The organism is Marinomonas sp. UCMA 3892 (assembly GCF_012726345.1).
Lineage (GTDB): Bacteria > Pseudomonadota > Gammaproteobacteria > Pseudomonadales > Marinomonadaceae > Marinomonas.
The window spans coordinates 1-57671 of sequence record NZ_PTXN01000020.1; the positions used below are offsets into that span (position 1 = coordinate 1).

At 42.1% G+C, this 57671-nt stretch carries 52 protein-coding genes, 1 rRNA gene and 1 riboswitch (1 of these 54 running past the window's edge); of the genes, 40 read left to right on the forward strand and 13 right to left on the reverse strand.

Annotation, left to right across the window (positions count from 1 at the left end; genetic code table 11):
* Window positions 1-191 precede the first annotated feature (191 nt).
* From rrf to B6N13_RS20420, 3 genes are all read left to right on the forward strand, one after another.
* Window positions 192-306: ribosomal RNA gene (gene rrf / locus B6N13_RS20410) — 5S ribosomal RNA — on the forward strand.
* Between the two features lie 664 nt (window positions 307-970).
* On the forward strand, window positions 971-1456 hold the full coding sequence (locus B6N13_RS20415) for a DUF3015 domain-containing protein (protein WP_169460437.1): 486 nt from the start codon (window positions 971-973) through the stop codon (window positions 1454-1456).
* Between the two features lie 117 nt (window positions 1457-1573).
* Window positions 1574-3451, forward strand: a complete 1878-nt coding sequence (locus B6N13_RS20420; protein ID WP_169460438.1) for a DUF4105 domain-containing protein — start codon at window positions 1574-1576, stop codon at window positions 3449-3451.
* A gap of 43 nt (window positions 3452-3494) precedes the next feature.
* On the opposite strand, the gene B6N13_RS20425 is transcribed toward B6N13_RS20420, so the two are convergent.
* The gene (locus tag B6N13_RS20425) at window positions 3495-4430 is read right to left on the reverse strand and encodes a LysR substrate-binding domain-containing protein (protein WP_169460439.1); all 936 of its coding nucleotides are present in this window, start codon (window positions 4428-4430) and stop codon (window positions 3495-3497) included.
* A gap of 107 nt (window positions 4431-4537) precedes the next feature.
* Between B6N13_RS20425 and B6N13_RS20430 the strand changes: the two genes are divergently transcribed.
* Window positions 4538-5446, forward strand: a complete 909-nt coding sequence (locus B6N13_RS20430) for a DMT family transporter (protein ID WP_169460440.1) — start codon at window positions 4538-4540, stop codon at window positions 5444-5446.
* Here the strand turns inward: B6N13_RS20430 and B6N13_RS20435 are convergent.
* Complete coding sequence (locus B6N13_RS20435) at window positions 5432-6034, reverse strand: TetR/AcrR family transcriptional regulator (protein ID WP_012069050.1); 603 nt, start codon at window positions 6032-6034, stop codon at window positions 5432-5434. The genes B6N13_RS20430 and B6N13_RS20435 overlap by 15 nt on opposite strands.
* A 118-nt stretch (window positions 6035-6152) precedes the next feature.
* Here B6N13_RS20435 and B6N13_RS20440 point away from each other — a divergent pair, with 118 nt between their 5' ends.
* Window positions 6153-8174 carry an NADPH-dependent 2,4-dienoyl-CoA reductase gene (locus tag B6N13_RS20440; protein ID WP_169460441.1) on the forward strand — a complete coding sequence of 674 codons (2022 nt, stop codon included), beginning with the start codon at window positions 6153-6155 and terminating at the stop codon, window positions 8172-8174.
* Window positions 8175-8247: 73 nt separating this feature from the next.
* On the opposite strand, the gene B6N13_RS20445 is transcribed toward B6N13_RS20440, so the two are convergent.
* On the reverse strand, window positions 8248-8601 hold the full coding sequence (locus B6N13_RS20445) for a YkgJ family cysteine cluster protein (RefSeq protein WP_012069052.1): 354 nt from the start codon (window positions 8599-8601) through the stop codon (window positions 8248-8250).
* 185 nt (window positions 8602-8786) lie between these two features.
* Between B6N13_RS20445 and B6N13_RS20450 the strand changes: the two genes are divergently transcribed.
* A complete protein-coding gene (locus B6N13_RS20450; RefSeq protein ID WP_169460442.1) occupies window positions 8787-10241 on the forward strand; it encodes a phospholipase D-like domain-containing protein in 1455 nt (484 codons plus the stop codon).
* A 44-nt stretch (window positions 10242-10285) separates the two neighbouring features.
* Entirely contained in the window at window positions 10286-11062 is a 777-nt protein-coding gene (locus B6N13_RS20455) for an endonuclease/exonuclease/phosphatase family protein (RefSeq protein ID WP_169460443.1), read from the forward strand.
* 29 nt (window positions 11063-11091) lie between these two features.
* On the opposite strand, the gene B6N13_RS20460 is transcribed toward B6N13_RS20455, so the two are convergent.
* Together B6N13_RS20460 and B6N13_RS20465 are read right to left on the reverse strand one after the other, a co-directional pair.
* Complete coding sequence (locus B6N13_RS20460) at window positions 11092-12438, reverse strand: DUF2254 domain-containing protein (RefSeq protein WP_169460444.1); 1347 nt, start codon at window positions 12436-12438, stop codon at window positions 11092-11094.
* Window positions 12439-12474: 36 nt separating this feature from the next.
* Complete coding sequence (locus B6N13_RS20465; protein ID WP_169460445.1) at window positions 12475-12993, reverse strand: hypothetical protein; 519 nt, start codon at window positions 12991-12993, stop codon at window positions 12475-12477.
* Between the two features lie 272 nt (window positions 12994-13265).
* On the opposite strand from B6N13_RS20465, the gene iscR reads away from it, so the two are divergent.
* From iscR to B6N13_RS20570, 21 genes are all read left to right on the forward strand, one after another.
* Complete coding sequence (gene iscR, locus B6N13_RS20470; RefSeq protein ID WP_012069057.1) at window positions 13266-13754, forward strand: Fe-S cluster assembly transcriptional regulator IscR; 489 nt, start codon at window positions 13266-13268, stop codon at window positions 13752-13754.
* Window positions 13755-13828: 74 nt separating this feature from the next.
* The gene (sufB, locus tag B6N13_RS20475) at window positions 13829-15265 is read left to right on the forward strand and encodes a Fe-S cluster assembly protein SufB (RefSeq protein WP_169460446.1); all 1437 of its coding nucleotides are present in this window, start codon (window positions 13829-13831) and stop codon (window positions 15263-15265) included.
* A gap of 13 nt (window positions 15266-15278) precedes the next feature.
* The gene (gene sufC, locus B6N13_RS20480) at window positions 15279-16064 is read left to right on the forward strand and encodes a Fe-S cluster assembly ATPase SufC (RefSeq protein WP_012069059.1); all 786 of its coding nucleotides are present in this window, start codon (window positions 15279-15281) and stop codon (window positions 16062-16064) included.
* A gap of 3 nt (window positions 16065-16067) precedes the next feature.
* The gene (gene sufD / locus B6N13_RS20485; RefSeq protein ID WP_169460447.1) at window positions 16068-17327 is read left to right on the forward strand and encodes a Fe-S cluster assembly protein SufD; all 1260 of its coding nucleotides are present in this window, start codon (window positions 16068-16070) and stop codon (window positions 17325-17327) included.
* Window positions 17328-17338: 11 nt separating this feature from the next.
* A complete protein-coding gene (locus tag B6N13_RS20490) occupies window positions 17339-18556 on the forward strand; it encodes a SufS family cysteine desulfurase (protein ID WP_169460448.1) in 1218 nt (405 codons plus the stop codon).
* A 9-nt stretch (window positions 18557-18565) separates the two neighbouring features.
* Window positions 18566-18916 carry an iron-sulfur cluster assembly accessory protein gene (locus B6N13_RS20495; RefSeq protein ID WP_012069062.1) on the forward strand — a complete coding sequence of 117 codons (351 nt, stop codon included), beginning with the start codon at window positions 18566-18568 and terminating at the stop codon, window positions 18914-18916.
* Window positions 18917-18920: 4 nt separating this feature from the next.
* Window positions 18921-19451 carry a putative Fe-S cluster assembly protein SufT gene (gene sufT / locus B6N13_RS20500; RefSeq protein WP_012069063.1) on the forward strand — a complete coding sequence of 177 codons (531 nt, stop codon included), beginning with the start codon at window positions 18921-18923 and terminating at the stop codon, window positions 19449-19451.
* Between the two features lie 118 nt (window positions 19452-19569).
* Complete coding sequence (locus tag B6N13_RS20505; protein WP_169460449.1) at window positions 19570-19995, forward strand: SufE family protein; 426 nt, start codon at window positions 19570-19572, stop codon at window positions 19993-19995.
* Between the two features lie 52 nt (window positions 19996-20047).
* Window positions 20048-21202, forward strand: coding sequence for an IscS subfamily cysteine desulfurase (locus B6N13_RS20510; RefSeq protein ID WP_169460450.1), 1155 nt, complete (start codon window positions 20048-20050; stop codon window positions 21200-21202).
* A 156-nt stretch (window positions 21203-21358) separates the two neighbouring features.
* Window positions 21359-21766, forward strand: coding sequence for a nucleoside-diphosphate kinase (gene ndk / locus B6N13_RS20515; protein WP_013796955.1), 408 nt, complete (start codon window positions 21359-21361; stop codon window positions 21764-21766).
* Between the two features lie 144 nt (window positions 21767-21910).
* Window positions 21911-23026, forward strand: a complete 1116-nt coding sequence (rlmN, locus tag B6N13_RS20520; RefSeq protein ID WP_012069067.1) for a 23S rRNA (adenine(2503)-C(2))-methyltransferase RlmN — start codon at window positions 21911-21913, stop codon at window positions 23024-23026.
* Between the two features lie 189 nt (window positions 23027-23215).
* A complete protein-coding gene (locus B6N13_RS20525) occupies window positions 23216-23794 on the forward strand; it encodes a hypothetical protein (RefSeq protein WP_248280398.1) in 579 nt (192 codons plus the stop codon).
* Window positions 23778-24803, forward strand: coding sequence for a RodZ domain-containing protein (locus B6N13_RS20530; protein ID WP_169460452.1), 1026 nt, complete (start codon window positions 23778-23780; stop codon window positions 24801-24803). Before B6N13_RS20525 ends, B6N13_RS20530 begins: the two co-directional genes overlap by 17 nt.
* Before the next feature lie 8 nt (window positions 24804-24811).
* The gene (gene ispG, locus B6N13_RS20535) at window positions 24812-25924 is read left to right on the forward strand and encodes a flavodoxin-dependent (E)-4-hydroxy-3-methylbut-2-enyl-diphosphate synthase (RefSeq protein ID WP_012069070.1); all 1113 of its coding nucleotides are present in this window, start codon (window positions 24812-24814) and stop codon (window positions 25922-25924) included.
* 9 nt (window positions 25925-25933) lie between these two features.
* Window positions 25934-27208 (forward strand): histidine--tRNA ligase, encoded by a 1275-nt coding sequence (gene hisS, locus B6N13_RS20540; RefSeq protein WP_169460453.1) that lies wholly within the window; start codon window positions 25934-25936, stop codon window positions 27206-27208.
* Window positions 27209-27269: 61 nt separating this feature from the next.
* Entirely contained in the window at window positions 27270-27911 is a 642-nt protein-coding gene (locus B6N13_RS20545; protein WP_169460454.1) for a tetratricopeptide repeat protein, read from the forward strand.
* Window positions 27912-27913: 2 nt separating this feature from the next.
* Window positions 27914-29047: an outer membrane protein assembly factor BamB gene (gene bamB / locus B6N13_RS20550; RefSeq protein WP_012069073.1), complete on the forward strand. Its 1134-nt coding sequence runs from the start codon at window positions 27914-27916 to the stop codon at window positions 29045-29047.
* 92 nt (window positions 29048-29139) lie between these two features.
* On the forward strand, window positions 29140-30477 hold the full coding sequence (gene der, locus B6N13_RS20555; RefSeq protein ID WP_072837715.1) for a ribosome biogenesis GTPase Der: 1338 nt from the start codon (window positions 29140-29142) through the stop codon (window positions 30475-30477).
* 210 nt (window positions 30478-30687) lie between these two features.
* Window positions 30688-31593: a 30S ribosomal protein S6--L-glutamate ligase gene (gene rimK, locus B6N13_RS20560; protein WP_012069075.1), complete on the forward strand. Its 906-nt coding sequence runs from the start codon at window positions 30688-30690 to the stop codon at window positions 31591-31593.
* Window positions 31593-32642 (forward strand): succinylglutamate desuccinylase/aspartoacylase family protein, encoded by a 1050-nt coding sequence (locus tag B6N13_RS20565; RefSeq protein WP_012069076.1) that lies wholly within the window; start codon window positions 31593-31595, stop codon window positions 32640-32642. Before rimK ends, B6N13_RS20565 begins: the two co-directional genes overlap by 1 nt.
* A 140-nt stretch (window positions 32643-32782) precedes the next feature.
* The gene (locus B6N13_RS20570; protein ID WP_169460455.1) at window positions 32783-33400 is read left to right on the forward strand and encodes a hypothetical protein; all 618 of its coding nucleotides are present in this window, start codon (window positions 32783-32785) and stop codon (window positions 33398-33400) included.
* 93 nt (window positions 33401-33493) lie between these two features.
* Here the strand turns inward: B6N13_RS20570 and B6N13_RS20575 are convergent, their stop codons facing one another.
* Both B6N13_RS20575 and tmpT read right to left on the reverse strand, forming a co-directional pair.
* Window positions 33494-35761 (reverse strand): YgiQ family radical SAM protein, encoded by a 2268-nt coding sequence (locus B6N13_RS20575; protein WP_012069078.1) that lies wholly within the window; start codon window positions 35759-35761, stop codon window positions 33494-33496.
* Between the two features lie 139 nt (window positions 35762-35900).
* Window positions 35901-36548, reverse strand: coding sequence for a thiopurine S-methyltransferase (tmpT, locus tag B6N13_RS20580; RefSeq protein WP_012069079.1), 648 nt, complete (start codon window positions 36546-36548; stop codon window positions 35901-35903).
* Between the two features lie 171 nt (window positions 36549-36719).
* Here tmpT and B6N13_RS20585 point away from each other — a divergent pair, with 171 nt between their 5' ends.
* From B6N13_RS20585 to B6N13_RS20600, 4 genes are all read left to right on the forward strand, one after another.
* Complete coding sequence (locus tag B6N13_RS20585) at window positions 36720-36923, forward strand: DUF2496 domain-containing protein (RefSeq protein ID WP_169460456.1); 204 nt, start codon at window positions 36720-36722, stop codon at window positions 36921-36923.
* A gap of 95 nt (window positions 36924-37018) precedes the next feature.
* A complete protein-coding gene (locus tag B6N13_RS20590) occupies window positions 37019-37378 on the forward strand; it encodes a DUF1304 domain-containing protein (RefSeq protein ID WP_169460457.1) in 360 nt (119 codons plus the stop codon).
* Between the two features lie 24 nt (window positions 37379-37402).
* A complete protein-coding gene (locus tag B6N13_RS20595; protein ID WP_169460458.1) occupies window positions 37403-37936 on the forward strand; it encodes a DinB family protein in 534 nt (177 codons plus the stop codon).
* A gap of 43 nt (window positions 37937-37979) precedes the next feature.
* The gene (locus B6N13_RS20600) at window positions 37980-39221 is read left to right on the forward strand and encodes a leucine-rich repeat-containing protein kinase family protein (protein ID WP_012069083.1); all 1242 of its coding nucleotides are present in this window, start codon (window positions 37980-37982) and stop codon (window positions 39219-39221) included.
* A 101-nt stretch (window positions 39222-39322) separates the two neighbouring features.
* Here B6N13_RS20600 and B6N13_RS20605 read toward each other — a convergent pair whose 3' ends face one another.
* The gene (locus B6N13_RS20605; protein WP_169460459.1) at window positions 39323-39814 is read right to left on the reverse strand and encodes a 6,7-dimethyl-8-ribityllumazine synthase; all 492 of its coding nucleotides are present in this window, start codon (window positions 39812-39814) and stop codon (window positions 39323-39325) included.
* Between the two features lie 121 nt (window positions 39815-39935).
* A riboswitch (FMN riboswitch) is annotated at window positions 39936-40097 on the reverse strand.
* A 268-nt stretch (window positions 40098-40365) separates the two neighbouring features.
* Between B6N13_RS20605 and B6N13_RS23615 the strand changes: the two genes are divergently transcribed.
* From B6N13_RS23615 to B6N13_RS20635, 6 genes are all read left to right on the forward strand, one after another.
* Window positions 40366-40731 carry an MliC family protein gene (locus B6N13_RS23615; protein WP_012069087.1) on the forward strand — a complete coding sequence of 122 codons (366 nt, stop codon included), beginning with the start codon at window positions 40366-40368 and terminating at the stop codon, window positions 40729-40731.
* 112 nt (window positions 40732-40843) lie between these two features.
* A complete protein-coding gene (gene cobJ, locus B6N13_RS20615) occupies window positions 40844-41620 on the forward strand; it encodes a precorrin-3B C(17)-methyltransferase (protein ID WP_012069088.1) in 777 nt (258 codons plus the stop codon).
* A gap of 47 nt (window positions 41621-41667) precedes the next feature.
* Window positions 41668-42441: a precorrin-4 C(11)-methyltransferase gene (gene cobM, locus B6N13_RS20620; protein WP_012069089.1), complete on the forward strand. Its 774-nt coding sequence runs from the start codon at window positions 41668-41670 to the stop codon at window positions 42439-42441.
* A gap of 39 nt (window positions 42442-42480) precedes the next feature.
* Window positions 42481-43563, forward strand: coding sequence for a cobalamin biosynthesis protein CobW (gene cobW / locus B6N13_RS20625; protein ID WP_012069090.1), 1083 nt, complete (start codon window positions 42481-42483; stop codon window positions 43561-43563).
* A gap of 175 nt (window positions 43564-43738) precedes the next feature.
* On the forward strand, window positions 43739-47620 hold the full coding sequence (gene cobN, locus B6N13_RS20630) for a cobaltochelatase subunit CobN (RefSeq protein WP_169460460.1): 3882 nt from the start codon (window positions 43739-43741) through the stop codon (window positions 47618-47620).
* Window positions 47621-47703: 83 nt separating this feature from the next.
* Window positions 47704-48948: a sirohydrochlorin chelatase gene (locus B6N13_RS20635; RefSeq protein ID WP_169460461.1), complete on the forward strand. Its 1245-nt coding sequence runs from the start codon at window positions 47704-47706 to the stop codon at window positions 48946-48948.
* Window positions 48949-49016: 68 nt separating this feature from the next.
* Here the strand turns inward: B6N13_RS20635 and B6N13_RS20640 are convergent, their stop codons facing one another.
* The 3 genes from B6N13_RS20640 to nspC form a co-directional block, all read right to left on the reverse strand.
* Window positions 49017-50321, reverse strand: a complete 1305-nt coding sequence (locus tag B6N13_RS20640; RefSeq protein ID WP_169460462.1) for a hypothetical protein — start codon at window positions 50319-50321, stop codon at window positions 49017-49019.
* A 202-nt stretch (window positions 50322-50523) separates the two neighbouring features.
* Window positions 50524-51762, reverse strand: coding sequence for a saccharopine dehydrogenase family protein (locus tag B6N13_RS20645; RefSeq protein WP_012069094.1), 1239 nt, complete (start codon window positions 51760-51762; stop codon window positions 50524-50526).
* Between the two features lie 36 nt (window positions 51763-51798).
* A complete protein-coding gene (gene nspC, locus B6N13_RS20650; RefSeq protein WP_169460463.1) occupies window positions 51799-52896 on the reverse strand; it encodes a carboxynorspermidine decarboxylase in 1098 nt (365 codons plus the stop codon).
* A 399-nt stretch (window positions 52897-53295) separates the two neighbouring features.
* Here nspC and B6N13_RS20655 point away from each other — a divergent pair, with 399 nt between their 5' ends.
* On the forward strand, window positions 53296-53877 hold the full coding sequence (locus tag B6N13_RS20655) for an NnrU family protein (protein WP_169460464.1): 582 nt from the start codon (window positions 53296-53298) through the stop codon (window positions 53875-53877).
* 89 nt (window positions 53878-53966) lie between these two features.
* Here B6N13_RS20655 and B6N13_RS20660 read toward each other — a convergent pair whose 3' ends face one another.
* Entirely contained in the window at window positions 53967-55877 is a 1911-nt protein-coding gene (locus tag B6N13_RS20660) for a methyl-accepting chemotaxis protein (protein WP_012069097.1), read from the reverse strand.
* 194 nt (window positions 55878-56071) lie between these two features.
* Here B6N13_RS20660 and yegD point away from each other — a divergent pair, with 194 nt between their 5' ends.
* Window positions 56072-57436, forward strand: a complete 1365-nt coding sequence (gene yegD / locus B6N13_RS20665; protein WP_169460465.1) for a molecular chaperone — start codon at window positions 56072-56074, stop codon at window positions 57434-57436.
* 101 nt (window positions 57437-57537) lie between these two features.
* On the opposite strand, the gene B6N13_RS20670 is transcribed toward yegD, so the two are convergent.
* Window positions 57538-57671, reverse strand: the 3' portion of a protein-coding gene (locus B6N13_RS20670; protein WP_169460466.1) for a methyl-accepting chemotaxis protein. It continues 1918 nt past the right edge of the window; only the last 134 of its 2052 coding nucleotides appear in the window; the start codon falls outside the window, past its right edge — the gene reads right to left on this strand; the stop codon is at window positions 57538-57540.

Genomic DNA, 57671 nt, shown 5'->3' on the forward strand with positions numbered 1-57671 from the left:
GAGTGAAGGCTCCAGATCATCAAAATGACAAAGACACATAGAATTACGATGAAAACAACATCGGTYTGATACTTGGTTATCTCTATTTCAAAATGAATTGTTAAAGATCCAAGCACGTATTCGCGTGTTTTGAGACAAGTCGAAAGACAATGCAATAAACGCATAGCTCAAAACAAACGCAAAACGAATTGCTTGACGATCATAGAGGCGTTGAACCACCTGATCCCATCCCGAACTCAGAAGTGAAAAGCGCCATCGCCGATGGTAGTGTGGGAGATCCCATGTGAGAGTAGGTCGTCGTCAAGCTTTATATTGAAAAGAACCCCGTCCTGCTAAGCAGGGCGGGGTTTTTTCGTTTAAGGGACGTAAAATAGCCTCTCTCACGTGTGGGGCTCTTTATCAAAGATACGCGGTACCGTCCCATAAAGTGTGTCTTCTTTCATTAAAGCCATTTCTCTTCTCTATTTAATGAAACAGGTGGCTTTTTAAAAAACGACTCACTGGATATTGATAATTTGAACGCGTCAGCGCGACTCCAATGCCAAGATAGAAATTTCCTAAACAGAGAAAAAGATTAACGATGCCTCTACAGTAAACGGCTTCAGATTTATAAGGCAGAAAGATGTATAACCTCTATGACTTTATTGTTTTAAACAAGAAGTAATTCTATTTTTTTGAGTTAAAGGAGGGGGAGGTATCTTTGCTTCTTTAAATTAGAGCCAATTTGTCTTCCGGGCGTTATTTTTTCGAGCTAACTTTGAAAGGCGCTATTTCCTATATACAGATTTGTATTATTAAAATTGAAAGCGTCGAAAAAAAAATTACTTAGGCGGTATCTTATTCAATTGTAAGGTAATTGTAATAATATTGGATTCATCCTATACATTAGTGGTTATATACCTATAATACTTGCTGTCTTAATTGACTGATTTATCAAAGAAATTTTCTAATCTATATAAAGGATATATATATGAAAAAGTTAGCATTGTCACTTGTACTAGCCGGCATGTCAGCAACTTCTTTTGCAGCTGGCGGTCATGGACCAGCTGGTTGTGGTCTAGGCACTGAGTACGTGTTCAAAAATGCTGATACTTGGTACGAGCACGTAATGGCTGCGACTACTAACGGTACTTCTGGAAACCAAACTTTTGGTATGACTTCTGGTACTCTAGGTTGTGAAGATGCAAATGGCCCTCTTTCTGGCAGCGTTGCAGTATTTCTAAACGAAAACCTAGAACCTCTAGCTGTAGATATGGCTAAAGGTGATGGCGAAACTCTAGACGCTTTTGCTTCTCTAATGGGTGTAAAACCTGAAGATAAAGCTTTGTTTAATGCTGAAATGAAACAAAACTTTGATCAAATTTTTGCTTCTGCAGAAGTTACTCCTACTACTGCGCATGAAGGAATTACTAATGTATTAGCTAATTCTCAAGAATTATCTAAATACCTAGGTTAATTTTAATCACGCTTGTCAAATGAGAGCTATGCCAGTGAAGGTGTAAGCTCTCATTTTTTTTGTCTACAAAAGAGTGGTGTTGTGTATAAATCCCACCGTCCTAAAAAGTAACTTTATATGCGTTTTTTAGTTTATTTATCGTTTGCTCTATGGTGCTTTTCAGCATTTGGAGCTAACTCTAAGTCCGAAGTATTGGATGATCGTGTACTTACCGAGTTGGCGCAAAGCTCTTCATGGCTAGATTTATTGCATTATCATCAGATAGGTATTATTTCACCTAATGAGAGTCAGATAGATGATGCCGAGTTTTTTTTATCTCCTCAGGGTATGATTGATCCCAAAGAAGAATTGAAGGCGACATTACAAGCTTTTCAAACTCCATATGATGGTGATGATGTTAATCAGGCTAGTCAATGTCGTTATCCCGCAAGATTCAATTGGCTGAAAGACCAACATTTAGATCTAAATTTGATAGAGCCAAATTGCCCAGAATTTCAAGATTGGTTTGGTAAATTAAATGGTGAAAGCATCTACCTAGTTTTTCCTGCGGCCTATTTAAATAGTCCTTCTTCCATGTATGGGCATACTTTATTAAGAATCAAGAAGAAAGGGAGTAATTCACCTTTATTAGATTACGCTGTAAATTATGCGGCGAATGCAGATCCAAATGATAACCAATTGGTGTTTAGTTATAAGGGACTTACCGGCGGTTATCCTGGTGTGGTCTCGGTAACGCCGTATTATGAAAAAGTAAAAGAGTATAATTTTTTAGAAAGTCGGGATATTTGGGAATATAAATTGGATTTAACTCAACAGGAGGTAAATCAATTTATTCGGCATGTATGGGAAGTTCGTAATACCTACATGGAATATTACTTCTTTTCAGAGAATTGTTCTTATCAATTGTTAGCCATGTTGGATGCGAGTAGTGATCGTTTAAATACTACGAAGAATTTTAATTATTGGGCAATACCGGCGGATACGGTACGAGAGTTAAAAAATGCCGGTATTATAGAAGATGTCAGCTATCGACCATCTGTCGTTGCGCAAATGAGCCATATGTTGGATTCTCTGAGTGATGAGCAGATAGACGAAGTTAAAGTGTTGGTACTAAATGAGCAGCTCTCATTGGAGGGTTTATCTGACTTTACTGAACTAGAGCAAGCGCAGATCCTTGAGGTGGCTTATCAATACAGCCGTTATCTTTCTGCTAGAGAGAAATCAAAGTTAAAGTATCTAAACTCTCGTTCAATTAAGCTTTTGTCGTTGCGCAGTAAATACGATACAACCAGCGTTTTTTCACCTATTTTGCCGCCAGAAATTAGGGATGATGAAGGTCATAAAACTCAACGTCTTGGAGTGACTCTTGGCGAAACTGAAGGTGATCAGTTTGCTTTGCTAGAGTATCGTCCTTCTTACCATGACTTGCTAGATGCGAAAGGCGGTTATCTTGAAGGTGCTGAATTGTCGATGTTTAGTGGTATCTTGAGGGTAAGTGAGGAGGATAGTCTTCGAGTAGAGGAAATATCCTTTATTAATATTCGATCTTTGGTTGCGGCAAATCCATTAGTTACGCCTAAGTCTTGGCAAGTGAATGCTTCTTTAGTGAGGGATTTTGTGATTGATGATGCTTTGGTGTTTCGACTTAAAGGTGGTGCAGGTGTCACTCACCAAGTGTCTAATAATTTGTTCTCTGTGCTCGTTAACGGTAGCGCTTCGACTAGTCGGCATTATGAGAACACTTATCAGCAAAAATATAAAATTCAACTCGGGCCGCAGTTACAATGGCTATACTCAGGTGATGCCCACAGATTCATGGCATCTTATGAGTTCCTTGATGATATTGATCATCATGATAAGTCATTGGAAATAGGCAAAATCGAATGGTCCTATTTAATGGATGTAGATTGGCAGGTTCGAGCAAAACTAGAACAACAGAAGCAGGATGATTTGAAGCAAAACACTGTTCAGCTATCTTTGTTGCATTATTTCTAATGATTAAGAGGCTAAAGCGGTCATTAGCTAGGTGAGTTGTTGCTTAGCTAATCAAATTTTTAGCCTCTTTTTTCAACCATCCTCTTAATGAGCGAATTGCCTCTTCATCTTTTCTACTTTCCTTGTAGGCGATATAAAAATTTTCACCCGTTTTAAAAGCGCTGCAAGGGAGCTTTACGAGTGGTGTTTCATCTTCTTTTTCATTCATCATGTAGTCGTTAACCAGTGCGATTCCAAGTGAGTGCTTTGCTGCTTCATAAGCCAGCATAAGGTGACTAAATCGATGAAATTGAATATGTTCAGGTAATGTGTGTTTTAGATTAGCAAACCATCGTTTCCAGTCTTCTATGTGGCAATCATAGATGCTGTATGAGGTAATAAGTGGGAATTGAGCAATACAACTAGGAGTAGAGCTCAATTTATTTACTAGCTCTTGGTGGGTTACTGCCCCCAATTTATTCTTAATTGTCTCAATATAGTTTTGGCTGCAAACAGGAAATAGCTCCTCTTGATAGAGCAATTCAAATTGAAATCCACGTTTTTCTTTTTCTGTGGTGATAAAAAAATCTGCCGTTCGATCAGAAAGGTCTGGAGTGCCATGACTCATTTCAATGCTTAGTTCTAGATTTGGATATAAGTGCTTCAGTTCTGGAAGTCTTGGTATGAGCCAATAAACAGCAAATGAGCTATATACAGCCAGTCTGATATGTGTTTTTTGTTGACCTTTAATGTGGTTTGTCGCCTCTTCAATTTGCAATAATGAATTGCTGATAGAGTCTAGATAATGCTTCCCTTCCTTTGTTAATTCGAGCTTTCGTCCTTGCCGGTGGAAAAGGCTTTCACCAAGATGATTTTCTAAAATTCTAATCTGATGAGAAACCGCGCTTTGGCTGACATTGAGCTCATTGGCAGCCAAAGAGAAGCTGTTTAATCTAGCGACAGCTTCGAAGACTGGTAGTGATTTTAGAGGAGGAAGCATATTTTATTATCCAAATAACTAATATATAGAGTAAATATATCACTTTATCTAATGGTGTGTGCTTATTAAGCTAAGATGAATAATGAGAACTCTCTAGGGGATTAGGTGTGTCGGGTCGTACAGTAAGCAGTGCTATTTTGATTCTTGTATTAGGAAGCTTTTTTGCCACCTTGTGTGATGTTTTTATTAAGATGGCACAAGTTGATGTGGCTATTTTTCAGTTCACTTTTTTTCGCGCTGTCTTTATGTGTCTTATTCTTTGTCCTATTGCTGCGATCAAATATTTACGCTCACCTAGATCAATAGCGGCGTTGGGTTTAAAACTACACTTTGTCCGAGGAAATATTTGGGTTTTGGCGGCGGTTCTCCTTGTCATTTCTTTAGCTGAATTGCCTTTAGCAACAGCTAATGCAGTATTTTATACAGCCCCTATTTTTATCATGCTTTTTGGCGCTTTTTTCTATAAAGAGCGCTTAACTGTGGATGTTGTACTTGCTGCAGTATTGGGTTTTATTGGTACTTTGGTGATATTAAGGCCAACTGAAGTGACGTTTGCGATGATAAGTGCGATTCTGTTTGCGGTGGTGTTAGCTGTGAATAGTTTATTGATTAAAAAGCTGCCTCAAGAGCAAAGCATGCTATATGGCTTATTTGTGACTCAGTTTTTTGCTTTGCCGTTGGCCGGTGGTTTAGCGCTTTGGGAAGGGGAAACGTTTGAGCTTGAAATACTGATTTACGCGGCATTATCTTCGATTTGTTCTATCTTATATAGTGTGTCTTGTTTGATTGGATATCGCTATGTAGCGTCGAGTAAAGTGACGAGTGCTGAGTACTCGGGATTGATTTTCGCGTTTCTATTGGGGTGGTGGATTTTTGGCGAAACGCCAGATTTAGGTGTATTTATCGGTTCACTGTTTGTTATTTTGCCATTGTTATATTTAAGTCATCGGGATATTAGGCGGCTGAAAAAAGAGCAATTGCTGTCTAATACACGATCCAATTTAGGTGCTGGTTGAGCAAAGGTTTTTAATCATTTGTTCAATCATATCGGATAGATCACCCTTATCTAAGTAGATGCCATCTATAAACAATCTGGCCAGTCCGTGTAAGCTAGCCCAGGTGGTTTGTCCTATTCTGAGCGGTGTATTGCTATTTGGTAAGATGTTTTGCTCTTGTAATTCTTCTACCCAGTCGATCCAAGCTTTAAAGGTTTGCTTAGAGGCGGCTTTTAGGGAGTCGCTTGGGTTACCTGCCTTCCAAAGTGTTCTACCGTACATCAGGTCATAGGTTTCATTATGTTGTAACGCATATTCTACATAAGCGTGAACGTATTTTTTGAAGCCTTCTTCCGCCGTGTTTTTTTCTCTTCTTAAATCCCTAAGGATTTTTTCTTGCTCACAAAAACCTTGTTCGGCAATAGCGCAGAGTAATGCATTCTTATCTTTAAAATGGTGATAAGGCGCTGTTCTTGAAACACCAACTGTGTCTGCAAGTTTGCGCATACTCAGACTTTCTACGCCTTGCTCTTTGATGATTAAAGAGGCTGATTCGAGTAGGGATTTATTGAGATCACCGTGGTGATATTGGGTTTTTAATGTCGACATGGGGCAGATTAAATACTTCTATCTTGACAATGTCAAAATGAAAATCTATCTTGACAGTGTCAAAATTGCGTGCGGGCAGCAGCAATCGAAAAAATAATAAACAAAGCGAGTCACAATTATGAAGCATTCAACCTTTCCGAAATTATTTACGCCGCTTGATCTAGGCTTTACTCAGTTAAAAAACCGCGTATTGATGGGGTCTATGCATTTAGGTTTAGAAGAGGTGAAAGGTGGCATTGAGAGAATGGCTGTTTTTTATGCTGAACGTGCTCGTGGTGGGGTTGGGCTTATTGTCACAGGTGGTATTGCACCAAATTCTGAAGGCGCAGTTTACGCAGGTGCGGCAACAATGGCCTCTGATGAAGATGTTGCAAAACACCAAATAATAACGAATGCGGTACACTCGGAAGGTGGAAAAATTTGTATGCAAATCCTGCATACAGGACGTTATGCCTACAACCCTAAATTAGTTGCGCCTTCAGCGGAACAGGCGCCAATCAACCCATTTAAACCGAACGCTTTGGATGAAGAAGGAATTGCGAAGCAAATTGATGATTTTGTGAATGCCGCTAAGTTGGCTCAACAAGCAGGCTATGATGGCGTTGAGATCATGGGCTCGGAAGGGTATTTCCTTAATCAATTTATCGCCGTACGCACAAATAAACGGGACGACGAATGGGGTGGGGAATACGCTAACCGTATTCGTTTGCCGGTTGAAATAGTCCGTCGAGTTCGAGAAGCCGTAGGTAAAGAGTTCATCATCATTTATCGCTTATCTATGCTGGATCTTGTGGAAGGTGGCAGTAATTTGGACGAGGTGGTAGAGCTTGGTCTTGCTATTGAGGCCGCAGGTGTCAGTATCATCAGTACTGGTATTGGTTGGCATGAGGCAAGAGTACCAACTATTGCCACTAAAGTGCCGCGCGCTGCGTTTACATGGGTGACGGCAGAGCTACGTAAGTCCTTATCTGTGCCTTTAGTCACCTCAAATCGAATTAATACGCCTGATGTCGCGGAACAAGTACTTGCCCGTGGTGATGCGGATATGGTTTCTATGGCGCGTCCCTTTCTTGCTGACCCAGAATTTGTCTTAAAAGCAGAGCAAAACCGTGTTGACGAGATTAATACCTGTATCGCTTGTAACCAAGCTTGTTTGGATCATGTATTCGAGCAAAAAATGACCTCTTGCTTGGTTAATCCAAGAGCATGTCATGAGACCGAGATTATTATCACTCCTGCCGTATCGGCTAAACGAATTGCCGTCATTGGTGCTGGTCCGGCGGGCTTAGCATTTGCTACAACCGCAGCAAAGCGCGGTCATAAGGTAACTCTATACGATGCCAGTAATGAAATTGGTGGCCAATTTAATATTGCCAAACGTATTCCAGGCAAAGGCGAGTTCTATGAAACCTTGCGCTATTTTGCTCGCCAAGTTGAATTGACGGGCGTGGATCTTCAGTTGAATACTCGTGTTGATGGGGCTTTATTGGAAAGCGAGAAGTTTGACGAAGTAGTTTTGGCAACAGGGATTTTGCCCAGAACACCTGATATTGAAGGAATCGAACATCAAAAAGTATTAAATTACTTAGATGTTATGAAGGGCAAACCCGTTGGTAAACGAGTCGCTGTGATTGGGGCTGGTGGTATCGGTTTTGATATCAGTGAATACCTGCTGTATTCAACCACTCATAAAGAGCAAAGAGTTGAGGATTTTATGTCCCAATGGGGGGTAGATATGAACTTTTCTGCTCGAGGTGGTGTGGAAGGTATGAAGCCTGTATTTGAACCAGCAGAACGCGAGATTTTTTTATTACAACGTAAGAAAAGCAAGGTTGGCGCGAATTTAGGTAAGACAACAGGATGGATTCATCGTACCGAGTTATTAAAAAAAGGCGTTGTCTTTTTGTCTAACTGTGATTATCAGCGTATTGATGATGCCGGTTTGCATTTAACGGTGAATGGCGAGGCATGTTGTCTTGATGTTGATACTATTGTGGTTTGTGCTGGTCAGGAGCCGAATCGATTATTAGAAAGTGACATTAGTCAGCCTGTACATTTCATTGGCGGTGCTGATGTGGCTTCGGAGTTAGATGCGAAACGAGCTATTAAACAAGGTACCTTGTTGGCTTGCTCGTTATAATTAGATAAGGGGCTCGAGAGTGATGGTTAAAAATATGGATTCATCACTCTCGTTATTTATTAAGCATGGATGCTTACACTAATACTTGCCTAGTCTTGGCAATGTAGTAATGAACTTGATCTTCAATGTCAGAATCGACCATGGTTTCGGGACCACAATCATTAGGGCAGGCCATTCTTGGTGTGGTGCCAAAAAGCCGGCAAATTAGTGGGCGTTCATCGTACACCTCGCAACCATTTGGTCCTAAATGAACGCAATTAAGCTCCTCTAAAGCTGCGTCATGCTCTGCATCCGATTTAACTGGTAGGCGTAACATTTCTTCCGAAGAGGCTGTGACAGGTCCGCAACAATCGTGGCAGCCCGATTTGCATTTGAAAGTCGGAATTCGCTCACGTAGTCGTGCAATAATGTCTCGGTCATTGGTCATGTGTTTCTGCCTTTGGGTCGCTGTTTTAGTATTATTGCTGGTATCTTGAGCTTAATTTTTGCCCGAATACCTCGTAAGCTTTCTGTAAATTACTTTATCTCGTTGATTAATGGTGTAACTTATCACATATAAAATATTTGATAAAAGTAACGGTTATTAGCGGCACATTATTAGAGTTGGGGTTTATGCAGGTATTAGAAGCATTGTTTGAATGGATTAGCTTTCACTGGGTAACTATTATCGTCTTGGTGCACATTAGTTTGTCAGTTGTGACATCTTTGCATGTGCTGCTGTTTAAAGAAAACGAACGGACTTCTCTTGCTTGGATAGGTCTGGTGATATTTTCACCTGTCTTAGGTAGTTTGTTCTACTGGTTATTTGGCATAAACCGCATTAGGCGTATAGCAAAAAGAGAGCATCCTCAAACGCTCAAACAAGACTTTCGTTATAAAGAAGATTGTATCGATTTTCACTGTCTACCTGAAAACTGGCATTCCTCAGTTATTGCAGGATACACCATTCATCCAGTGAATTATGTTGATGATAATAGTATTGAACCGCTTGTTAACGGGGATAATGCTTATCCCGCGATGATAAAATCGATTCAAGCTGCAAAACATCACATTGTTTTATCAAGTTATATTTTCGATTATGACTCGCTCGGACGTCAATTTGTTAACGCACTAGCGCAAGCGCAGCAGAGAGGTGTGGTAGTGCATGTTTTGTTAGATGGCATTGGAGTTGGTTATAGTTGGCGTAAATCAGATCGGGCATTAAAGAGACGAGGTGTAAGAACCGCGCAATTTTTACCTGCGATTTCGTTTACGAGTATTCGTTTCATTAATCTAAGAAACCACAGGAAAATACTCTGTGTAGATGGTGAGGAAGCTTATATTGGCGGCATGAATATCAGCAAAAGTAATCTGGTTGGCTCTGCAAAACACCCAATTGATGATGTTCATTTTAAGGTGACGGGCCCTGTTATTGATCAGATTAGTCAAGTTTTTATAGAAGACTGGTTTTTTGCTACAAGAGAGTTGATTCAATTCCCTTCCTACAGCCCAAGTAATCTGAAGGTGGAAAATGATAAATCTGTCGTCGCTAGAGTCATTCAAGATGGCCCCGATGAGCATCATAATAGGATACGCTGGACATTAATTAACGCGCTTGTTTGTGCGCAAACAAGCGTTAAGATTATCACGCCCTATTTCATTCCAGACCAAACATTAATGACGTCTCTTCATGCCGCAGCTTTGCGTGGTGTGTCTGTTGAAATTATTGTGCCGGAGCACAGTAATATTTTATTTGTAGATTGGGTTATGGAAGCCAATTATCCAAGAATCATAGAGCATGGTATAAAAATATATAAAAATAAGCGGCCGTTTGATCACAGTAAAATAGTGCTGATTGATGATGTTTGGTCATTTATAGGCTCAACTAACTGGGATGCCAGAAGTCTAGAGTTCAACTTCGAAATCAATTTAGAGTGCTTTGATACTAATCTGAATATGCAACTGACGGAATTATTTGAGTCTAAAAAATTCAACGCTGAAGGTGTGCTAGAAGAGGATGTTCGAGGCTTATCTATCTACAAGAAAATCCGTAATAACTTATTTCGTTTGTTTTCACCGTATTTGTAATGCGAACAATTGTTCGTTTTTGTTATTTTTAAAGGTTATTTTTTATGATGAAAAGTCGTTATAGTACTGTCGAATCGTTAAAAATAATGGGTAGTGCTTCGAAGCAGGCGATAGGACCAAACATCAAAGTATTGTTGTGGAATGTGTTTAAATGCAAAAGAAAGGGCTGGCAGAGCGATTTTGCTTCCCTCATTAATAATAAAGATTTAATTCTATTACAAGAGGCTATTTTAAATTCCCCCTTTGATGGAATGTTCAACCACTCTTCGCAACATCAGTGGATTATGGCGAGCAGTTTTAAAAACGTAAAGTCTAATATTGAAACGGGTGTTAAAACCGGATCAAGCGTTGTGGCAAATAAGCATTTTTTTTCAGCATCTGCTCATAGTGAGCCTATTACTAAAACCAAAAAGATGGTGTTAGCGACTGAGTATCCGTTAGCGAGAATAGCAGAGTCACCCATTGAGCAGTCGTTGCTCGTTATCAATACTCACATGATTAACTTTGTTTCTTTCGAAAAATTCAGGGCGCATCTTGATCAAGCTTTTCAGGCTCTAGAGCATCATAGTGGTCCGATATTATTAGCTGGTGACTTTAATACTTGGAATAGAAAAAGAATGCAGTATTTTGATGAGCTAGCCATTTCATGCTCGTTAAAAGAGGTGGATATCACTCGTCAACCAAGGCTGGGTCATTTATTTCGTCATCTTGATCACATCTATTGCCGCGGATTAGGTGTTGTTGATGTGCATGTTCACACCGATATCCATTCTTCTGATCATTTCCCAATCAGTTTATCACTTCGTCTCGCAGACGATTAACTTTTCGTACAACTAATTGTTGTCGGTTTTCACGCATTATCTAATAGCTTACTCAAGGTTTGTAGGCGGATTGAAGCTTCTTTCTTGTCCAAGTCGACCAATTGTTGTTGCTCCAATTCGTGTTCGATCATGAGTTTCTGATGACGTATAAAAGACCAATGCGTTGACCTATTTGCCTGTTCAGCGATGCGAATTAGCCCTTCCAATTGGCGTAATTGTACAGCTAAGCATGATTGGGAATATTGACGAATTTGGTCAAAAGCAATGTTTGCTAGATTTTCGAAAGATGTCGTTTTGTAGGTTACTCTCTCTATGTCATTTTCATCATACATGATGCCTTCAGGGAAGTTTTTTTGAGTCAGATCGCAAACCGAAGCCGTAAGTTTATCAATGCAGGCAATGGCCGAATAGGGATCATTTATGCCGGGAGAGAGAGCTCTTAAGGCGATTTCAACCAGTTGGTGAACTGCAAATTCCGGGTCTTGTATTGGCGTGCGTTTTGGACCTAAAGTAAAACAATCATGTAGTGTTTGTTTATCTTCATCCGATAATTGTTTGATGTCGCTTGTCATTACAATCATACGGTTTACAACAAAGTCTCCTGGATTTACTAAAACATTGAGATGTCCATCTAGTCTGCCCATTAGATTGGTTAGGTTTGCGTAGTTGATTGCCTGGATATAGCCGCATGAGTGGCTTCTGAATGGAAATTGCTTGCTGTTTGTTTGTTTTGCATCTTGGATTTGTTTTTTCTGAGTTGAGCAGCTGGTGTCTTCTTCCTCTTTTTGCTGCTTAAAGATTTGGTTGATGCTGTATTGTAGCTCATTATAAACATTGTCTATGACACTGTCAGATTGTAGATTGAGAGAAACATGGTGAATAAAATAAATTAGCAGAAGAATACCGAATAGTGTCATAACTATCGCACCAGCCATAGTCAGGCCTGGAAGGAAGGATCCACCGGCAAAATCATCGGTTGTTCGAACTAGAATGAGGCAGTAAACAAATAAGGAGATAAAAACACCAAGAACAACTTGGGTGCTATAGTCTTCCATAAAATTGCGAATTAATCTTGGTCCAAACTGCGACGAGGCGTTAGTGAGGGCTACAATGGTAATGGAAAATGTGATACTGACGACTGTCATGACACTGCTCGCGATGGTAGTAAGAAGGTCACGGGTGATGCCAGCATTAGCGTGATATAAAAAATTCAGCCAACTTAACGAATGTAGGCCTGCATATAGGTCAATAAGCAGTAGTGATATACAGCTTAAAATGGTGAGAGATAAAATCAAACATGGAGTAAACCAGAAGCTAGTTTTAATAGCATCGTACGCTTTTAATATTTTGGTGTTTTTAATCTTCGATAATAGCAAAAGAATACGCCCTTGTTTGTTGTTGAAAGCTGTCAGTTACTGGCTCTTTTCGTTTGGCTCGCCAGTCTTTAGGAGTTTGAGTAGGTCTTCTCTTTCGATGCTGCCTTTTAGTGCTAAGTCTAGTTGATACTGATATTCATCATTCCAATCTGTGGTCCTTGGACTGAGCGCTGCAAGATCTCCCATGGCTGACTTCATAACTTTTAAAAAAGCCTGAATATTTCGTTCTTGGTCGACCAAAATGTTTTTTAATGCGGTTGCGCTGCTGTGCCTTAGATAGAGTTTAAGTACGTCATTTTGTTCTTCGATCGCTTTTATTTTTGCATCTTGTTGAGATATCGACTGCTCAACATTTGAGAGTAGAGTACTTTGTTTAGTGATTTCTTCTGTGACCTGAGGGTCTTTTTGCGAAGATTGAAGAAGAAAGAAAGTAACGCCTGAAGAGGCCGCAACACTAAAAATAAAGCATAGAAAAAAAGCGATAATGAGCATAGTTGGCTTTTTTTTAGGAACGTCTTCCTGAAGTTTTTTCTCATCAGCAGGTTTTGGTGGCATGGTCTTTCCTCCTTAATTCTTTCCATTAGAGTTAATAGTGTGCTTGTTTGTATAAAAAGGACAAGACTTTTGTCGCTCATGGTTTTTCTAAAGAGTAATGATGTCTTTTTAAGCACATTCAATAGTTTAGTTTTTTCCTTGGTACACGTAAAATATGCTGCACTTATTAAGTGTGGGTAATAACCTACTAAAATAGTCAGGTAAATACTTGATCAAAACAGTAGGATTTGTGTACTATTTACCCTCACTGAATAATTTTAATTGGATAGATTATGCGCCTGACAACAAAAGGTCGTTATGCGGTAACCGCCATGCTTGATCTGGCATTGCATTCGGATCAAGGGCCAGTGTCTTTATCTGATATTTCGAGTCGACAGGGGATATCTTTATCTTATCTTGAGCAGTTGTTCTCCAAGCTTCGTAAAAAGTCATTGGTAAATAGCGTGAGAGGTCCAGGTGGTGGATATCGGCTGAGTCGTTTGAATAGTGAGATTTTTGTTGCGCAAATAGTCGATGCTGTAAACGAGTCTGTCGACGCAACGGGTTGCAAAGGACGAAGTGATTGCCAAAGTGGTAATACTTGTCTTACCCACCATTTATGGTGTGATTTAAGTGATCAAATACATGATTTTTTAAATCAAATTAGCCTAGATCAACTCGTACGTCGAAATGATGTGCGCCAAGTTGCAGAACGGCAAGAATTCGAAAGCCGACAACGCTGTCTTGAAAATGACAAAATTAGAGCGGCCATTGTTGATTAAATAGAGAATAAATTAGTAGAACTTAATGCGCTGATTCACAGTTCATTAGTGACTATAATTGAGTGAGTTTTTATATGACTGAGCAGATAGATAAGGCGCTGGCACGGGAATACGAAGCGGGTTTTGTGTCTGATGTAGAATCAGAAACATTTGAGCCTGGTTTGGATGAAAATGTTATCCGACGTATTTCTGAAATGAAAGGCGAGCCTGAATGGATGCTCGAATGGCGCCTCAGCGCATTTCGTGAATGGTTAGAAATGGAAGAGCCTGAATGGGCTTTGGTCGATTACCCGAAAATAGATTTTCAGTCTATTTCTTATTATTCGGCTCCAAAAAGTATGAAAGATAAGCCTAAGTCTTTAGATGAGGTTGATCCTGAATTACTGCGTACTTATGAAAAACTTGGTATTCCTCTAATAGAGCAACAAATGTTGGCAGGCATCGCTGTTGATGCGGTATTTGACTCTGTTTCTGTTGTGACCACATTCCGTGAAAAGCTTGAAGAAGCGGGTGTTATATTCTGCCCTATTTCTGAAGCTGTTCACAAATATCCTGATCTTGTTAAAAAATACATTGGTAGTGTCGTTCCTAAAAAGGACAATTACTACGCTGCTTTAAACTGTGCTGTATTTACTGATGGTTCTTTTGTTTACATCCCTAAAGGCATTCGCTGCCCAATGGAGTTGTCTACTTATTTCCGTATCAATGAACAAAATACTGGCCAATTCGAGCGTACTTTGATTATCGCAGATGAAGGTAGTCATGTCAGTTATCTCGAAGGTTGTACTGCGCCACAGCGTGATGAAAATCAGCTGCATGCTGCTGTTGTAGAGTTGGTTGCTATGGATAACGCTGAGATCAAATATTCAACGGTTCAAAACTGGTATCCAGGTGATGAAAACGGCAAAGGTGGTATTTATAACTTTGTAACCAAGCGTGGTATTTGCCATACCAATGCAAAAATTTCTTGGACGCAAGTAGAAACAGGTTCTTCTGTTACTTGGAAGTACCCAAGCTGTATTTTGAAAGGCGATAATAGCGTTGGCGAGTTTTACTCGGTTGCTTTGACGCGTGGTCGTCAGCAAGCAGATACGGGTACTAAGATGATTCACATTGGTAAAAACACCAAGTCCACCATCATTTCTAAAGGTATTTCTGCAGGTCGAAGTAATAACAGTTACCGTGGTCTTGTTCGTATGAACCCTGGTGCTGAAGGTGCGCGTAACTTTACTCAGTGTGACTCTCTGTTGATTGGTGATCAGTGCGGAGCGCACACTTTCCCTTATGTAGAAAGCCGTAATCCTTCTGCGATTATTGAGCATGAAGCAACGACGTCGAAGGTCAGTGACGAGCAGATGTTCTTGTGTCGTCAGCGAGGTCTTGATCCTGAAAAAGCTGTATCCATGATTGTGAATGGCTTTTGTAAGGAAGTATTTAAAGAATTACCAATGGAATTTGCCGTCGAAGCGGGCAAGTTACTAGAAATAAGCCTTGAAGGCTCAGTAGGTTAAGGAATTATTAAAGATGTCGAACACGAAAAGTTTGTTGACGATAAAAGATTTGCACGCCAGCGTTGAAGAGAAACAAATCATCAAAGGGTTGGATTTAGACATCAAACCAGGTGAAGTGCATGCGATCATGGGCCCAAACGGCGCGGGTAAAAGTACACTTGGTTATGTTTTGTCAGGTCGTGATGGTTACAGCGTAGATAGCGGTAGCGTGACACTTGATGGTGAAGACCTGTTGGAAATGGAAACGGAAGACCGTGCTCGTGCTGGTTTATTCTTGGCGTTTCAATACCCTGTCGAAATTCCTGGTGTAAGCAACTTAGAATTCTTAAAAGCATCAGTTGATGCGCAGCGTCAGGCGCGTGGCGAAGACGCTATTACTTCTGCTGACTTTTTGAAAGAAGCCAAAGCAGCTTGCAAGCAAGTTAACTTGCCAGTGGCTTTCTTGAAACGTGGTGTTAATGAAGGTTTCTCTGGTGGTGAGAAAAAGCGTAACGAGCTAATGCAAATGTTATTGCTTAAGCCGAAGCTTTGTATTCTAGATGAAACCGATTCTGGTTTGGATATCGACGCCTTGCAAGTAGTTGCTGAAGGCGTAAATAGTCAACGTTCTGCTGATCGTAGTTTTATTGTTGTAACACATTACCAGCGTCTTCTGGATTATATTAAGCCTGACTTCGTGCATGTATTGTCTGACGGTAAAATCGTTAAGAGTGGTGATGCTTCCCTTGCACTTGAGTTAGAAGCTCAAGGTTACGCTTGGTTGCAGAAAGAGCCGGCTGAAGACGAACTTGAGGGGTAATTCATGAGTGAATGGTTAGAAAGCGCCATTGCTCGAGCGCAAGGTATCAATGATTGGCTTGCTCCAAAGCGAGCCCACGCACTTGAACTGTTAGCAAATACCAAATGGCCAACGCGCAAAACCGAAGCGTGGCGTTACACGCCACTTCGCCCGGTAGAACGTACGCAAGCCAAAGTAATAAGCGATAAAATTGAATTGTCACCGGTTGCCATTGCGGATTTATCTGCTATTGAGTTGGTATTTGTAAACGGTCAGTTCGATCAAGCTCAATTAACGAAAACTTTGCCTGAAGGTTTGTCTATCTCCTTGGGTGGTGATTTAGGTTCAGCTCAGCAGGCTAATGCGTTAAGTGTTTTTTCAACGATTAAACCTGAGCGTCATATCTTTGGTCTAGTAAACGATGCGCTAGCACAAGATGTTGTCGTTATTACTGTTGCGGAAGGAGTTGAGATTACTCAACCTATTCGTATTAGTTCTCTGCTAAGTCAGGGGGCAGAATCTCATACACGCGTTCAGGTTGCTCTGGCAGCGGGTTCGCGATTAACTGTTATAGAAGATGTTCAAGCGCAAGGTGAGAGCTTCAATACGGCATTTGTTGAATACAATGTGGCGGCTAATGCACGTCTAGAACATTACCGTTTTGCGCTGCAGACAGGTAGCAATGTTGCTATCGGCGGTAGTCATTTTAACTTGCATGACCATGCGAAAATGAACAGTACAATTGTTGGTTTTGGTAGTGACTTGTCACGTTTGGATACAGACATTATTCATGCTGGTGAGTTTGCTGACGCCAAGCTTAATGCCATGTATTTGCTGGATGGCAAAGAGTTATTTGATCTTCATGCGACTGTTGAGCACGCGATGCCAAATGGTAAAACTGAAGAAAATGTGCGTTGTATCGTAGCCGATCGCGCTCGTGCTATTTTCAATGGTCGTATTCATATTCATCGCGATGCGCAGAAAACCTTGGCTGAGCTGAATAATCGCAACTTGTTGTTATCAGATAAAGCTGAGATTAATACCAAGCCTGAGTTAGAGATTTACGCTGATGATGTGAAGTGTGCTCATGGTGCAACGGTTGCTCAAATTGATAAGCAAGCTTTGTATTATTTGCAGACTCGCGGTGTGAGCCGTTCGAAGGCGCAAGTGATGCTTAACTTTGGTTTTATTAATGAGTTGATTGATTTAATGCCAAATGCGGCGTTAGCGGAGTGGATTCGTCCGATTATCCGTGAGCGTTTTGCGCAAATGGAAGTGAAATAAGCGAGAATCGAATGAGTTTTGATGTAGCGGCTATCCGCGAGCAATTTCCGATTTTAAAGCGCGTAATTGATGGTAATCCGCTTATTTATCTCGATAATGCGGCGACAACGCAAAAGCCGCAATGTGTGATTGATGCTTTGGTGGATTACTACACAACATGCAATTCCAATGTGCATCGTGGTGCCCATCGTCTTGCGGATGAAGCAACGCGTCGTTTTGAAGACGCACGCGACATCGTAAAAGACTATATTAATGCGCCGAAACGCGAAGAAGTCATTTGGACTACGGGTACTACAGAAGCGATTAATATTGTCGCCAATGGTTTGGGTTCTTTGTTGTTACCGGGTGATGAAGTTATTGCAACTGGAATGGATCACCATGCCAATCTAGTGACATGGCAGCAAGCATGCAGAGCCTCTGGTGCGACTCTAAGAACCATTCCAGTGACGGATGCTGGTGAATTAGATCAAGCTGCTTATGATGCCATGCTAAATGAGCATACTAAGTTTGTTGCTTTTCCGCATGTTTCAAATGCCTTGGGTACCGTGAACCCAATTAAAGAAATGACGGCGAAAGCAAAGAAGTTTGGTGCTTGGGTTTTAGTGGATGGTGCTCAAGGTGCCGCTCATGGTCATGTAGATGTGCAGGACATAGGTTGTGATTTTTATGCCTTTTCAGGTCATAAAATTTATGGGCCGATGGGTATTGGGGTACTTTGGGGGAAGGAATCAGTATTGTCGACTTGGCCTGTTTGGCGCACTGGTGGCGAGATGATTTCTACTGTTACTTTGCAAGACGCTACATGGAATGTATTGCCTTATCGCTTTGAAGCGGGCACGCCAAATGTGGGTGATGCCATTGCTATGGGTGAGGCGATTCGTTGGTTTAGCGCCTTGGACCAGGAGGCTGTTGCTGCCCACGAAAAAGCCTTGCTGGATCATGCTACTGAACTTGCCGAGCAATTCGAAGGCTTAACCATTATTGGTACTGCTAAAGAAAAAATTGGAGTACTGAGCTTTGTAATGGATCAGGGGCATCCTGCTGATATCGGTTTTTTGTTAGATCGACAGGGGATTGCTGTTCGTACTGGTGATCATTGTGCGCAGCCTTTGATGGCTCGTTTTGGCGTTCCTGGTACAGCGCGAGCATCGTTCGCGATTTATAATACTTTAGAAGAAGTTGACGCTTTGTTTGTGGCACTGAAAAAAGTGCGAACAATGCTGGCTTAGGAGGTTTTAATGACAGTAACAACGTTTGACCCTGTCTCTAGCGTGTCTTTAAGCGCTTCTGCACAGAAATATTTTGCCTCGAAATTGACCAAGCAGCCAGGTAAGCTAATCCGATTAAGTACCAAAGAGAGTGGCTGTACAGGCTTTTCCTATGTGCTGGATATCGTTGATAGCGCATTTGAAGAAGATACTGTCTTGGAATTTGGCAATGTCACGCTGGCGGTTGATTCACAATCAACTGCTTTGCTGAAAGGCACTGAGATTGACTTAGTACGTGAAGGCGTTAACGAAGTTGTGAAGTTTAAAAATCCTAACGTTGTAGCAGAATGCGGCTGTGGCGAAAGCTTTAGTGTGAGTTAACTTCATGCAAAAAATGGTAGTAACAAATCGCGCGTGTCCTGCGCGACGAGTGCCAAGCGGCGAACCGGTTAGTATTCCTGAAGGTCAGTTTATTACGATTAATCAGAGCTTAGGTGGTAATTATACCGTTACGTGGCAAGGTAATATGCTGCGTATAGATGGAACCGACGCTGAGGCAATTGGTCAGCAACCTGAGGTTTTAGATTTTGAGGATCTCGGTACGGGTGACATTAGTGAAGAGCAGGTCTGGCAAGCGCTAGATACAATTTACGACCCTGAGATTCCGATAAGTTTGGTGTCATTAGGTTTGGTCTACAAGGTCTCTTTAGACCAAAAGAATAAGTCAGTTTTGATCGATATGACTTTGACTGCGCCAGGGTGTGGTATGGGGCCCGTGTTGGTTGGTGATGTAAAATACCGAGTGGCAAAGGTGCCTAATGTGGATTCAGTAAAAGTGGATTTGGTGTTTGATCCACCTTGGTCGCGAGAAATGATGAGTGAAGAAGCTCAATTGGAAGCGGGTCTTTTCTTTTAACCGTTTTCTTTTTGATCGCTTCGGTCATTCAATAAAATCGAATACAATAAGAAACGGCCTTGGTGCTTAGCCAATGCCGTTTTTGTTTTAATGGGCTTAGTGCAAAAAGAGGGTAGTCATGGCTTTACCTAGTACGGAAGATATCGTAGACGATCTGTCGTTTTTTGACGATTGGGAAGATAAGTACAAGTACATCATTGATTTGGGTAAGTCTTTGCCCGCATTTGATGATGCGTGGCGCACACCTGAACGTTTGGTAAAAGGCTGCCAGAGCAGTGTCTGGATTCAGCCGGGCAGTGAGCAGGATGCCATAAAAGGCGAAGTGCTGACGTTTTCGGTAGACAGCGATGCTATTATTGTTCGCGGTTTACTTGGTTTGGTGTTGGCAGCATTGGATCATAAAACACCGCAAGAAATTTTAGATTTCGATATTACGGCGTATTTCGAAGAGCTGGATCTTGAGAGGCACTTGAGTCCAACTCGTGGCAATGGTTTGCGTTCTATTGTGGGTCGCATAAAAGGCATCGCACAGGCTGCTGTTTAAATTTTTTTAATTGTAAAAAAGTAGCCGTTTAATTTTTATTGGAGAGCGTTAAATGAACACCCCAGTCTACCTAGATAATTCTGCTACCACGCCAGTTGACCCAAGAGTGGCTGAAAAAATGATGGCATGTTTAACGCAGGATGGCAATTTTGGAAACCCTGCTTCGCGTTCGCATCTTTTTGGTTGGCGTGCGGAAGAGGCAGTAGAAGAAGCTAGATTGCAGGTGGCGAATTTAATTAAAGCGGACTCTCGTGAGATTGTTTGGACGTCAGGTGCCACAGAGGCTAATAACTTGGCTTTAAAAGGTGTGGCACATGCTTATCGTCAAAAAGGCCGTCATATTATTACTTCGATGATTGAGCACAAAGCGGTATTGGACCCTTGTAAGCAGCTTGAAAAAGAAGGATTTGAGGTAACATATTTGCAGCCTGATGCTCACGGTGTGATTTCTCCTAATCAAGTTGAAGAAGCGCTTCGAGAAGACACGATTTTAGTTTCTTTGATGCATGGTAATAATGAGCTTGGTGTGCTGACGGATATTGCGGCAGTTGGTGAACTGACTCGTTCACGTGGTGTTTTTTTGCATGTTGACGCTGCTCAGACAACAGGGAAGGTTGAGATAGATGTGAATGCCATGAAAGTGGATTTAATGTCTCTTACTGCTCATAAAACCTATGGTCCAAAAGGGATTGGTGCTTTGTTTGTGCGCCGTTCGCCGAAGGTCAAGCTCGAGGCGCAAATTCACGGTGGGGGTCATGAGCGAGGTATGCGCTCTGGTACTTTAGCGACACATCAAATTGTTGGTATGGGCGAAGCATTTCGTTTGGCTGGTGAGGAAATGCAGCAGGATTGTGCTCGTATCCAAGCCTTGCGCGAGCGTTTGTGGTCTTCTTTGAGTGAGTTGTCAGGTGTGCATCTCAATGGTGATGCTAATAACCGTGTTGCCGGCGTATTGAATGTTGGTTTCTCTGGTGTTGATGGCGAAGTCTTGTTGATGTCTTTGAGTGATATAGCGGTATCTTCTGGTTCTGCTTGTACTTCAGCAAGCCTAGAGCCGTCTTATGTATTGCGCACAATTGGTTTGGCTGATGATCTAGCTCACAGTTCACTGCGTCTTTCTGTGGGCCGTTTTACCACCGAGGAAGAGGTGGATTTTGCTGCTGAAACGATTAAAAATGCAGTAACTCGTCTTCGATCCGTGGCTTAGGCGTAAGAAATGGTACTTTTATTCTTGTTTGAATAAATAATGTTTGTTTGATCATACAATTTTAATGAATTGGTGCGTATAATACGCGCGCTGAACTTTTAAGTCCCGGGCCATGCAAAAGGCATCGCCCCTTTAAATTTAATTTGGAGTTATATCATGGCGTTAGAACGCACTCTATCTATCATCAAGCCTGATGCTGTTGCGAAAAACGTAATCGGTGAAATCTACACTCGTTTTGAGCGTGCTGGTTTCAAAATCGTTGAAGCTAAAATGATTCAACTAGACGACGAATTAGCTGGTGGTTTCTACGCTGAGCACAAAGAGCGTCCTTTCTACAAAGATTTGGTTGCTTTCATGACTTCTGGTCCTGTAGTTGTTTCTGTTCTTGAAGGTGAAGGCGCTGTTCTTCGTCACCGTGAACTAATGGGTGCTACTAACCCTAAAGAAGCGGCTGCTGGTACTTTGCGTGCAGATTATGCCACTTCTATCGATGCGAACGCAGTTCACGGTTCTGACTCTGTTGAATCTGCAGCTCGTGAAATTGCTTACTTTTTCGGTAAGTAATTGACAGCTAGGACCTTTATGTCCGATCTGTTTTGTAAAGCGGGCGCTAGCCCGCTTTTTTACAGAGGCTTCTGAAAAGATCATTCTTTTCAGAGGCTTTTTTCGTTTACACTTAATGCTAACTACAGCAAGCGATATTGAATTATGACTGACATCAAAAAAGTAAACCTTTTGGGTTTATCCCCTGAGAAGCTGATTGAATTTTTTGAATCCATTGGCGAGAAAAAATTCCGTGCTACTCAAGTAATTAAATGGATTCATCAAAAGGGCGCTGAAAGCTTCGAGGAGATGACGGATGTCAGCAAGGCGTTGCGTGCAAAGCTGGAACAAATTTGTGAAATTCGTGGTCCTGAGGTTGTATCGCAGAATATTTCTACTGATGGCACGCGTAAGTGGATTATTCGTACGGAAGGTGGCAAGAACGACTGCGTTGAAACGGTATTGATTCCTGATGGTGATCGAGCCACTTTGTGTGTGTCTTCGCAAGTGGGTTGTTCATTGGACTGCAGCTTTTGCTCAACAGGTAAACAAGGTTTTAACCGGAACTTAACCCCTGCAGAAATTATTGGTCAAGTTTGGATTGCGATTAAGTCTTTTGGTCCTATGGATCCAAATGGCCCTCGACGTGTCACCAATGTTGTGATGATGGGGATGGGTGAGCCCTTAATGAACTTTGAGCCTGTTGTTGATGCCATGATACTGATGATGCATGACCATGCGTACGGTTTATCTAAGCGCCGTGTAACCTTAAGTACTTCTGGTGTCGTGCCAAAAATTTATGAATTGGTAAAACGTACTGATGTGTCTTTGGCAATTTCACTGCATGCGCCAAATGATGCGTTGCGTAACGAGCTAGTGCCAATTAATAAAAAATATCCGATTGCTGAATTGCTTGAAGCTTGTCAGTTCTATTTGGAAAATTTGCCTGATAAACGTCATATCACGATCGAATATACCTTGATGTCAGGGGTGAATGACAATGAAGAGCAAGCTCATGAGTTAGCCGAGCTTCTTAAAGTGTTGGAATGTAAAATCAATTTGATTCCCTTTAACCCATTCCCTCATTCTGGGTATGAAAAACCGTCAAATAATAGAACTCGTCGTTTCCAGAAGATTCTGGCTGATGCTGGTTACACAGTGACAGTTCGAACCACTCGTGGTGATGATATCGATGCGGCTTGTGGTCAGTTGGTTGGAGACTTCCATGATAAAACTCGTCGTAGTCAGAAATACATCGAGTTGCGTGAAGTGAAAAGTTAATCTCTTTGAATCATTAATTTTGTATATGACAAGGATGTCTATATGCGTTTGTGGTTATGGCTATTTTTATTGTGTTGTTTGCTTTGTACGTCTTGTGCTTATCAAATAGTTTCTCCAGCCCCGCCTCCTATTTCCGAATCTAAAAGGCTGTCGATTGTTCAGGCGCATCTTTTGCTAGGTCAGTGGGGAGTGGCAAAAAATAAATTGGACCAAATAGATATCACTTATCAAGGACGTGATTATTGGCGATTGCTTAGCTTGTATTGGCTTAGTATTGAGGATTATAGCGAAGCGTTTTTGGTGCACCAAAAAGCCTTGCGAAAATATCCTGATGATGACTTTGTATGGAATAACTATGGGGTGCTTTTAGGGCAGAAAGAACACTGGGATGAGGCTTGTGCAGCTTTCGAAAAAGCAGGGGCAAAGGGCTTAATCAGGCGTCAATCAGTGCAAATCAACCTTTCAAGGTGTGCTATACGTCAGAATCAAGTAAATTTAGCTGAAATCTATCTGAAACAGGCAAAAGAAATTGCGGATTTGCCTCTGATTGGTTTGATGACGGAGCTCAATCTTGTTTTAATACAGGGTAGTAATGACAAAGCTCGCTTAATTTTTAATAATATCCAGGCTGATAAAGAAACTGCCCGAGGATCGGTGCATTTTGATGAATACAACTGTCTGTCGCGGCATTTAATTGCACGCGAGACTGACCCTACACTGTATTCATCTGCGAGTAATTTTACATGCCTGAATGGCTCAAGGTATTGACATGACAACTGAATTTCAAACGGATGCTTCTGTAAGTAAAACAAATATGGACACCATAAATATTGGTAATAGATTAAAAGCAAAAAGATTAGAACTAGAGTTTGATGAAAGGCATGTTGCAACTGAGCTAAAAATTTCTATCGATCAAGTTAGAGCACTTGAAGCAAATAATTTTAAATACTTCCGATCCATAACATTTGCTCGGGGGTTCCTAAAAAGCTATTGCCGTCTTTTGGGAATAGAGCCATCTGAAATGTTACGCGCATTTGATAGTGAGCGAGAAGATACAGAGCCAACAATTAAGCCAGTTGATAAAGTAAATAAGCAGACGAACTTTGGTGATCCTATTGTTATCTTTATTTCGGTTGTCATTGTTGCTGTCCTAGTATTTTTAGTTTTTTGGTGGCCCTCTCAGTCAAGTGTGTCGGTTGCTTCTAATGAAATAAAAAACGAAGTGAGTGAAACTGCTACGGCTCCAGACTTGGACGCTACTGAAGCGTTTTCTGGTGAATCAAGTGGATCTGTTGATACTTCTAATGTCTCTAACTCGAACTCTGGTGCGGATACGGATGTTGCTTCAGTGGATAATGCTGAGAGCGTGCCTAGTGTTCAGGTTGAAAAACCAGCTAGCAATAGCGGTGTTGTAACTGGGCTATCCGCTGAAACAATGGCAATTTTGGAAGAGGCCGGAGTTAAACCGGAGGATGTCATTAGAGCTACTGCTGAAGTTCCTGCTGAGCTTGCTGCTGCGCCAAAATTACCTTCTTATACTGATGAGGTTGAGATTGCTTTTGATGCTGACTGTTGGACTGAGGTGCGTGATGCTTCAGGTAAAATTCTATTTTCAGGTGTCAAATCTGCTGGTAGTCAGTTATCGCTAACGGGCAAGGCTCCTTATCGCATCGTATTGGGTTATGCGAAAGGTGTTTCATCTTTGAAATACAAAGGTGAAGTATTCGATTTTTCTTCTTTTACACATAAAGATTTGGCTCGATTTGAGCTCAAGTAGAGACTCTTATGCATTTTGAATCACCTATAAAACGCCGTCACTCCCGTCAGATCATGGTTGGGAATGTGCCGGTTGGCGGTGGTGCGCCAATCAGTGTTCAAAGTATGACGAACACAGAAACTTGTGATGTTGATGCGACCGTGGCGCAGATTCGTGCTATTGCCGATGCTGGTGCCGATATTGTTCGCGTTTCTATTCCGTCTATGGATGCAGCAGAAGCATTCAAAAAAATACGCGAAGCTGTTTCTATTCCATTGGTCGCTGATATTCATTTCGATTATAAAATCGCTTTGAAAGTGGCTGAGTATGGTGTTGATTGCCTACGGATAAATCCAGGTAATATTGGTAACAAAGATCGTATTCGCGCTGTTGTGGATTGTGCTCGAGACAAAAATATTCCGATCCGTATTGGTGTCAATGCAGGCTCTTTAGAAAAAGATCTGCAAAAAAAATATGGTGAACCGACTCCTGATGCACTAGTTGAGTCCGCTTTTCGTCAAATACAATATTTTGATGAATTGGATTTCCATGAGTACAAGTTGAGTCTTAAAGCATCTGATATTTTCATGACGGTTGAAGCCTACCGGAAAATTGCCAGCCAAATAGATAACCCGCTGCATTTGGGTATTACTGAGGCGGGTGGTTTGCGCTCTGGAACGGTTAAGTCCTCCATTGGGCTTGGTTTGCTTTTAATGGACGGTATTGGTGACACCTTGCGTGTTTCTTTAGCAGCTGACCCTGTTCATGAAATTAAAGTCGGTTGGGACATGCTCCGTAGTTTGAAATTGCGTAATCGAGGTATTAATTTTATTGCTTGTCCAAGCTGTTCTCGTCAAAATTTTGATGTTATTAAAACGATGAATGAGTTAGAAGAGCGTCTTGATGACATAACCATTCCAATGGATGTTGCCGTTATAGGCTGCGTGGTAAATGGACCAGGCGAAGCAAAAGAAGCGGATATAGGTCTTGCTGGTGGTTCACCGAATAACTTGATTTATCAAGATGGTAAACCGGACAGTAAAACAAAAAATGAAACGCTCGTTGATGATTTAGAAAGAATGATTCGTAAAAAGGCTCTCCTAAAAGAACAGGAATTGGCCAATATCATTGTAAAAAATTAAGGATCCATTGTGGCTCGTAAAATTCAAGCGATCAGGGGAATGAATGACATTCTACCTGATCAATCTTCTGTTTGGTTGTATCTAGAAAAAACAGTGGCTGATGTTGTTAAGTCTTATGGATATCAGCAAATTCGTTTTCCTATTGTTGAGAATACGGATTTGTTTAAGCGCGGCGTTGGTGAGACTACAGATATTGTAGAAAAAGAAATGTACACCTTTGATGATCGTAATGGAGAGTCTTTGACTTTACGCCCCGAAGGTACTGCAAGCTGTGTTCGTGCTGCTGATCAGGCTGGTTTGTTGTTTAATCAAACTCAGCGTTTATGGTACACGGGACCGATGTTCCGCTACGAACGTCCTCAAAAAGGTCGCTACCGTCAATTTCACCAAATCGGCGTAGAATCTTTTGGCATGGCAACGGCAGATATTGATGCTGAGTTAATTATTTTATCGGCTCGTCTATGGCAAAAACTAGGCTTGTTGGAACATGTTGAGTTGCAGCTAAATACCATTGGCCTTGCCTCCGAGCGCGAGGCTTATAAAGCTGCTTTAGTCGAGTATTTAACTGAATTTAAAGATCAGCTAGATGAAGATAGTCAGCGTCGATTAAGCACAAACCCGCTTAGAATTTTAGACTCAAAAGACGAGTCGACTCAGGCGATTCTAAAAAATGCACCAAACTTAGAAGATTTTATTGGTGAGGAATCGCAAGCGCATTTTGATTTGCTGCAGGCTATTTTGAAAGCCAATGGCATCCCTTATGTTATCAATCGTCGTTTGGTGCGTGGCTTGGATTATTACGGAAAAACGGTTTTTGAATGGGTGACGACACATTTAGGTTCTCAAGCAACCGTTTGTGCGGGCGGCCGTTATGATGGTTTGGTTGAGCAGTTGGGTGGAAAATCAACACCTGCTGTTGGTTTTGCAATGGGTATCGAGCGCTTGGTGCTTTTGCTCGAAACGTTAAATTTGATTCCTGATGCTGCAAAATTCTCTACTGATGTATTTGTTATTAGTATGGGAGATGATGCAGAACTTGCTTCTTTTGTTTTAGCTGAGCGCTTGCGTGAAGAGAATTCAAACCTTGTCGTTTTGCGCCACTGTGGTGGTGGTAATTTTAAGAATCAAATGAAAAAAGCCGATCGTTCAGAGGCTCGCTTCACGATTGTTTTAGGGCAGGACGAAATCGATAAGGGTATTTGTCAGTTAAAAGATATGTCAACGGGTGAGCAACAGCCTTATTCAATTGACGATGTCGCAACCTATATTAATGCCAAGTTGTAATTTGATTTAATGGAGTGTCGCTTCTCATATATTTGGCGACACCTTGCATGAGGAAGAAAAAGTGTCTGAATTAAAGACTGAAGAAGAACAAATCGAAGCGTTTAAATCTTGGTGGAAAAAGAACGGCGTAATGTTAGTCGTTGCTATCGCTGTTGCTGTTGGTGGTTATTTTGGTTGGCAGGCGTGGAAAACAAGTCAAGCTAACTATACTAGTGAAGCATCTGCACTGTATCAAAACTTGGTACAGGCCTCTGCCGATTTAAGTGATGAAAATAATCAAAAAACGGTCACCTTTATCGCTAAGCAACTTGCAGATGATTATGGTGACACTGGTTATGCAATGTTTGGTCAATTATTCTTGGCTCGTGTAGATGCTGAAAATGGCAAATACGATGAGGCAATTAAGGCATTGGATGATGCTATTGCTAAAACAAAAGATGTTTCTTTTGTGGCAATTGCGAATCTACGGGTAGCACGATTAATGCTTCAAAAAGAAGACTATGCTGGTGCTATGGCTCGTGTTGAAAAAGTTTCTGAAGAAGAGTTTGCTGCACAGCAGCAGGAATTGATTGGTGATATTTTAATTTCACAAGGTAAGCGTGACGATGCGCGTGTTGCTTATCAAAAGGCAAGTGAAGCATTAGGCGTGGGGGTGAATCATCCATTGCTCGATATTAAACTTAAAGATTTGGTGAAAGGTTAATTATGAGCAAGTCTCTTTTTTTCGTCGTGTTGTTTACTGCTTTGATCATTCAAGGTTGCTCTAACTCTCGCCCTGACTTGCCAAGTCCTCCTTCTATAGAAAGTAAGGTTAATTTGAAAACGTCCTGGCGGACTGGTGTAGATGGTAATTTTGGTGAGTCTAGTGAACGTTTTAATCTTGTTGCCGAAAATGGTTCGTTGTTCTTTGTCACTGATAAAGGAACTGTTTATGAGCTTGCACAAGATAATGGAAAGAAAAAAGATACTTTTTCAACCGAATATAGACCTAGTGCAGGTGTAGCGCGTCATGGTGACGTTGTCTATTTTGGTACGTATGATGCTCAACTGATCGCCGTTTCTTTAGCAAGTAAATCGATATTGTGGGAAAAGACGTTAAGTTCTGAAGTGTTGTCAGAAGGTTCTTATGCTGCTGGTAAATTGGCTATTCAAACTGCTGATGGCTGGTTAAGCGTACTTGATGCTGAAACAGGTGATACTCAGTGGCGTGCGAAAGAAGATTTGCCATCTTTGACGGTACGTGGTACAAGCGCACCAGTTATTGCTGACGGCAAGGTTATTGCGGGTTTTGCTAGTGGTAAGTTGAAAGCTTATTCGCTACAAGATGGTAATTTACTTTGGTCGTATGAGGTCGGTAAGCCTGAAGGGCGTTATGAAATAGAGCGATTAAGCGATATAGATGGTCGTTTAGTGGTAGAAAACGGTGTTGTTTATGCTGTTGCCTACAATGGTACGCTTGCCGCTCTTTCGATTGAAAGTGGTCGCCCATTATGGCAGCGTAGTATCCCTAGTTCAGTGGGTGTTGCCGTGCGAGGGGAGCTGTTGGTTGCTGTTGATATGACAAGTAAAGTAATTGCGTTGAACGCTAAAAATGGCACAGAGGTTTGGGAAAATAAAGATCTTGTAGACCGAGATTTAATTACGCCAGAATTTTTCCGTGACTATGTTGCTGTGATGGATCGCGGTGGTTACGTTCATTTACTTGATCTAACAACGGGCGAAGTTGCTGCCCATAAAGTAGCTGATAATAGCGTCCCACCAGGTAGTCGCATGGTGGCAAATGACAAGCAATTATTTATTCTTACGCCGAACTCTAATGTGACGGCATTGAGCTATTGAAATCAGTTTCGATTTCTTCTTAGCGATTTTTCAAGAGGCTGCCATCCCTTTTATAGGGATGGTGGCCGCTTTGTATTTTTATAGGTAAAAAAATGATTCCAGTTATTGCATTGGTAGGTAGACCCAATGTTGGCAAGTCAACTCTCTTCAATCAATTGACGAGATCTCGTGATGCTTTGGTTGCCGATTATCCAGGCTTAACCCGTGACCGAAAATACGGTGATGGTAAACTTGGTGAGCATGAATTTATCGTTATTGATACCGGTGGTATCAGTGGTGATGAGCAAGGTATTGATGAAAAAATGGCACGCCAGTCTTTGTTGGCGATAGAAGAAGCCGATGTTGTTTTGTTTCTTGTTGATGGCCGTCATGGTCTGAACCCTGCAGACGAGATGATCGCTAGTCATTTGCGTCGTTCTAATAAGCAAGTTTCTCTTGTGGTGAATAAGACTGACGGTATCAATGAAGATATCGCTTTGGCAGATTTTTATTCATTAGGTTTTGGTGAGTTACACCCAATTGCTGCTTCTCATGGCAAGGGTGTACATGTCCTAATTGATAAGGTCATGTTGCCATTTGCAGAGCGTGTTGAAGAAGCTAAGAATCAAATTAGCATAGAATCACGTGGCATTCGTATTGGTGTAGTAGGTCGTCCAAACGTAGGTAAATCTACATTGGTAAACCGTATGCTAGGCGAAGACCGTGTTGTGGTTTATGACATGCCAGGCACCACCCGTGACAGTGTTTATATTCCTTATGTGCGTAACGATAAAGAATATACTCTTATCGATACCGCAGGTATTCGTCGCCGTAAACATGTTAAAGAAGCGGTTGAGAAGTTTTCTATTGTTAAGGCTTTGCAAGCCATTCAAGATGCTAACGTAGTTATTGTAGTCATTGACTCCCATGAGGATTTGGTTGAGCAAGATCTACACATGATCGGTTATGTGTTGGATGCGGGGCGTGGTGTTATCATTGCCATCAACAAATGGGATGGTCTTAAAAAAGACGATCGTGAGCATATCAAGAGTGAAGTTGAGCGTCGTTTGGGTTTTGTCCCTTACGCTAAAGTGCATTACATCTCGGCCTTGCATGGTACTGGTGTCGGTGATTTGTACGATACGATTGAAAGTACTTACGAGTCTTGTTATGCCAAATGGACCACAAACCGTTTGACAAGAATTCTTGAAGATTCCATTGCAGAACACCAGCCTCCAATGGTGAATAGTCGTCGAATCAAGCTTCGATACGCTCACCAAGGTGGGTCAAATCCACCACGTATTGTAGTTCATGGTAATCAGACGGATTCTTTGCCAGGAAGCTATAAGCGTTATCTTGAAAATAAATTTAGAACTGTGCTGAACATTACTGGTACACCGATTATTTTTGAATTTAAATCGGCTGAAAACCCGTTTGCTCCTAAGAAATAATCGTTATTTTTAAAAGATAACTCAAGAATCTCTGAGTGCCTTTGTTATACAGGGGGACTTGGAGATTTTTTTATGTAAAATGTATGAAATCTCTTTCTAAATATAAGGTTATTCACTATTCTCGCGCCAATGGCATTAACCTTTTTATAAGCACTTTTTTTATAAGCATCGTTTGTACGTTTGCTTTCTTATTTTGTTCAAAGGACATCTATGAAAATCGCAATTCTTTCTCGTAATCCTCGACTTTATTCTACTCGTCGATTGGTTGAGGCAGGTGAACAGCTTGGGCATGAGGTAGATGTAATTGATACGATGCATTGTTATATGGACATTACAAGTAGCAACCCTTCCGTTCGTTACGACGGTAAGCCTCTGCCTAAGTATGATGCGGTTATTCCAAGAATTGGAGCATCAGTTACTTTTTATGGTACGGCTGTGGTTAGACAGTTTGAGATGATGGGCACTTACAGTATTAACGAGTCTGTGGCGATCAGTCGTTCACGTGATAAGTTAAGATCTTTGCAGCTTATGTCCCGTAAAGGCTTGGGTTTGCCTAAAACAGGTTTTGCGCACCATCCTGATAAGATAGGCGACTTGCTTAAAAATGTCGGTGGCGCGCCTGTAGTGATTAAGCTTTTGGAAGGTACTCAAGGTATTGGTGTGGTTTTGGCGGAGTCTAATAAGACTGCTGAGTCTATTATCGAAGCTTTTATGGGCTTAAAAGCCAATATTTTGGTGCAAGAATACATCAAAGAAGCGGGCGGTGCTGATATTCGTTGCTTAGTGGTTGGTGGCAAGGTTATTGCTGCAATGAAAAGGCAAGGTGCAGAAGGCGAGTTTCGCTCAAACCTTCACCGCGGTGGCACAGCGTCTTTAATTCGATTGTCACCTGAGGAAAGACGTACCGCAGTAGAAGCTGCAAAAGTAATGGGCTTGAATATGTGTGGTGTGGATATACTAAGATCCAATAATGGCCCTCTTATTATGGAAGTTAACTCCTCGCCTGGTTTAGAAGGTATTGAATCTGCAACCGGCAAAGACGTCGCTTCTATGATTATTAAGCACATTGAAAAAACGGCATTTTTGAGTAGCACAAAAACAAAAGGAAAAGGTTAATGGGGAAAGCAACTTTAACAATTGGCGGTGTAGAGATTCCGCTAGGTGGTACTGCTCGTATAAAACTGCCAATGGTAAAGTTGTATACGGACACGAACATGTCTATGCCGGTGTTTGTAAAGCGCGGCAAGCGTTCTGGTCCGACCTTGTTTATTAGCGCTGCGATTCATGGTGATGAGTTGAATGGTATCGAGATTATTAGTCGAATCATTCAAAGCAAATATCTTGAGAGTTTAAAAGGTACCTTGATCGCAGTGCCAATTGTTAACGGTTATGGCGTGTTGAGTCAAAGCCGTTATTTACCTGATAGACGAGATTTAAATCGTTCTTTTCCAGGTTCTCAGCGTGGCTCTTTAGCGGGACGCGTTGCAGATCGTTTTTTGAGTGAGATTGTTTCTAAGGCAAATTACGGTATCGACCTTCATACGGGAAGTTTGCACCGTACCAACTTGCCGCAAGTGCGAGCGAATCTTGATGATCCCGAGACGCTGGCTATTGCAAGAGCCTTTGGTGTTCCTGTTTTGATGAACTCTAACCTTCGCGATGGCTCATTACGTGAATGTGCTAATGATGTTGGTGCTAAGGTTATTTTGTATGAAGCGGGTGAAGCGTTGCGCTTTGATGAGCTATCTATACGAGCTGGTGTGAAAGGTATTGTTGGCGTCATGAGGCATTTGGGAATGTTGCCTAAGTCGCGCAGTAAAAAGTCTCTGTCTGAGCCAAGAATTGCACGCAGTAGTAGTTGGATAAGAGCCACTGATAGTGGTTTTACAACACATATCAAGGAGCTAGGTGATCTTGTTGAAACAGGTGATGTGCTTGCTGAGATTAAAGATCCTTATGGTGATATTTTAGATAAAGTTTTGTGCAAGAATGGTGGGATCATTATTGGTAAGCAAAATATACCATTAGTTCAAGAAGGCGATGCTATGTATCATATCGCTCACTTCTCATCCCCAGATGAAGTGGCGGGACATGTGGAAAGTATGCAGGATGAGTTGATGGATAGTGATGCGTCTTTGAATTTGATTGATTATAAGTCGTCTTGATCCAATGGGTAATGCCATTTTTGTTATAAATGTCATGACATAAGCATAAAACAAGTAATGAAAGTGTCATCTTCATTTGCTGTATCGTTTTTTCACTTTTTTTTCACTAAAATCTCAACTTCAAAAGTTGAGGTCTTTTCATGTTTATTCTTCGTGGTTTGGTTTATCTTTTTGCTGTTGCTGGCGTAGCTCAGCTTATTTCTTTGGAAGGGTATCAGTCGCTAACTGCTGCTGAATACAGTGAGCAAACCCTTACTGAGCATCTGCAAGACTTCATGTCTTTCTTTAGCTGCATGTTATTTCTTTATGCTGCGCGTTTAGACGCAAAATTAAATATAGCCGCGACATTGCTCGGAGCTTTACTGGCGATGATGTTTGTACGTGAATCTGATTCTTTATTGGATCAGTATGTGTTTGATGGAGCGTGGCAAAGTATTGTAAGCATGATATTTATATGTGTTTTAATTTTTCTATGGGGGCGGTTTTCTTCAATTTACGCTTCTTTAAAAGAATATTCTCTACAATCTAGCTTTGGTACTTTTCTAGCTGGATTTGTCACTATACTGGCGTTTTCTAGGTTGATGGGTCGTAGTTCATTTTGGCAAGCTGTAATGGGCGATTCCTATATGCGTCTTGTTAAGAATATTGTAGAAGAAGGGATTGAGACATTAGGTTATACCTTAATCTTAATCTCTGCTATTGAGTTGGTTATTGCTTGTCGTAGACGCAGTAAGCTAGCAAAGATAGAGCATAACTAATTTCTAATGTAATGAAAAAAACGCGCCATGTTGAATAAGCATGGCGCGTTTTTTTTATCTCTGTCTCTTAGTGGGCTTAATTTGGGGATAAGCTTACTGTTGGCGAGACTTTACTTTTGTTTTGCGGCGTTTTGCTGGAGCAGTTGGTCCACCATTAGTACGGCTACTTGCAGGTTTGGCATTGTTGCTCGTTTTGCGGCGAGCTTTTTCTGCAGCGGCGTTCTTCTCCATGGTTGGTCTGTTTGACGTATGGGAAGCACCAGTAGCTTGGCCTGGTTTGGCTTTTTGAGGACGGCGATGGATCTGCTTATCTTTCTCTTCCGCTGGCACCAATTTGTTATCACCATGACCTATAAGATCAGGGCGTCCCATTTTGATTAAAGTGTTGCGAAGGTCTTGCCAGTTGCTTGGATCGTGATAACGCAAGAAACCTTTTTGCACCGTACGCTGCTTGGCATCTTTGGGTGTATAAACGTCTTCACTCTTATAGGTAACTGGTTTCAGTGGGTTTTTACCGGAATGATACATAGCTGTCGCTAATGACATGGGTGAAGGATAAAAGGTTTGTACTTGGTCTGGTTTGAAATCATTGGTTTTCAACCACACAGCTAGGTTAAGCATATCTTCATCAGAGCTACCAGGATGTGCGGCGATAAAGTAAGGGATTAAATGCTGCTTCTTGCCCGCTTCTTTGGAATATTTATCAAACATGCGTTTGAAGCGATCGTAAGTCCCCATACCTGGCTTCATCATTTTTGATAAAGTGCCTTGCTCAGAGTGTTCTGGAGCAATTTTCAGTAAGCCACCAACATGATGAGTGACAAGCTCACGAACGTACTCAGGATCTTCTACAGCAAGGTCATAACGTAAACCGGATGCGATAGACACGGTATGAATACCTTCAATCGCGCGAGTCTTACGATATAGTTGTGTTGTTGGGCTATGATCTGTATTCAAGTTGGAGCAAATGGTCGGATAAACACAAGACAGTTTACGGCATGACGCTTGTACTTCATCGTCGTTACAGTTCAGTGTGTACATATTGGACGTTGGTCCGCCAAGGTCAGATATATGCCCTGTGAAACCTGGAACCTTGTCCTTGATATCTTCAATTTCTTTCAAAATAGATTCGTGTGAGCGAGATTGAATCACTCGTCCTTCATGTTCGGTAATCGAACAAAAAGTACAGCCACCAAAACAACCGCGCATGATGTTGATCGACGTTTTGATCATGTCATAAGCAGGAATACGAGCTTTTTTGTATTTTGGGTGTGGTACACGTGCATAAGGTAAATCAAACACGCCATCCATTTCAGGTGTTTCCAATGGAATCGGTGGCGGGTTAACCCAAATTTCTTTCTTGCCATGTTTTTGAATCAATGCTCGTGCGTTATGTGGGTTTGATTCAAGGTGTAAAATACGCGATGTGTGTGCGTATAAAACAGGGTCTTTAGAAACTTTTTCAAAAGAGGGTAAACGAATATAGGTTTTTTCAGGATCGAGCTTTTCGCCACGACGAAGTGGAGCAGGAATTACGCGAATAGGCATGACGTCAGACTCTTCTTCATCCTTTGTCTGACACTTGCCTTCTGGGATATATTCATAAGGGCTGTAAATTTGATCAACTTTGCCAGGCCAATCCACACGGGTCGAATCGATTTCCGTATAGCCGCCAGGTGGAGTATTTCGAACAATAGTCGTGCCGCGAATGTCGGTTAACTCATCAAGCGTTTTACCCATCGCCATCTGATGAGTTACTTCAATCATGGCGCGTTCAGCGTTACCGTAAAGTAGGATATCAGCGGTTGAGTCGATTAATACAGAACGGCGTACTTCATCACTCCAATAATCGTATTGAGCAATGCGACGTAGACTGGCTTCAATTCCGCCAATCATCACTGGTACATCATGGAAGGCTTCTTTACAACGCTGAGAATAAACAATAACCGCGCGATCAGGGCGTTTTCCGCCAATGCCATAAGGTGTATAAGCATCATCATTACGTACTTTCAAGTCGGCAGTGTAGCGGTTGATCAAGGAGTCCATATTGCCTGCAGTAACGCCAAAATACAGGTTAGGACGGCCAAGGCGCATAAAGTCTTCCGTATTTCGCCAATCTGGTTGATCGATGATGCCGACTCTGTAACCCTGTGCTTCTAGTAAGCGACCTAAAACCGCCATACCAAAACTAGGGTGATCCACATAAGCATCACCTGATACTATGATTACATCACAGCTGTCCCAGCCAAGAGCGTCCATTTCTTCTCTGGTGGTTGGTAGGAAGGGCGAAACGCCATAACACTCAGCCCAATATAATGGGTAAGAAAAGAGTTCTTTGGCGGTTTTATGTCGTTTGATCATTGTTTACTCTTGGTATCGGGCGTAATGGTTAGCGGTATTCTTTGTCATTACGAGGATACATGGCTTATCGGTGAAAAATTGTGCTGCATTATCCCAGAAAAAACCTAGGGTAGACAGCCTAATCTAGGCCTATTCAGGCTTATATTCTTTCAGGTTGAATGCGCCATACACTTTCTTCAAATATATTGTGCCCTTCCTCTTTATACTGGGGATTGGTCAGTGCTAGGTTTTCAGAGGCGATTTTCTGAATTTGATTCCCCCACAGTGATACAACACTATCTTCATTGACAGAAAACGGTGGACCTTGTTTGTCGCCATCATACTGCAATGAAACCAATAACACGCAAGCTGACGAGGATAAGCGCCCAAGGGTATGGGAGACATATTCAGTACGTTTTGATTCAGGCATGGCTACCATGGCTGCGCGATCATAGCAGGCATCAAATTCGTTTTCTTTGAATTGGAAGTAGTCACCTTCGACAATACGTAAAGGTAATCCGTCAACGGTATGAACTTTTAAGTCGCCCTCTTGATGAGTGTTAAAAGCTAAATCGTTATCGCCTAAAAATTGAATCACTGCCAGAGAAGAGAGTTCAACACCTGTAACCTCATAGCCTTGCTCAGCTAACCAGAGCAAGTCATTGGACTTTCCACATAGCGGCACAAGAATTCGACTGCCTTTTGGTAAAGCAGGCCAGAATTCAGTTAGCTTCGGATTGACGCCTTCTTGATGAAAGCCAATTCGCCCTGTTTTCCATCGATCCAACCAAAATTCATTTGTAATCACGATAACCTCGTTAAATTAGGCTTGTTTATGTTCTGTGTGTATTGTATTTGTCTTATTTTACGTCGAACAATTTGTAATGCAAAAAGCCATTATAGACGGCAAAAAAAAATTTAATTGCCTATTTTTCGCATTTTACACGTAGATTGTTGCAGTCTTCCATACGGAGTTTTTATGTCTTTAGAGCTCGCGCCAGACCATATAAAGCTGGCTGTTGATCTTATTGAGTTGCTTGAAAGTCACGATATTGAGCCAAGTGTCGCGGTTGGTGCTTTGACCATTGCTTTAAAAGATTTTCAAGCGAAGCTTGAAAAAATAAATAAAGAGCAAGCGAAGCTTGAAAGAATAGATAAAAGTAAAGTGAGCAGAATGAACTAGATCAGTGAAAAAAGGATAGTTTCTTGGAGCCTTCGTTGAAAACTGATGAGTTAAAATAAAATCATTTAGCCAATGGAATAAAAAGAAGTATATCTATGGAATTAATCGCAATTGTTACCACGGCTTTTGTTGCGCTTTTGCATGTGTACATTATGTACATCGAGATGTTCCTTTGGGACAAGCCTAAGGGCATAAAAATATTCGGATTGAAACCAGATTTTGCCAAAGCGAGTAAGGTGATGGCTGCGAACCAAGGTCTTTACAATGGTTTTCTTGCCGCGGGGTTGTTATGGGGGTTGTGGCTTGGAGTTGCTGGTTCACAGGTAACGGTATTCTTTTTACTCTGTGTGGTGATTGCAGGTGTGTATGGCGCGATAACATCAAGTAAGAAAATTTTGTATGTACAGGCTTTGCCGGGATTGATTGCTCTAATTGCGGTTTTAGCAGCAGCTTAGCAAATACATTAAGAGGTGATGGTTATGTCAGTAAAAGAAAATATGCAGCTGATGGCGTCTTATAATCAATGGATGAATAAGGCTGTTTATAAAGCTGTTGGTGAGTTGAGTTATGCCGATCTGATTGAAGATAAAGGTGCATTTTTTGGATCTGTATTAGGAACGCTTAATCATAATCTGGTGGCGGATATTATTTGGCTGAAACGTTTTGCAGATCATTTTACTGGGCTTTCTAGTATCGGCCTTGTTCGTGTGATGGAGCGTCCGGCAGCCCTTAATACTCAGTTGTTTGATGATTTACTCTTATTGCAGGCTAAGCGTTTCGAGCTAGATAAGCTGATTATTGCCATGATAGATGAAGTAACTGATGAGATGTTAGTGTCGGCATTGGAGTATAAAAATATGAAGGGTATTGGTCATTCGCAAAGATTTGGTTTTACGTTGCAACATTTTTTTAATCATCAGACTCATCATAGAGGACAGATAACGACCTTGCTTTCACAAATGGGAGTGGATGTAGGAACTACTGATTTGATAACCACGATTCCTCGCATGTAATTGGTTATAATGTGCGTTAATTCTATGTAGAAAGAGTTTTATTTTGCACACACTTGACCAGCTTAACCGTGGAGAGTTGAAAGGCGTTATTCGTCTACAGCTATCTGAAAATTTAACCACTTTTCCTGAGGCTATTTTTGATCTCGCTGAAAGCCTAGAAATTTTAGATCTTTCGAATAATAGTTTAAGTGAGCTACCAGCGGATTTATCACGTTTCAAAAAACTGCGTATTCTCTTTTGCTCGAATAATCAGTTTACTGAATTGCCAAAGGCTCTGGGGCAATGCGAGAAATTGGAGATGATTGGTTTCAAAAGCAATCAAATCATTGACGTATCTTCTGATTCGTTGCCCACGCAGACGCGTTGGCTGATTCTTACGGATAACAAAATAACATCACTTCCAGATGATTTTGGCAGATTGACACGATTGCAAAAACTGGCGTTGGCTGGCAATCGACTGGTAACTCTTCCAGATTCCATTATTAATTGCCATAAGCTGGAACTGGTCCGGTTATCCGCTAATCAGTTGGTTGCTTTCCCTGATGCATTATTAAATTTACCTCGCTTGGCTTGGTTGGCATTCTCTGGCAATCCATTTTGTGCAGAGCGTGATCCTCATAATGAGTTTAAAACGGTTCAGTTTTGTGATTTGAAATTACATCAAGTATTGGGGCAAGGGGCATCAGGTGTTATTTCCTTAGCGACTTGGCGTGAAAATACTTTTGATTTTTCAGACTCCGTAGCTATCAAAGTATTTAAAGGTGAGGTGACCAGTGATGGATATCCCGAGGATGAACTGGATGCATGCCTTGCCGTTGGTAGTCACAATAATTTAGTTCAACCACTTGCCAAGGTGGTAGAGGAAGATTGTTCAGCTCTAGTAATGGAGTTAATCCCTGCCCATTATACAAATTTAGGTCAACCACCAAGCCTTGTATCTTGTACGCGAGATACTTTTGCGGAAGAACAGCAATTTTCAATTGATAAAATTGCCCGAATTATTGAGCAAGTAGAGCGGCTGGTAGTACATTTTTGTGAGAAAAAAGTCAGTCATGGGGACTTGTACGCCCACAATACTTTGATCAATGAAGAAGGGCATGTCTTGTTTGGCGATTTTGGTGCTGCATCAAAATATGCCAATTTATCCGCTAGACAGCAGCGTGGAATTGAGCGCATAGAGCGACGAGCCTTGGGATTTTTTATTGATGATATGTTGAGTTTGTGTACTGAGACAGACAGAAGCAGCGAGCTTTATAAATCGCTTCAGTCTCATGCTTTTTATTAAAACGTTAAGGCTTTTTGTCTTATCGGAATACAAAAATGCCCCGCATCACTGATGTGGGGCATTTTTACGAACTTGGTGCTTTTTAAGGCTAAAACAAAAGCTTAAAGCAATTGTTTGGCTTTTTCTGTTAAGCGAATGGTTTGATCGCAAGCGTTCGCTAGCTCAATCCCTTTCTTAACAAAATGGCGACTAAAATAGTCTTTATGTTCGTCATGCTCATGAAAATTATGAGGTGTAAGTACTGCTGTTAGTACAGGCACTTCAGTTTCCAATTGCACTTGCATTAAAGCATTACAAATCGTCGAAGCAACGAAATCATGGCGATAAATACCACCATCTACAACCAATGCTGTGCCAGCAATAGCGTTATAGCGGCCACTTTTTGCTAGCAGTTTTGCTTGTAATGGAATTTCGTAGCCACCAGGTACGGAAATGACGTCAATTAAAGAAGCATCGTAACCGCGAGAGACTAGTTCGTTTTTGAAGCCTTCAACGCAATTTAATACAATATCTTCGTGCCAAGTAGCATGAAGAATCGCGATGCGTTTTGTAGCTGGAGTGAAATCAATGTTATTCGTTGAGCTCTGATTCATTTTTTAATCCTAAATATCTAAGGTGAATCAGGGCGAACGGGCAGGCAAATACACCACTTTTAAATGGCATACCTTAAATTGGGTACAACAAAAGCTGCTATGCCAATATAGGTCTTGTCTGACGCGCTCTCTATCATCCGGACTATAACCGTCGGCTCTGGAATTACACCAGATCTGCTGACCCTAAAAGAAAAGTTTCTTGAAGGCGCTCGCGGGCTTAGAATTTAACTTATGTAAAGTCTTTACCGCCGGTGGGGAATTACACCCCGCCCCGAGAACGAAGTCGGATAAATCCGACAGGTGAAATATACTCGTTTTTATCCTTGACTGTCAAAGTGTCTGTTCTTGTCAATTGTGGCGATTTTGTGACAGTTTCGCTGTGAATTAATGGTTTAGATAACAAAAAGTAACTAATAACTGATAGTACTTGGTAGAGCTTATTATCTAGCGCTATATAATATGAGCTGTTAAAATTTAGATTGCTCACTATAATGACCTTTTGGTCAAGAATGGTGTATCGGAAAAGTGGTTCTAGAATGGAGTCTCACATAGTGCACATTAAAAAGTTGCTTCTACAAAGCGTCTTGCTTGGTTCTTCTTTATTTGGACTAGCTGCTTGCAGCTCAGTTAATAAAAGCGTCGCTCTAGATGAAGATACATATGAGATAGAAGATGTTGCTCAAACCAACGAAGCTGATTATCTCTGCAATAACATGCCTTTGAATATATTTTTTCATGCCGAACAAGCCCAGTTATCTTGGAAAGAAAAAACCTATGTACTGACTCATGCGATAAGCGCCTCTGGTGCATTTTATTTGGGTGAAGGTCTATCTTTTTGGATTCATGGTGATGAAGCTGAACTAGAGTTTAATGGTGTAGAAAAAAATTATTGCCGCCTTGTTCGTGTTGAATCCTAAACCTGAACATCACTCATTCTAAATAGTGGTGTTTTCATCCCGTCAAATTTGCAATCCGTGTACAATAGCTTCATTCGCGTCCTGTGGCGCTTGATTATATTGTAGAGAATGCATGAGCAAGTTATTTGTAATGGGCATGGGGCCCGGTGATTTAGGCTTGGTGGCACCGAATGCCACCAAAGCATTGGCAGTTTGCAGTGATTGGGTTGCTTACGGCTACTATTTAGATCTACTGGGTGAGCTAAGCGAAGGAAAAACCTTTCATAATCTGCCATTAGGTGAAGAAATAGGCCGAGCACGCTTGGCGCTTGATTTGGCTGCGCAAGGAAAAAACACTGCTTTGATTTCCAGCGGTGACATTGGCATTTATGCCATGGCGACTTTGGTCTTTGAATTGCTGGATATGCAGTTACAAGGCAAAGAAAACCATCCTGAATGGCTGGATGTGGATATTGAAGTTATCCCCGGTATTTCTGCTATGCAAGCAGGCGCTAGCCGGGTTGGCGCCATGCTTGGTCATGATTTCTGTACCATCTCTCTCTCCGATTTATTAACCCCATGGGAAACCATAGATAAGCGCTTGCATGCTTGTGGCGCTGGCGACTTTGTGGTGTCTTTTTACAACCCTGTTTCGAAGAAACGCGACTGGCAATTGAATCACGCTCGTGATGTTTTGTTGCAGTATCGTCCTGCTAGTACGCCTGTGATGATTGGCCGTCAGCTCACACGTCCCGAAGAAGAGATTACTTTTACGACACTGGGTGAATTAGATGCCAAAGACGTGGACATGTTTACCATGGTCAGTGTCGGGAACTCAGACACCAAACACATAGTCAATGGTGAGAAGAATTGGATTTACACGCCGCGTGGTTATTCTAAAAAGCTTTAGGAGCGCTTATAAACGTTTTAGCTCTTTATAAAAGATAAGGGAAATAAATGAAGGTTTACTTTATTGGCGCAGGCCCAGGCGATCCAGATTTGATGACGGTAAAAGCGGTCAAAACCATGGAGCGTTGTCCGATTGTTCTTTATGCCGGTTCTTTGATTCCACCACAAGTGATTGATAGTGTGCGTGGTTCAGCCGAAGCTATTTATGATACGGCAGAAATGAATCTGGATGAAACCACCGCTGTGATTGAAAAAGCCGCGCAAGAAGGCAAGGATGTTGCGCGTTTGCAGTCTGGTGATCCTGCTTTGTATGGAGCTATCGGTGAGCAAATTCGCCGCTTGGAAGCGTTAGATATTGATTGCGAAGTGATTCCTGGTGTCAGTGCAGTTGCGGCTTCAGCGGCATTACTTCGTAAAGAATTGACCTTATCGGGCGTTTCACAAACGGTCATTATGACCCGCTATGAAGGTAAAACGCCTTTTCCAGAAAGAGAGCGATTGCCCGCGTTAGCGCAAAGTGGCGCGACGCTAGCCATTCACCTTGGCATTACTCGCATTCATAAAATTGTTGAAGAACTCATTCCTCATTATGGTGAAGATTGTCCGGTTGCTGTGTGTTATCGCACAAGTTGGCCAGATCAGGACTATGTCGTGGGAACTTTAGCGGATATTGTTGCCAAAGTAAGAGAGAAAAAATTCACTCGCACCAGTTTGATATTGGTCGGGAAGGTATTAGACACAGAAGATTTCGCCGACTCCTATTTATACGACAAAGGGCAAGCGCATATCTTTCGTAAGATACATAAGTCTAAGAAAAACTAATTTTAAAAATACGATCCCTGAAAGTAAGAAGGATGAATCATGCAATTGAATAAAATACCTACAACAATTGTGACTGGCTTTTTGGGCAGTGGTAAAACAACGTTATTGTCGAATGTACTAAAACAAGCAGCAGGAAAGCGCATAGCTGTCATTGTTAATGAATTTGGTGAGCTAGATATCGACTCAGACCTTTTGCGCTCATGTCCACTTGATTGTCCAGAAGGTGTGGAAGAAGGAAGTCAACGCAGTGACGATGGCTTTTATGAACTCGCCAATGGCTGCATTTGCTGCACAGTAGAAGAAGAATTTTTGCCTGTGATGCAGCAGCTGGTCGCCCGTCGTGGTGACATTGATCATATTTTAATTGAAACCAGTGGTTTGGCGTTGCCAAAGCCTTTGGTTCAAGCGTTTAACTGGCCGGGTATTAAAGAGCATTGCACAGTGGATGCGGTGATTACTGTTGTCGATGGCGCGGCTGTTGCGGCTGGTCGTTTTGCTCATGATGAAGACAAAGTTCAAGCACAACGTCTAGCGGATGAAAGTTTGGACCACGACCCTAGTTTGCAAGAATTATTAGATGATCAGCTAAGTGCAGCAGACCTGGTTGTCGTCAGTAAAAACGATTTATTAAACGACGAAGAACGTGCTCGAGTGCAAGCTGTCATTGCCCATGAAGTGCCAAATACGGTTAAAACGGTTTATATCGAAAACGGTGAAGCCGCATTGGATGTATTGCTAGGCATTGATGCTGCCACGGAAAATCGCATTGATGACGTACATAATCATCACGACCATCACCATGCGCACGGTGAGCATCACGACCATGCCCATGATCATTTTGATTCTTTTGTAGTGACGTTAGGAGAAGTGCAAACGGATCTTTTGCAAGAAACCCTGATGCAGCTGGTAGAAGAACACAATATTTTCCGTATCAAAGGCTTTGCGGCGGTTCATGGCAAGCCGATGCGTAAAGTGTTTCAAGTGGTGGGGACGCGCATAGACCGTTACTTTGACCGTTTGTGGCAGCCAGATGAAGTGCGTAAAACTCAGTTAGTCTTTATTGGTAAAGGCATTAGTAAAGAGCAGATTGAGAATGTGCTTCATGATGCTTTGAGTGCTTGATCGCGGCTACTGCGCTTGCCAATACTTTGTTAAAAATAGACTCGAATTGCTCATTTATAACTATAAACTCCGCTTTCTCGTCTATTTTTGCCTCGTCTTGGCTTCGCTCGTAACGCCGCGCATAAATATCGAATAACTGAATGACAAGATTGATTTAGTAAAAACTGGAGAAAGAGTGCACTTATTAGCAGCCAAACCGGGTGGCTTTGTCGACGATGAGGGGATTGTCGATCTTGGTCAAACTCCAGCAGACTTAGTGATTTTGGCGGCGGCTGATAGTGTAATCGGCGCACTGGGTAGCGCTCTCGACCAGATCGAAGCTTTCCGTTGTTCCAATGATGGATTGGACGAAGTGCGATTACCGAGTGTTCGACTGGCCAATTGGATGCAGCTGGTCAAACCCGCTGCTTACGATTTATACGAACATAAGGTGCTCGATCACGCCAAAGTCGTGGTGGTTTCGCTACTGGGTGGGGAACATTATTGGTCCTATGGCTTCCAGCGTTTGCAAGCTTGGGCGAAGGGGAAAGCGGGGCGCACTCTTATTGTGGTTCCGGGGGACGATACGCAAGATCCCGCATTAATGAGAGCGTCTACGGCGCAACCAGAAGACTGTCATCGAGTTTGGCGCTATCTACGTGAAAGCGGCCAAACCAACTCACAGCAATTATTCTATTTCCTCGCAGATCGTTACCTTGATCAAACTTGTCCTTGGCAAGAACCCGCGCCTTTACCTAGTGCGCTAATTTATCATGCAGGTCATTCCAGTGGGTTTGCCCAATGGCAAAGTCATTATAAAGATTGCTTGGCTGAAGATCGTCCCGTTGCCATTTTGGCTTTTTATCGCTCGCATTTACAAAGCGGAAATACCGCCATGTTTGATGGCCTGATTGAGGTATTGGAGCAAGAAGGCTTGGTGCCTTTGGCTGTGGCAGTGAGTTCACTCAAAGATGATGTGTCCGTAGGCTTAATTGAATCGCTAGTGGAACGCACTCAAGCCAAAGTCATTCTAAATACCACAGGCTTTGCAGCAAATCGTGTGGGCAGCCCTGATTTATCATCCGAGCCGACAGATTTTCAATCAGCATTTGCTTCGCCCATTCCTGTACTGCAGTTGATTTTGTCAGGCAGTACTGAAGAAGACTGGCAGGGGCAAACGCAAGGATTGCGCAGTCGTGATGTGGCTATGCAGATTGTTTTGCCTGAAATGGACGGCCGCATTGTTACCCGTGCTGTGAGTTTTAAAGCCTTGAGTCATTACAACGATATCGCCCAAGTCGATTTGGTACGTTACGAATTACACCAAGAGCGAGCGCGTTTTGTTGCTCAGCTTGCGATGCGCTTCGTCCATTTAGCCTGTAAACCCAACCATGAAAAACGCATTGCTTTTGTGTTGGCAAATTATCCAACGAAAGACGGCCGTATTGGCAATGGGGTTGGTTTGGATACGCCAGCCTCGGCGGTGAATTTATTAAAAGCATTAGAAGCCGCTGGTTATCCCATCGAAAATATTCCCGATCATGGTAATGCCTTGATCGAAGAGTTACTGGGAGCTGTTACCAATAATCCCAATAGTCTGCATGAACGAGGTTGCTGGCAGAGTCTCGCCCTGGAAGACTATTTAGAGTATTTCTATCAGCTGCCGCTGGAATGCCAAAACGCGGTTTGGGATCGTTGGGGACCGCCAGAAGACGATCATAAGTGCCGCGAGCAAAATGGCCAACGTCGCATCATGTTGGCTGGGATTAGGCTTGGCGAAACCTTTGTCGGTATTCAGCCTGCCCGTGGTTTTAATTTGGATCTTGCGGCGAACTATCATGATCCAGATTTGATTCCGCCTCACAGCTACTTGGCTTTTTACTTTTGGCTGCGTCACGTCTATAAAGTTGATGCCTTTGTGCATGTGGGAAAACATGGCAACCTTGAATGGTTACCAGGCAAAGGCACGGCTTTGTCTGCTTCTTGCTGGCCTGATATTGCCCTTGGGCCAATGCCACACTTTTATCCCTTTATCGTGAATGATCCGGGGGAAGGGGCGCAAGCCAAGCGTCGAACCCAAGCGGTGATTATTGACCATCTTATGCCACCAATGACACGTGCAGAAACCTATGGCGATATGGCCGAATTAGAAAACCTGGTTGATGAGTATTATCAAGCCATGGGAATGGATGTGCGCCGTGAAAGCTGGTTGCGCGAGCAAATTCTTCAGAAAGTCCAAACTTCCCATTTATTGGAAGAGCTAACCGGTATTGAACCTGATAATGAAGATACTGTGCTGGAAGATTTGGATGCCTATTTATGTGAAATTAAAGAAGCCCAAATTCGTCATGGTTTGCATCGTTTAGGAGAGCTACCCGATGACGATAAATTGGCGGATACGCTGGTGGCCTTGTTGCGTTTACCACGAGGCAGTGACATCACTAGCCAAGGTATTCTGCACGCATTAGTGAACGATTTGTCATTGCAGCAAGACGGCTTTGACCCAATGAAAAGTGAGCGCACGTCTTGGGCAGGTGATAAGCCAGACGTCTTGCTAGCGGTAAGTGATTTGGCTTGGCGAACCCATGCCGACACCAAAGAACGCTTAGAATTGTTGGCTAAATCCTTGGTGCTTAGTCATTTGATGGGCAATGAATCAACTGAGGAATTGGCCGCCAAGCTGCCTCACACCGCCATGCTATTGGCACACAGTAAAAAGCGCCTATTAGTTGCTTTGCAACAAAGTGCGCATGATGAAATACAAGCCTTGATAATTGGTTTGGCGGGGGGCTTTATTCCACCGGGCCCAAGTGGCGCACCGACACGTGGGCGGCTCGATACTTTACCGACAGGACGCAATTTCTTCTCTGTGGATAATCGTGCCATTCCGTCTCCGGCGGCGTGGGCAATTGGTCAGCAATCGGCCGAAGCGTTAATTCAGCGACACTTACAGGAGCATGGGGATTATCCAAAAGACTTGGGATTGTCTGTGTGGGGAACAGCCACCATGCGAACTGGCGGCGATGATATTGCACAAGCCTTTGCCTTGATGGGTGTTCGTCCTATTTGGGCGGCTGGTTCAAACCGAGTGACAGATTTTGAAATTCTTTCCTGCATGCAATTAGGGCGTCCACGCGTGGATGTCACCTTGCGCGTTTCTGGTTTCTTTCGCGACGCCTTTGCCAATGTTATGCGCCTTTATGATGCTGCGGTACAAGCCATTGCCGATTATCAAGAACCAGGCAATGGCAATGTTATTCGTGCTAACGTGGAAGCGCGCAAGAGCAAATTGCTCGCCCAAGGTATAAGCGCAGAAGAAGCCAGTCGCCAAGCTTCCTATCGGGTATTTGGTAGTAAACCTGGTGCCTATGGTGCAGGGTTGCAAGGCTTGATTGACGAGCGTTGCTGGGACACCAAAGCGGATCTTGCGGAAGCTTATGTTAACTGGGGCGGTTACGCGTACGGTTCCAATAATGATGGGACAAATAATAAGGGCGAAGGGGTAGAAGCCAAAGCAGCGTTTGTTGAGCGTTTGTCGAAACTGGATGCGGTTGTACAAAACCAAGATAACCGCGAACATGATATTCTTGATTCAGACGATTATTATCAATTCCAAGGTGGCATGACTAACGCGGTCACAGAGTTTCGTGGTCAAGCACCGAGTGTGTATCACAACGATCATTCGAATCCGAGCTCACCCAAAATTCGCACTTTGAAAGAAGAGTTAAACCGAGTAGTAAGATCACGGGTACTGAATCCTAAATGGATAGAAGCCATGCAAACACATGGTTATAAAGGCGCTTTTGAAATGACCGCTACGGTGGATTATCTATTCGCTTATGATGCGACAACGGATTTAGTTGCGGATTATCAATACGAGCAAGTGACCGATCGATTATTGCTTGATCCAGACAATCAAGCCTTTATGCGCGATAATAATCCCCATGCGTTGGAGGAAATGGGCGAGCGCTTATTAGAAGCGATACAACGAGGCATGTGGCAAAACGCCGATGCTCATAAAGAAAAAATTCAATCCTTGTTGCTTGATTTAGATCAGCAGCAAGAGCAACGTCAGTGATCTTGGGCAGAAGATCTCTTGTAACCTTGTGGCTAATACCTAAACTGGTTAGCGGCAAAGATGATTTAAAGTAGAGAGAAAAAATGAGTTATAAAGAACAGGCCAAAAAGGGCATTATGATTTGTGGTCACGGCAGCCGTGATAAAGACGCGGAACGTGAATTTGGCTTAGTGGCAAAAGGACTTAAAGAGCGTTATCCAGACCTTCCTGTGGAATATGGCTTTCTTGAATTTTCTGCGCCAAATATCCATATGGGGCTAAATAGCTTGGTAAACCAAGGCGTGGAAGAAATTTATGCCATACCGGGTATGTTGTTTGCTGCGACCCATGCGAAAAACGATATTCCTTCTGTACTGACAACGTACGAAGAAAAGCACCCAGGTTTGCATATTACTTACGGCCGTGAATTAGGCCTACAAGACGACATGATCGAAGCCTTTCAAGCGCGCATATATGAATCGCTTGGCCTTGACCCTGAAAACCCACCAGAAAACTTATACGACACCATGCTGGTGGTGGTGGGTCGTGGTACGTCTGATACGTCGGCCAATGCCGAAGCCGCTAAGCTGACTCGTATCGTCAATGAAAATATGGGTTTTGGTTGGGCGGATACAGTGTATTCTGGGGTGACTTACCCATCGGTTGGTGTAGGTCTTGAAAAGCTAATGAAGCTTGGCTTTAAGCGTATTGTGGTTGCACCTTATTTCTTGTTTACCGGTCGTTTGATTAAGCGTATTCAAGGTTATGTGAACAAAGTGGCTGAAGCGAACCCAGCGGTAGAATTGATTCAAGCTCATTATCTAAGTGATCACTCTCGCGTGATTGATGCCTTTCAAAACCGTGTTGAAGAGATCATGCAAGGAGAACTGCAAACGGGCGAAGAAACCTTGATGAACTCCTTCAAGCGCCGCCTTGCTGCTGGTGAAGTGGATGTGCATCATCACCATGCGGAGTTTGTAGATCCACAAGATGATACTCAAGGCTTATCGGAATTCGATACCAAACACTTTACTAACCTAGTTCAAGCGCTCGATCATGCAGATCATGGGCACTCATTAGTATTGAAACATCATGACCACTCCCATGACCACGGTCACTCACATGATCACAGTCATGGACACTCTCATAGTCATGGACATTCACACGATCACTCTCATGGTCACAGTCATGGTGTGTACAAGCATATTGGTCACCCAATGGGACCGCGTACTATGATTGGTGAAGGGATTTGCTGCTGCTTTATGAGCCAGTTTACCGATGTAATTCTTAAAGAAGAGAAAGACAAAATCGATGGAGATTGCACGAAAACGGCTTTTGCTCATCGGTAGCTGATAGTATTTTCTAGCAAAAAAAACCAGGGCACACGCTCTGGTTTTTTTATGTTTTATAAAGCACGTTATTGAGGCGTTGTACTTTCTGCTTGTTCTGTTTCTGTTTTAATTTCAGCTGGAGCTTTTGCCTCTACTTTCGCTTCTTCTGCTTTTGATTTTTCTTGCTCAGCTGCAACTTGTTTCGCTTTAGCTGCTTTTTCCATTGTTGCTTGCTCTGCCGCTGCTTTTTCAGACCGCAAGTCTGCTAGTGATTTTTTCACATCGGCTAAACTGGTGTTAAGAGTGCTAATTTTTTCTTCTAATAATTCAGTATACGATTTTTGATTTTTCAGCTCTTTTCGTAGGTTTTGCTGCGCTTTAATAGACGCTTCTTGATCTTTTAGGTTAGCTTCAATAAATACTACTAATGCTTTTCCTTGTTCTTCGAAAGATAAATCACGACTGTCATCCGCTCCAAGCGCATTACTGGTCGCAAAAAGAATTTTTTCATAGTTGATAATATAATCTTCGTAATCTTTTTGTTGTAGTGCTTTAAGCTTTTTAACTGTTAGTGCTATTTGCTCTGCTCTTTTAATTGAGAATATTGCTTCTTCAGCTTTTAGCTCTATTTTACTGATGGATCTTGGTTCAGCAGCAACAAATGCTATTGCTGCGGTTAGTGAGGCTGATGCTTGAGATAAGGATTTTGGTGCATCTTGTGCTGTGTTTGCTTTTACCAGTCTATCTAGCTCTTTTTGAGCATCAGTAAGGTAGATTGCTGTTACTGTTTTGATTTCTAGGGCTCTTTGCTTGGCAATTAGGGCTGGTTGCGAATTAATTGCTGCTTCCACTTTATCGTTGGAAACTTGATCTACTAGTTTTTTAAGATCACCTTCTAGCTCTTTAACTGTGCTTGGAAAGTATTTTTGTGCATCAATTTTTTTGAGCTGAGTTCGATATTCAAATGCTTCTGCTAGAGCAGATAACGCCGCCGCTTTAATGTTAATAGCTTTTGTCATGTGTTCATTGAATTTACTTATACCATCTTCTGCGGCAGTAATGTTAGTTGTCGAGCTAAAAAAACCTGTACTGCTGTTTGCTTCAGAAGGGTTAAATTCAAACTTAGCGTAGTAGTCTTTGGCTTCTGTTAAAGCATCATTTGCATCTTTAATTTCTTTTGTTGCAAACCAATCTAGCTCTTCTTCAATTCCATATGTGGTTTTTTGGTTGGCCGCGTCAATGGCTTGTTTAAGATTGTTTATTTGCGTAATGGTTTCTGATTGCTTTGCGTCCGCAGCAAGGCTTGAGGCGGAATCTGGATTGGAGGCACAACCCGTAATGGTTAACGCAATTACAGCAGTCAGGGCTGCAAATTTTAGTTCCTTTATCATAATGATGTTCCTTGGCTAGATTCTAAAAAAAGGGAGAGGTGACGTTATGATATTGTAAGGATTTTGGTGTTATTGTGTAAGCCTAAAGGACTGGTATTTATTTTAATTAAATATATTTTCTTGAGATGGCTTTCTTTTGATAAAAATAACCCCGCTAATGCGGGGGTATTTTGGATGATTGATTGCTAACCTTGGTTAGTTATTAAAACGTAAAAGGGTGGTCGCCATTTTCGTCTTTAATACGAGTAGGCAAGCCCATCTCGTTTAACAAACCTAGGAAAGGTCTTGGATCAAGTTGCTCTACGTTGCGCATTTCTTTAGCGTCCCAGGTCCCATTGGCGACTAAAATGGCTGCAGCAACCGGTGGTACACCAGCGGTATAAGAAATCCCTTGGCTACCCACTTCGTTATAAGCGTCTTTGTGGTCCGCTACGTTGTAGATAAAGACTTCTTTTTCTTTGCCGTCTTTGATGCCTTTGACCACATCACCGATACAAGTCTTACCTGTGTACTCTGGGGCAAGAGATGACGGATCAGGAAGCACTGCTTTCACCACTTTAAGAGGTACGACTTCTAAGCCTTCTGCTGTTTTAACTGGTTGCTCAGACAATAGTCCTAGATTTTGTAATACGGTGAATACGTTGATGTAATGCTCACCAAAGCCCATCCAAAAACGTACGTTAGGCACATTTAAGTTTTGCGAAATAGAATGTACTTCGTCATGACCGCTCATGTAGGACGTTTGTTTTCCTACTACTGGTAGGTCATCAGTACGACTTACTTCAAACATCTTGTTGACGTTCCATTCGCGATTCTGCCAAGAATACACAACGCCGGTGAATTCACGGAAGTTGATCTCTGGGTCGAAGTTGGTCGCGAAATATTTGCCATGGCTACCCGCGTTGATATCAATGATGTCGATATCACTTACGCTGTCGAAGTAGTGGTTATAGGCAAGCGCTGCATAGGCATTAACAACACCCGGATCAAAGCCTACGCCGAGAATCGCGGTGATGCCTTTTTCTTTGCAAGCCTCACGTCGCTTCCATTCGTAGTTAGCGTACCATGGTGGTGTTTCACAAATTTTTGTTGGATCTTCGTGGATAGCTGTGTCCAAGTAAGCTACACCGGTTTCCATACAAGCTTCAAGCACTGACATGTTGATAAATGCTGATCCAACGTTAATAACGATTTGAGATTCAGTTTCCTGAATCAATTTAATCGTTGCTGGCACGTCAAGAGCGTCTAGGGCGAATGCTTGAATGCGGCCCTTTACCTTCATGCTGCCTTTGTCGAGGACACTGGATACAATATCGTCGCATTTCGAAACGCTGCGCGAAGCAATTGCGATATTGCCCAGTGTGTCATTGTGTTGGGCGCATTTATGTGCCACAACACGTGCCACGCCTCCGCCGCCAATAATGAGGACATTTTTTTTCATGGTAGTGCTTTCTCCAAAGTAGTAACTGAAGTAGAACTAAGATAAGTTCTGCTCAAAATCGTTGTAATCGAATTCCCTGACAAGTTCGATGCTGCCATCCAGTTGGCGTATGGCAATAGACGGCATTTTAACACCGTTAAACCAGTTCTTTTTCACCATGGTGTAACCCGCTGCATCTTGGAAAGATAGACGGTCGCCCACTTGCAGTGCTTTATCAAATTTAAATTCGCCGAAAATATCCCCTGCTAAGCAGGATTTACCGCAAATCATGTATTCATGTTCGCCATCACAAGGCGCCATTTTAGCGTTTTCACGGTAGATCAATAGATCCAGCATGTGGGCTTCAATAGAGCTATCGACAACGGCCAGATTTTTGCCATTAAACAAGGTGTCCAACACGGTCACTTCTAGTGTTGTACTCTTTGTAATACTGGCTTCACCTGGTTCTAGGTAAACCTGAATGTCGTATTTTTCAGCAAAACTTTTCAGGCGCTGGCAGAATTTATCAATAGGGTAGCCTTCACCAGTGAAATGAATACCGCCGCCAAGACTGACCCATTTGACTTGTTGAATCAAATGACCAAAACGTTCCTCGATAAGATTTAGCATTTCATCGAAGCGCTCAAAGCTGTTGTTTTCACAATTATTGTGAAACATAAACCCAGAAATATCGTTAATAACCGTGGCGATTTTTTCTGGATCCCATTCTCCAAGACGACTAAAAGGTCTTGCTGGATCAGCAATTAAAAATTCAGAGGTACTTACTTGAGGGTTAACACGTAAACCACGGGTCTTGTCTTTACTTACGTCTTTAAAACGATTGAATTGACCAATGGAGTTAAAAATGATTTTGTCGGAGTGATCTAGTACTTCTGCGATTTCATCATCGGAGTAGGCCACGCTATAAGCGTGTGTTTCGCCTTTGAACTTGGTTTTCCCCAATTTGACTTCGTATAGAGAAGAAGATGTGGTGCCATCCATGTAGTCTTGCATTAGGTCAAATACGGACCAAGTTGCAAAGCATTTTAAAGCTAACAGAGACTTGGCTCCAGACTGCTGGCGCACATAAGCGATCTTCTCTAAGTTCTTCAGAAGTGCTGCTTTATCAATAAGGTAATAAGGTGTCTTGATCATGGCAACCTGCCCGTTAGTCAAAACGGTGTATTCTAGTTCAAAGGAGGGGGCTTTTTCTAGCTCAATAAAGGTATTTTACAGGGCTTTTTATGACATTTTGACGACTTTTAATAGGATTTGTCTTATGCCCATCTTTCTATAGCTTATATTTCGGTCTATAAGGTGAACCGAGCAGTCATTTTTTTATTATTAAAGATAAATTTGCTGGTTTTCTAAGACATTTAACCATTCATGGGATGATTGTAATGAATAATAGGCCTCTTGCGTATTTCCCTCTATAATCCTGCGCTATAAATTATAGTCCAGAAGATCGGATCTTTTAGGATTGCGAATACTGTATTGCAGTAATCGCGTATAGACAGTTGAAAGATTTTTAAAGTGTAGAAGGAACATCTTAGTATGTTGATTTTAGTGATGGGGTTGGTAATTTTCTTTTTTGTGCATTCGGTTCGTTTAGTCGCACCGAATTGGCGTGAAAAAAGTATGGCAATACATGGTGAAATGCGTTGGAAGATGCGCTTTGGTATGATCACCTTGATTGCCGTTGGCCTGATTGTTATGGGGTATTCTCAAGCGCGCCTTGAACCTGTGTGGCTGTGGTTTCCACCTGTTTGGACGCGGCACTTGGCAGGCCTATTAGTATTGGTTGCTCTGTTCTTTGTCGGTTCCGCTTTAGTGCCGCATACCACGATGAAAAAGAAAGTGGGTTATCCAATGCTTATCGCTATTAAAATCTGGGCATTTGCTCATTTAATCAGCAACGGAAGTTTGGCTGATGTAATACTTTTCGGAAGTTTCTTGGTTTGGTCTATTGTCAGCTTTGCTGTTTATCGTCGTCGTGACCGCAAAGCAGGTGTGGTACGTGATCAAGAATCTGGCGTTCAGTTTGATTTAGCCGCTTTCACTTTTGCTATGGTGACTTGGTTTGCTATCGCTTTTTACTTACATCAGGCAATTATTGGCGTTTCACCGTTGGTCTAATGCCTTGTTAAAGAGAGCTGAAAGTTAAAGAACAAAAAATGCCCTATTCAGGTAAACCTGAATAGGGCATTTTTATTGGCATCAGTCTCTTACGTTCTGAAGTGATTGATATTTTTGGTTAGGTCATCGGCAAGAGATTTAAGCTCTTCGGCACGGGCCGCACTTTCAGCTGCAAGCGTTACTAGCTCTGTAGAGCTTTGCTGTATGTCTGCCGTGTTTTGATTGACCTCTGCGGTCACGCTTGTTTGCTCTTCTGTTGCAGTTGCAATCTGTGCTGCGCGGTCGTTGATTGTTGCAACTGATTGTTGGATTTTATCTAGGCTGTTTTTTGCCTGATTGACGTCTTCAACGCTATTGTTTGCTCTAGTATGACTTAATTGAATTTTGCCTACTGCGTCTTTAGTGATTTTTTGCAAAGACTCAATCATTTTTTGAATTTCTTCAATTGAGCTATAAGTTCGTTGTGAAAGTACTCTTACTTCGTCAGCAACCACAGCAAAGCCTCGACCTTGTTCACCAGCCCGTGCCGCTTCGATAGCAGCGTTTAATGCTAATAAGTTAGTTTGTTCTGCGATTCCTGAAATCGTCGTTAAAATGGTGTTGATGCCATCAGCGTTTTTGCTTAGATCGTTAATTACATTTGCCACCTCTTGAATATCAGCGGCCAAAGTACGGATACTTTCTTGACTTTTCAGGACTTGAGTTTGCCCTTGGTTACTGGCTGCCACGGTTTCATCTGCATTGATAGCCGTGTTGGTCGCGTTGCTTGCTATCTCTTGTGTTGCTTGTGCCATTTCATGGATAGCAGTGGCAACCATAGAGATATTATGTTGCTGCTCTTCAAGTTTTAGTGAGCTGTTTTGTGATGAGTTATGGGCTGCATTAGCTTGACCTGCTAAATCGTGTCCAATCTTTTTAAGATGGGATACAGTGCCATGCAATAGCGCGACGAATTTATTAAAATTATCCACCAAAACGGCGATTTCATCTTTTGAACTGGCGGTTAATCTTTGGGTTAAATCACCATTACCTTGAGCTATCTGGGCCATGCTGTCAGATACGCGGCGTAAATCTTTTAATAAGAATCGAGTCACTTGCACCACAACAAGTATCGCAATGAAAAGCAAACTAATCACTGCAATGGCAATGTTGGTTCCTAAACTGACAAGCGGTGCATTAAGAACGGCTTTGTCCATCATTAATCCCAACACCCATGGACTGCCTTTAATACTGCTGGCGAACATCTCCATATTTTTACCGCCGATATTTAATTCAGTAAATTTAGCTTGTTTACGAATGTTTTTGAAATAATCGTTGTTTAATTCTGGTGATAATTCAGCGGCATCTTTCAAAATGAGTTCAGTGTTTGGATGAGCAATGATTTTGCCGTCGCCGTCAAATAATACACTGTAGCCATCCCCAGCTACTTTCATTGCAAGAATGCTATCTAGCACACTGTCCAAAAATACCAAGCCACCAATGGCTCCAACAAACTTGCCATCAATAGTAATAGGTTCAACAAATGTCATGGACAGCTGTTTAGTAGAAGCGGATATATAAGGTGCTGTGACATAAGCACTGTTTTTCGTTTTTGCATCCATGTACCAGCTGCGTTTGCGAGGATCGTAGTCGGCGCTGTTTAGCGATGGATCATGGCGATACATAGCTCCATTCTCTAAACCCAGAAAGGTTAAGCTGAACTGCAAACTAGTTTGTGCTTGTTGAAGAATATTAAGTATATCTTTTTCGCTTATCTCAGGGTTTTCTTGCAAAGACGCTTCTATTTTTTGTTTAACAGCTTGCATTGTGCCAATTCGATCATTGGACCAGCTGTTTATATAGGTTGAGATAGCATTTGCTTGGGAGCTAGCTTCTGATTCTATGCGTGTGTCACTGTCTGTTTTGAAAGCGTAAAAAGAGACACCTCCGACACCAAAGGCGACAATAATAGCCACAATGATGGACTGTACAGTTATTTTAGTTTGTAGTGAAAGATGCATCCTTTTTCTCCAAGGTGTTAATTAAAGCTAATTATTGCTTAGATTGTGTATTTAGTATGTTGAGGCCATGCAATTTTCTGTTATCTAGCGTAACCTTTCTACGGTTAGGTAATCACTTGATAGTTTTGATACTTTTGAATCTTTCTGTTATCGTCCGCGACCCTTTTCTATTAGCGATAACAGGTAAATATTAGATGATTTGTGGATTTGATTACGGAACATCAAATTGTGCATTAGGAATTGTGCAAGATTCGGCTGTGCGTTTGGTCGCTTTAGAAGGAGAACATGCCTTTTTACCTTCTACTTTATACGCTTTAGATCGAGACTTGATTACCGAAGCGGTCGGAAGAGGCCTTCAGGATATTCATTCAAGACAAGCTTTCGCAGAATTGCGTATGAATGCTTTAACACGGGCCAAGCGTGCACGTTATGAAGAAGATATTGCAGATGAAGACCAAACGTTATTTTTTGGGCGCGCTGCGTTTGACGAATACTTTCAATGGCCTGAAGAAGGCTACTTCGTAAAATCGCCTAAGTCATTTCTAGGTGGCGCTGGACTGCGTTCCGAGCATATTCATTTCTTTGAAGACGTTGTGACTGTGATGATGCAGAACATCAAACAGCGCGCCGAAAAAAACTTGGGTGCAGAAATTACTCATACCGTTATTGGTCGTCCTGTCAATTTCCAAGGTCTGGATGCTGAAGTTAGTAACCGCCAAGCGCTGGAGATTCTAACGACAGCAGGTAAGCGAGCTGGTTTCAAAGAAATCGAATTTCTGTATGAACCTATTGCTGCTGGTTTGGATTTTGAAGTGAAACTGGCTGAAAATAAAACCGTATTAGTTGTGGATATTGGCGGTGGTACAACGGACTGCGCCATGGTGCGTATGGGCCCTGACTACCTCAAAAAAGAAGACCGTAGTAGTGATTTTCTGGCTCACACTGGTGAGCGAATTGGTGGTAATGATTTAGATATACAGATTGCAGGCAAACACTTTATGCCGTTATTTGGTATGGATTCGCTACTTAAGACGGGGTTGCCAATGCCTACTCAACTGTATTGGAATGCAGTCACAACGAATGATGTGTCTGCTATCGCGACTTTTAATAGTATGGAAACAAAGAATCAAATAAATCAGTTACGCATAGATGCTGCGCAGCCAAAATTGATTGAGCGTTTCTTGCGCATGCGAGAAGAAAAACATAACTATCATATCGTGCGTAGTGCAGAAGAGGCGAAAATTGCTTTATCTGATGCCCAGAGTTACCTTGCCGCATTGGATTATATTGAAGCAGAGTTAACCGCCACTGTTAGCCGTGAGGAACTGACGAAGTCAATTGCTTCACCTTTAGAAAAAATGCTGAACTTGATGGTTACGGCGATAGAGCAGGCTGGTGAGAAACCAGATTTAATCTATATGACAGGTGGTTCGGCAAAATCTCCAGTGATTCGTGAAGCCATTCAACAGCGGATCGGTGATATACCAGTATTGGATGGCGATCACTTTGGAAGTGTTGCTGCCGGATTAACTGTTTGGTCTGAACGTATTTTTAGATAAGAAAGTGTGAGTTAAAAGATACAAAAGAAACGAGTAGGCATGGGCTACTCGTTTTTTTTGTTTTCGGTGCTCTGTCATAGCTAAAGCTGTCACGCTAGAGCTTATAGCGTGAACCGATTTATTGATGACTTCAATTTATCTAACACTTCTGAAAGCGTTTTGGTGGTGGCCATCATTTCTTTTACACCCTCAGCCGTTTCGTTCGACACGTTGCGTATATTGGCAATGTTTTCAT

What these genes read in the sequence shown, in the direction of transcription:
- B6N13_RS20415 (WP_169460437.1), top strand. Translation starts at nt 971, where the DNA reads ATGAAAAAGTTAGCATTGTCACTTGTACTAGCCGGCATGTCAGCAACT.
- B6N13_RS20420 (WP_169460438.1), top strand. Translation starts at nt 1,574, where the DNA reads ATGCGTTTTTTAGTTTATTTATCGTTTGCTCTATGGTGCTTTTCAGCA.
- B6N13_RS20425 (WP_169460439.1), bottom strand. Translation starts at nt 4,430, where the DNA reads ATGCTTCCTCCTCTAAAATCACTACCAGTCTTCGAAGCTGTCGCTAGA.
- B6N13_RS20435 (WP_012069050.1), bottom strand. Translation starts at nt 6,034, where the DNA reads ATGTCGACATTAAAAACCCAATATCACCACGGTGATCTCAATAAATCC.
- B6N13_RS20440 (WP_169460441.1), top strand. Translation starts at nt 6,153, where the DNA reads ATGAAGCATTCAACCTTTCCGAAATTATTTACGCCGCTTGATCTAGGC.
- B6N13_RS20445 (WP_012069052.1), bottom strand. Translation starts at nt 8,601, where the DNA reads ATGACCAATGACCGAGACATTATTGCACGACTACGTGAGCGAATTCCG.
- B6N13_RS20450 (WP_169460442.1), top strand. Translation starts at nt 8,787, where the DNA reads ATGCAGGTATTAGAAGCATTGTTTGAATGGATTAGCTTTCACTGGGTA.
- B6N13_RS20455 (WP_169460443.1), top strand. Translation starts at nt 10,286, where the DNA reads ATGATGAAAAGTCGTTATAGTACTGTCGAATCGTTAAAAATAATGGGT.
- B6N13_RS20465 (WP_169460445.1), bottom strand. Translation starts at nt 12,993, where the DNA reads ATGCCACCAAAACCTGCTGATGAGAAAAAACTTCAGGAAGACGTTCCT.
- iscR (WP_012069057.1), top strand. Translation starts at nt 13,266, where the DNA reads ATGCGCCTGACAACAAAAGGTCGTTATGCGGTAACCGCCATGCTTGAT.
- sufB (WP_169460446.1), top strand. Translation starts at nt 13,829, where the DNA reads ATGACTGAGCAGATAGATAAGGCGCTGGCACGGGAATACGAAGCGGGT.
- sufC (WP_012069059.1), top strand. Translation starts at nt 15,279, where the DNA reads ATGTCGAACACGAAAAGTTTGTTGACGATAAAAGATTTGCACGCCAGC.
- sufD (WP_169460447.1), top strand. Translation starts at nt 16,068, where the DNA reads ATGAGTGAATGGTTAGAAAGCGCCATTGCTCGAGCGCAAGGTATCAAT.
- B6N13_RS20490 (WP_169460448.1), top strand. Translation starts at nt 17,339, where the DNA reads ATGAGTTTTGATGTAGCGGCTATCCGCGAGCAATTTCCGATTTTAAAG.
- B6N13_RS20495 (WP_012069062.1), top strand. Translation starts at nt 18,566, where the DNA reads ATGACAGTAACAACGTTTGACCCTGTCTCTAGCGTGTCTTTAAGCGCT.
- sufT (WP_012069063.1), top strand. Translation starts at nt 18,921, where the DNA reads ATGCAAAAAATGGTAGTAACAAATCGCGCGTGTCCTGCGCGACGAGTG.
- B6N13_RS20505 (WP_169460449.1), top strand. Translation starts at nt 19,570, where the DNA reads ATGGCTTTACCTAGTACGGAAGATATCGTAGACGATCTGTCGTTTTTT.
- B6N13_RS20510 (WP_169460450.1), top strand. Translation starts at nt 20,048, where the DNA reads ATGAACACCCCAGTCTACCTAGATAATTCTGCTACCACGCCAGTTGAC.
- ndk (WP_013796955.1), top strand. Translation starts at nt 21,359, where the DNA reads ATGGCGTTAGAACGCACTCTATCTATCATCAAGCCTGATGCTGTTGCG.
- rlmN (WP_012069067.1), top strand. Translation starts at nt 21,911, where the DNA reads ATGACTGACATCAAAAAAGTAAACCTTTTGGGTTTATCCCCTGAGAAG.
- B6N13_RS20530 (WP_169460452.1), top strand. Translation starts at nt 23,778, where the DNA reads ATGGCTCAAGGTATTGACATGACAACTGAATTTCAAACGGATGCTTCT.
- ispG (WP_012069070.1), top strand. Translation starts at nt 24,812, where the DNA reads ATGCATTTTGAATCACCTATAAAACGCCGTCACTCCCGTCAGATCATG.
- bamB (WP_012069073.1), top strand. Translation starts at nt 27,914, where the DNA reads ATGAGCAAGTCTCTTTTTTTCGTCGTGTTGTTTACTGCTTTGATCATT.
- der (WP_072837715.1), top strand. Translation starts at nt 29,140, where the DNA reads ATGATTCCAGTTATTGCATTGGTAGGTAGACCCAATGTTGGCAAGTCA.
- rimK (WP_012069075.1), top strand. Translation starts at nt 30,688, where the DNA reads ATGAAAATCGCAATTCTTTCTCGTAATCCTCGACTTTATTCTACTCGT.
- B6N13_RS20565 (WP_012069076.1), top strand. Translation starts at nt 31,593, where the DNA reads ATGGGGAAAGCAACTTTAACAATTGGCGGTGTAGAGATTCCGCTAGGT.
- B6N13_RS20570 (WP_169460455.1), top strand. Translation starts at nt 32,783, where the DNA reads ATGTTTATTCTTCGTGGTTTGGTTTATCTTTTTGCTGTTGCTGGCGTA.
- B6N13_RS20575 (WP_012069078.1), bottom strand. Translation starts at nt 35,761, where the DNA reads ATGATCAAACGACATAAAACCGCCAAAGAACTCTTTTCTTACCCATTA.
- B6N13_RS20585 (WP_169460456.1), top strand. Translation starts at nt 36,720, where the DNA reads ATGTCTTTAGAGCTCGCGCCAGACCATATAAAGCTGGCTGTTGATCTT.
- B6N13_RS20590 (WP_169460457.1), top strand. Translation starts at nt 37,019, where the DNA reads ATGGAATTAATCGCAATTGTTACCACGGCTTTTGTTGCGCTTTTGCAT.
- B6N13_RS20595 (WP_169460458.1), top strand. Translation starts at nt 37,403, where the DNA reads ATGTCAGTAAAAGAAAATATGCAGCTGATGGCGTCTTATAATCAATGG.
- B6N13_RS20605 (WP_169460459.1), bottom strand. Translation starts at nt 39,814, where the DNA reads ATGAATCAGAGCTCAACGAATAACATTGATTTCACTCCAGCTACAAAA.
- cobJ (WP_012069088.1), top strand. Translation starts at nt 40,844, where the DNA reads ATGAGCAAGTTATTTGTAATGGGCATGGGGCCCGGTGATTTAGGCTTG.
- cobM (WP_012069089.1), top strand. Translation starts at nt 41,668, where the DNA reads ATGAAGGTTTACTTTATTGGCGCAGGCCCAGGCGATCCAGATTTGATG.
- cobW (WP_012069090.1), top strand. Translation starts at nt 42,481, where the DNA reads ATGCAATTGAATAAAATACCTACAACAATTGTGACTGGCTTTTTGGGC.
- B6N13_RS20635 (WP_169460461.1), top strand. Translation starts at nt 47,704, where the DNA reads ATGAGTTATAAAGAACAGGCCAAAAAGGGCATTATGATTTGTGGTCAC.
- B6N13_RS20640 (WP_169460462.1), bottom strand. Translation starts at nt 50,321, where the DNA reads ATGATAAAGGAACTAAAATTTGCAGCCCTGACTGCTGTAATTGCGTTA.
- B6N13_RS20645 (WP_012069094.1), bottom strand. Translation starts at nt 51,762, where the DNA reads ATGAAAAAAAATGTCCTCATTATTGGCGGCGGAGGCGTGGCACGTGTT.
- nspC (WP_169460463.1), bottom strand. Translation starts at nt 52,896, where the DNA reads ATGATCAAGACACCTTATTACCTTATTGATAAAGCAGCACTTCTGAAG.
- B6N13_RS20655 (WP_169460464.1), top strand. Translation starts at nt 53,296, where the DNA reads ATGTTGATTTTAGTGATGGGGTTGGTAATTTTCTTTTTTGTGCATTCG.
- B6N13_RS20660 (WP_012069097.1), bottom strand. Translation starts at nt 55,877, where the DNA reads ATGCATCTTTCACTACAAACTAAAATAACTGTACAGTCCATCATTGTG.
- yegD (WP_169460465.1), top strand. Translation starts at nt 56,072, where the DNA reads ATGATTTGTGGATTTGATTACGGAACATCAAATTGTGCATTAGGAATT.